General features: G+C 72.4%; 48 protein-coding genes and 6 pseudogenes (2 of these 54 cut by a window edge). 32 read left to right on the forward strand and 22 right to left on the reverse strand.

The features are described 5' to 3' along the window. Together SLAV_RS06425 and SLAV_RS06430 are read right to left on the reverse strand one after the other, a co-directional pair. Positions 1–712 carry the 5' portion of an NAD-dependent epimerase/dehydratase family protein gene (locus SLAV_RS06425; RefSeq protein ID WP_030224292.1) on the reverse strand. Its footprint begins 299 nt before the window's first position, so only the first 712 of its 1,011 coding nucleotides appear in the window; its start codon is at positions 710–712; the stop codon falls past the left edge of the window. Continuing rightward, positions 709–1,323, reverse strand: coding sequence for a hypothetical protein (locus SLAV_RS06430; protein ID WP_199922100.1), 615 nt, complete (start codon positions 1,321–1,323; stop codon positions 709–711). Before SLAV_RS06430 ends, SLAV_RS06425 begins: the two co-directional genes overlap by 4 nt. A gap of 208 nt (positions 1,324–1,531) precedes the next feature. Here SLAV_RS06430 and SLAV_RS06435 point away from each other — a divergent pair, with 208 nt between their 5' ends. Continuing rightward, complete coding sequence (locus tag SLAV_RS06435) at positions 1,532–1,855, forward strand: hypothetical protein (protein WP_030224296.1); 324 nt, start codon at positions 1,532–1,534, stop codon at positions 1,853–1,855. 24 nt (positions 1,856–1,879) lie between these two features. On the opposite strand, the pseudogene SLAV_RS06440 reads toward SLAV_RS06435, so the two are convergent. Beyond that, positions 1,880–2,483, reverse strand: a pseudogene (locus SLAV_RS06440) (cysteine hydrolase family protein). A 141-nt stretch (positions 2,484–2,624) separates the two neighbouring features. Between SLAV_RS06440 and SLAV_RS06445 the strand changes: the two are divergent. After that, positions 2,625–3,626 (forward strand): annotated as a pseudogene (locus SLAV_RS06445) (PHP domain-containing protein). A gap of 209 nt (positions 3,627–3,835) precedes the next feature. On the opposite strand, the gene SLAV_RS06450 reads toward SLAV_RS06445, so the two are convergent. Beyond that, on the reverse strand, positions 3,836–4,066 hold the full coding sequence (locus SLAV_RS06450) for a DUF6479 family protein (RefSeq protein ID WP_030224298.1): 231 nt from the start codon (positions 4,064–4,066) through the stop codon (positions 3,836–3,838). Between the two features lie 429 nt (positions 4,067–4,495). On the opposite strand from SLAV_RS06450, the pseudogene SLAV_RS06455 reads away from it, so the two are divergent. From SLAV_RS06455 to SLAV_RS06495, 8 genes and pseudogenes are all read left to right on the forward strand, one after another. Next, positions 4,496–5,534, forward strand: a pseudogene (locus tag SLAV_RS06455) (YihY/virulence factor BrkB family protein). Between the two features lie 110 nt (positions 5,535–5,644). After that, complete coding sequence (locus SLAV_RS06460; RefSeq protein ID WP_030224303.1) at positions 5,645–6,058, forward strand: phage holin family protein; 414 nt, start codon at positions 5,645–5,647, stop codon at positions 6,056–6,058. After that, positions 6,055–6,543, forward strand: coding sequence for a DUF3618 domain-containing protein (locus SLAV_RS06465; protein WP_030224305.1), 489 nt, complete (start codon positions 6,055–6,057; stop codon positions 6,541–6,543). The genes SLAV_RS06460 and SLAV_RS06465 overlap by 4 nt, the downstream gene beginning before the upstream one ends. 530 nt (positions 6,544–7,073) lie before the next feature. Then, complete coding sequence (locus SLAV_RS06475; RefSeq protein ID WP_391383074.1) at positions 7,074–7,244, forward strand: hypothetical protein; 171 nt, start codon at positions 7,074–7,076, stop codon at positions 7,242–7,244. A 27-nt stretch (positions 7,245–7,271) separates the two neighbouring features. After that, positions 7,272–7,976 (forward strand): nucleotidyltransferase family protein, encoded by a 705-nt coding sequence (locus tag SLAV_RS06480; protein WP_078950038.1) that lies wholly within the window; start codon positions 7,272–7,274, stop codon positions 7,974–7,976. 245 nt (positions 7,977–8,221) lie between these two features. Beyond that, positions 8,222–8,983, forward strand: coding sequence for a metallophosphoesterase family protein (locus tag SLAV_RS06485; RefSeq protein WP_037686063.1), 762 nt, complete (start codon positions 8,222–8,224; stop codon positions 8,981–8,983). 5 nt (positions 8,984–8,988) lie between these two features. Next, a complete protein-coding gene (locus SLAV_RS06490; protein WP_078950057.1) occupies positions 8,989–9,348 on the forward strand; it encodes a DJ-1/PfpI family protein in 360 nt (119 codons plus the stop codon). Positions 9,349–9,453: 105 nt separating this feature from the next. Continuing rightward, positions 9,454–9,864 (forward strand): CBS domain-containing protein, encoded by a 411-nt coding sequence (locus SLAV_RS06495; protein WP_030224315.1) that lies wholly within the window; start codon positions 9,454–9,456, stop codon positions 9,862–9,864. A gap of 132 nt (positions 9,865–9,996) precedes the next feature. Here SLAV_RS06495 and ppk2 read toward each other — a convergent pair. Beyond that, positions 9,997–10,857: pseudogene (ppk2, locus tag SLAV_RS06500) on the reverse strand (polyphosphate kinase 2); the annotation flags it as partial. 293 nt (positions 10,858–11,150) lie between these two features. Here ppk2 and SLAV_RS06505 point away from each other — a divergent pair. Beyond that, the gene (locus SLAV_RS06505; RefSeq protein ID WP_030224318.1) at positions 11,151–12,335 is read left to right on the forward strand and encodes a zinc-dependent alcohol dehydrogenase; all 1,185 of its coding nucleotides are present in this window, start codon (positions 11,151–11,153) and stop codon (positions 12,333–12,335) included. 45 nt (positions 12,336–12,380) lie between these two features. Beyond that, positions 12,381–13,118: a DUF72 domain-containing protein gene (locus SLAV_RS06510; protein WP_030224320.1), complete on the forward strand. Its 738-nt coding sequence runs from the start codon at positions 12,381–12,383 to the stop codon at positions 13,116–13,118. Here SLAV_RS06510 and SLAV_RS06515 read toward each other — a convergent pair. Next, a pseudogene (locus SLAV_RS06515) lies at positions 13,039–13,728 on the reverse strand (carboxylate-amine ligase); the annotation flags it as partial. The gene SLAV_RS06510 and the pseudogene SLAV_RS06515 sit on opposite strands and share 80 nt — an antisense overlap. Before the next feature lie 151 nt (positions 13,729–13,879). Here SLAV_RS06515 and SLAV_RS41500 point away from each other — a divergent pair. The 4 genes and pseudogenes from SLAV_RS41500 (at position 13,880) to SLAV_RS06530 (ending at position 17,273) form a co-directional block, all read left to right on the forward strand. Then, the gene (locus SLAV_RS41500; protein ID WP_030224322.1) at positions 13,880–14,101 is read left to right on the forward strand and encodes a hypothetical protein; all 222 of its coding nucleotides are present in this window, start codon (positions 13,880–13,882) and stop codon (positions 14,099–14,101) included. Between the two features lie 316 nt (positions 14,102–14,417). Continuing rightward, positions 14,418–15,584 (forward strand): PP2C family protein-serine/threonine phosphatase, encoded by a 1,167-nt coding sequence (locus SLAV_RS06520; protein WP_234333332.1) that lies wholly within the window; start codon positions 14,418–14,420, stop codon positions 15,582–15,584. A 304-nt stretch (positions 15,585–15,888) separates the two neighbouring features. After that, positions 15,889–16,083 carry a hypothetical protein gene (locus SLAV_RS06525; RefSeq protein WP_030224331.1) on the forward strand — a complete coding sequence of 65 codons (195 nt, stop codon included), beginning with the start codon at positions 15,889–15,891 and terminating at the stop codon, positions 16,081–16,083. A gap of 234 nt (positions 16,084–16,317) precedes the next feature. Continuing rightward, positions 16,318–17,273, forward strand: a pseudogene (locus SLAV_RS06530) (TIGR03557 family F420-dependent LLM class oxidoreductase). A gap of 326 nt (positions 17,274–17,599) precedes the next feature. Here the strand turns inward: SLAV_RS06530 and SLAV_RS06535 are convergent. From SLAV_RS06535 to SLAV_RS06565, 7 genes are all read right to left on the reverse strand, one after another. Continuing rightward, positions 17,600–18,118: a hypothetical protein gene (locus SLAV_RS06535; RefSeq protein WP_030224334.1), complete on the reverse strand. Its 519-nt coding sequence runs from the start codon at positions 18,116–18,118 to the stop codon at positions 17,600–17,602. Between the two features lie 191 nt (positions 18,119–18,309). Further along, positions 18,310–18,870, reverse strand: a complete 561-nt coding sequence (locus SLAV_RS06540) for a hemerythrin domain-containing protein (RefSeq protein WP_030224336.1) — start codon at positions 18,868–18,870, stop codon at positions 18,310–18,312. Between the two features lie 863 nt (positions 18,871–19,733). After that, a complete protein-coding gene (locus SLAV_RS06545) occupies positions 19,734–21,125 on the reverse strand; it encodes an amidase (RefSeq protein WP_030224338.1) in 1,392 nt (463 codons plus the stop codon). Continuing rightward, positions 21,112–21,321, reverse strand: a complete 210-nt coding sequence (locus tag SLAV_RS06550) for a hypothetical protein (protein ID WP_030224341.1) — start codon at positions 21,319–21,321, stop codon at positions 21,112–21,114. Before SLAV_RS06550 ends, SLAV_RS06545 begins: the two co-directional genes overlap by 14 nt. Before the next feature lie 140 nt (positions 21,322–21,461). Further along, a complete protein-coding gene (locus SLAV_RS06555) occupies positions 21,462–22,394 on the reverse strand; it encodes an MBL fold metallo-hydrolase (protein WP_030224343.1) in 933 nt (310 codons plus the stop codon). 61 nt (positions 22,395–22,455) lie between these two features. Continuing rightward, positions 22,456–23,691 carry an MFS transporter gene (locus tag SLAV_RS06560; RefSeq protein ID WP_030224345.1) on the reverse strand — a complete coding sequence of 412 codons (1,236 nt, stop codon included), beginning with the start codon at positions 23,689–23,691 and terminating at the stop codon, positions 22,456–22,458. An 82-nt stretch (positions 23,692–23,773) separates the two neighbouring features. Next, on the reverse strand, positions 23,774–24,352 hold the full coding sequence (locus SLAV_RS06565) for a TetR/AcrR family transcriptional regulator (RefSeq protein ID WP_030224349.1): 579 nt from the start codon (positions 24,350–24,352) through the stop codon (positions 23,774–23,776). Positions 24,353–25,274: 922 nt separating this feature from the next. Between SLAV_RS06565 and SLAV_RS06570 the strand changes: the two genes are divergently transcribed. The 4 genes from SLAV_RS06570 (at position 25,275) to SLAV_RS06590 (ending at position 28,255) form a co-directional block, all read left to right on the forward strand. After that, positions 25,275–25,478 carry a cold-shock protein gene (locus tag SLAV_RS06570; RefSeq protein ID WP_030224351.1) on the forward strand — a complete coding sequence of 68 codons (204 nt, stop codon included), beginning with the start codon at positions 25,275–25,277 and terminating at the stop codon, positions 25,476–25,478. Positions 25,479–25,780: 302 nt separating this feature from the next. Further along, positions 25,781–27,316: a DEAD/DEAH box helicase gene (locus SLAV_RS06580; protein ID WP_030224353.1), complete on the forward strand. Its 1,536-nt coding sequence runs from the start codon at positions 25,781–25,783 to the stop codon at positions 27,314–27,316. A 74-nt stretch (positions 27,317–27,390) separates the two neighbouring features. Then, complete coding sequence (locus SLAV_RS06585; protein WP_030224356.1) at positions 27,391–27,705, forward strand: SCO5918 family protein; 315 nt, start codon at positions 27,391–27,393, stop codon at positions 27,703–27,705. 211 nt (positions 27,706–27,916) lie between these two features. Continuing rightward, entirely contained in the window at positions 27,917–28,255 is a 339-nt protein-coding gene (locus SLAV_RS06590; RefSeq protein ID WP_030224359.1) for a MerR family transcriptional regulator, read from the forward strand. A 15-nt stretch (positions 28,256–28,270) separates the two neighbouring features. On the opposite strand, the gene SLAV_RS06595 is transcribed toward SLAV_RS06590, so the two are convergent. Continuing rightward, the gene (locus tag SLAV_RS06595) at positions 28,271–30,490 is read right to left on the reverse strand and encodes an SdrD B-like domain-containing protein (protein ID WP_051840075.1); all 2,220 of its coding nucleotides are present in this window, start codon (positions 30,488–30,490) and stop codon (positions 28,271–28,273) included. Between the two features lie 145 nt (positions 30,491–30,635). Then, positions 30,636–31,814 carry a Dyp-type peroxidase gene (locus tag SLAV_RS06600; protein WP_199922101.1) on the reverse strand — a complete coding sequence of 393 codons (1,179 nt, stop codon included), beginning with the start codon at positions 31,812–31,814 and terminating at the stop codon, positions 30,636–30,638. 69 nt (positions 31,815–31,883) lie between these two features. Between SLAV_RS06600 and SLAV_RS06605 the strand changes: the two genes are divergently transcribed. Further along, the gene (locus SLAV_RS06605) at positions 31,884–33,227 is read left to right on the forward strand and encodes a right-handed parallel beta-helix repeat-containing protein (RefSeq protein WP_030224367.1); all 1,344 of its coding nucleotides are present in this window, start codon (positions 31,884–31,886) and stop codon (positions 33,225–33,227) included. After that, a complete protein-coding gene (locus SLAV_RS06610) occupies positions 33,224–33,979 on the forward strand; it encodes a hypothetical protein (RefSeq protein WP_051840080.1) in 756 nt (251 codons plus the stop codon). Before SLAV_RS06605 ends, SLAV_RS06610 begins: the two co-directional genes overlap by 4 nt. A 12-nt stretch (positions 33,980–33,991) precedes the next feature. On the opposite strand, the gene SLAV_RS06615 is transcribed toward SLAV_RS06610, so the two are convergent. Continuing rightward, positions 33,992–35,740, reverse strand: coding sequence for a serine/threonine-protein kinase (locus SLAV_RS06615; protein WP_078950039.1), 1,749 nt, complete (start codon positions 35,738–35,740; stop codon positions 33,992–33,994). Between the two features lie 241 nt (positions 35,741–35,981). Between SLAV_RS06615 and SLAV_RS06620 the strand changes: the two genes are divergently transcribed. Then, positions 35,982–38,834, forward strand: coding sequence for a SpoIIE family protein phosphatase (locus SLAV_RS06620; RefSeq protein ID WP_078950040.1), 2,853 nt, complete (start codon positions 35,982–35,984; stop codon positions 38,832–38,834). A 115-nt stretch (positions 38,835–38,949) separates the two neighbouring features. Then, entirely contained in the window at positions 38,950–40,095 is a 1,146-nt protein-coding gene (locus SLAV_RS06625; protein ID WP_030224375.1) for an ABC transporter substrate-binding protein, read from the forward strand. 64 nt (positions 40,096–40,159) lie between these two features. Here SLAV_RS06625 and SLAV_RS06630 read toward each other — a convergent pair whose 3' ends face one another. Next, complete coding sequence (locus SLAV_RS06630) at positions 40,160–41,119, reverse strand: DUF4344 domain-containing metallopeptidase (RefSeq protein WP_234333333.1); 960 nt, start codon at positions 41,117–41,119, stop codon at positions 40,160–40,162. 316 nt (positions 41,120–41,435) lie between these two features. Here SLAV_RS06630 and SLAV_RS06635 point away from each other — a divergent pair, with 316 nt between their 5' ends. The 3 genes from SLAV_RS06635 to SLAV_RS06645 all read left to right on the forward strand — a co-directional run bounded on the left by SLAV_RS06635 (position 41,436) and on the right by SLAV_RS06645 (position 44,513). Beyond that, positions 41,436–42,188, forward strand: coding sequence for a DUF4142 domain-containing protein (locus SLAV_RS06635; protein WP_234333335.1), 753 nt, complete (start codon positions 41,436–41,438; stop codon positions 42,186–42,188). Positions 42,189–42,197: 9 nt separating this feature from the next. Continuing rightward, positions 42,198–43,613 carry a DUF1996 domain-containing protein gene (locus tag SLAV_RS06640; protein ID WP_030224384.1) on the forward strand — a complete coding sequence of 472 codons (1,416 nt, stop codon included), beginning with the start codon at positions 42,198–42,200 and terminating at the stop codon, positions 43,611–43,613. Positions 43,614–43,742: 129 nt separating this feature from the next. Continuing rightward, complete coding sequence (locus SLAV_RS06645) at positions 43,743–44,513, forward strand: RNA polymerase sigma factor (RefSeq protein ID WP_051840089.1); 771 nt, start codon at positions 43,743–43,745, stop codon at positions 44,511–44,513. Between the two features lie 101 nt (positions 44,514–44,614). Here SLAV_RS06645 and SLAV_RS42235 read toward each other — a convergent pair whose 3' ends face one another. Next, a complete protein-coding gene (locus SLAV_RS42235; RefSeq protein WP_234333336.1) occupies positions 44,615–45,826 on the reverse strand; it encodes a PucR family transcriptional regulator in 1,212 nt (403 codons plus the stop codon). Between the two features lie 634 nt (positions 45,827–46,460). Here SLAV_RS42235 and SLAV_RS41765 point away from each other — a divergent pair. From SLAV_RS41765 to SLAV_RS40925, 4 genes are all read left to right on the forward strand, one after another. Further along, complete coding sequence (locus SLAV_RS41765; protein ID WP_158740422.1) at positions 46,461–47,567, forward strand: hypothetical protein; 1,107 nt, start codon at positions 46,461–46,463, stop codon at positions 47,565–47,567. Next, a complete protein-coding gene (locus SLAV_RS06665; protein WP_030224392.1) occupies positions 47,564–49,012 on the forward strand; it encodes an NADH-quinone oxidoreductase subunit NuoF family protein in 1,449 nt (482 codons plus the stop codon). Before SLAV_RS41765 ends, SLAV_RS06665 begins: the two co-directional genes overlap by 4 nt. A gap of 156 nt (positions 49,013–49,168) precedes the next feature. After that, positions 49,169–50,200, forward strand: a complete 1,032-nt coding sequence (locus SLAV_RS06670) for an SCO0930 family lipoprotein (RefSeq protein ID WP_030224401.1) — start codon at positions 49,169–49,171, stop codon at positions 50,198–50,200. Positions 50,201–50,291: 91 nt separating this feature from the next. Beyond that, positions 50,292–50,837 carry a hypothetical protein gene (locus SLAV_RS40925; protein WP_051840091.1) on the forward strand — a complete coding sequence of 182 codons (546 nt, stop codon included), beginning with the start codon at positions 50,292–50,294 and terminating at the stop codon, positions 50,835–50,837. A gap of 119 nt (positions 50,838–50,956) precedes the next feature. Here SLAV_RS40925 and SLAV_RS06680 read toward each other — a convergent pair whose 3' ends face one another. Next, positions 50,957–51,871, reverse strand: a complete 915-nt coding sequence (locus SLAV_RS06680) for a cobalamin-binding protein (RefSeq protein ID WP_030224405.1) — start codon at positions 51,869–51,871, stop codon at positions 50,957–50,959. Positions 51,872–52,097: 226 nt separating this feature from the next. Between SLAV_RS06680 and SLAV_RS06685 the strand changes: the two genes are divergently transcribed. Then, on the forward strand, positions 52,098–53,687 hold the full coding sequence (locus tag SLAV_RS06685) for an alpha/beta hydrolase (RefSeq protein WP_234333338.1): 1,590 nt from the start codon (positions 52,098–52,100) through the stop codon (positions 53,685–53,687). 35 nt (positions 53,688–53,722) lie between these two features. Here SLAV_RS06685 and SLAV_RS06690 read toward each other — a convergent pair whose 3' ends face one another. The 3 genes in view from SLAV_RS06690 to SLAV_RS43075 are tightly spaced (at most 58 nt apart) and all read right to left on the reverse strand, a layout consistent with a single transcriptional unit that may run on beyond the window. Further along, positions 53,723–55,036 carry an MFS transporter gene (locus SLAV_RS06690; RefSeq protein WP_199922102.1) on the reverse strand — a complete coding sequence of 438 codons (1,314 nt, stop codon included), beginning with the start codon at positions 55,034–55,036 and terminating at the stop codon, positions 53,723–53,725. Further along, on the reverse strand, positions 55,033–55,446 hold the full coding sequence (locus SLAV_RS06695; protein WP_030224413.1) for a PaaI family thioesterase: 414 nt from the start codon (positions 55,444–55,446) through the stop codon (positions 55,033–55,035). Before SLAV_RS06695 ends, SLAV_RS06690 begins: the two co-directional genes overlap by 4 nt. Before the next feature lie 58 nt (positions 55,447–55,504). Beyond that, positions 55,505–56,963: the 3' portion of an NADPH-dependent 2,4-dienoyl-CoA reductase gene (locus SLAV_RS43075; RefSeq protein ID WP_030224414.1), read on the reverse strand. Its footprint extends 557 nt past the window's final position; only the last 1,459 of its 2,016 coding nucleotides appear in the window; its start codon lies beyond the right edge, outside the window; it ends in the stop codon at positions 55,505–55,507.

Genomic DNA, 56,963 nt, shown 5'->3' on the forward strand with positions numbered 1-56,963 from the left:
CGACGAGGTTGAACGGCCCGCGCACCGGCCGCAGGACGGCGCACCGGTACGCCTCGGCGGCGTCGTCGGTGTGCAGGGCCTGGAAGCGCAGCCCGCGGATCCCGGGCACGACGGGCAATAGCCCGGGCCGCACCAGCCACCAGGGCAGCAGCGGGCCGGCGAAGATCCGCCGCTGCTCGGAGGCGGAGGCCCGCTTGAACAGGAAACCCGGCCGCATCCGCACCACCCGCATCTGCGGGTTGGCCCGCTCGAAGCCGTCCAGGTACCGCTCCAGGTACGCCTTCTCCCGGGTGTACGCGGCCGCCGGCCACCCGTGCGTGGGCCAGGACTCGTCCACCGGACGGCCGTCCTTGGGGCCGGGAGAGTAGGCCCCGACCGATGAGGCGTGCACCAGCGCGGGCACCCCGCTCCGTGCACAGGCCTCGAAAACGCGCACCGAGCCGAGGACGTTCGTCTGCCAGGTCTCCAAGGGATCGTGGGTGGGCTGGAACTTCCAGGCCAGGTGCACCACGGCGTCCGCGCCGCGGAAGAGCCGGTCCAGGTCGCTGCCGCCGGGAGCGACGTCGGCCGCCTCCCAGCGCATCCCGTCCACCCGGTGGCCGGGCAGGCGGCGGGCCACACCGGTCACGTCGGACACCTTCGGATCCGCGGCTAGCGCGTGGATGACGCTGGTGCCCGCGTTGCCGGTCGCTCCCGTCACCACGACCTTCATGACGCCCACCCCGCTTTCGGCGTCCACAGGGCGCGGCGGCGCGCAGGGGCCGCAGCAGCCGCCCGGGGTGCGCCGCGCATGGCCCGTCCCACGGCCGCCAGCCGCAGCTCCTCCAGGGTGTCGGCCTGGCGTTCGGCGCGTGCGAGCAGCTGGCCGACGGCCTTCGTGTCCAGTGAGGGGTCCGAGCGGGCCAGTGTGTGCAGGGCCCGCCAGAGTTCCTTCTTGCCCTCGACGCCGAGCCTGATCGCCTCCAGTTCGATTACGTCGCTCAGAGGCGAGCGGGAGAGCAGCCTGCCGTTGGGCTTCAGCCGCCCCGCCTGCGCCACGGCCATGCCCAGGAGCATGCGGAGGTCCTTCGCGGGGATGTCCAGAGCCATCATGATCTCGCGCAGGCTGTCGCGGTCCTCTACGACTTCCTCGGCGAGGGCGGCCAGGCGCCGCCCGGCATCGGTGTCGCGGTGGGCGCGCGCCGCCCGCTTGACGAGGGCGATGCCCGCCCCCGCACCGGCGAGGTGGTCATTGAGGTAGATGCCCAGCAGGCGGTGGGGGTCCGGCGCGACCCGTTTCCCGGAGGTCTCCGATCGGCGGTGTTCCATGGCGCTTCGTCGCATTGCCCTGCTCCTTCCTCGGCCGGTCCGTCGGTCCACCCCGCGCCTGCCCGTTCAAGGGCCCGGCACACGGGGCGTCCACCGGTTACGACGACGCTCTCGTCGTCGTTTTCGCGGCGTTCATGGTGTGAGCCGCACGCGTGCGGGCAGGCGCCGTGCGGGTCCGGTGGATCCGCCACGGGACCGTTACGCGGAACGAGGAGGAGCAGCCATGCCTCGCGGTTCGAGTCCCAAGCGTGAACGGCAGTACGAGCACATCAAGGAGAGCGCCGAGCAGCGCGGTGAGAGCACGGAGCGGGCGAAGGAGATCGCGGCCCGCACGGTCAACAAGGAACGCGCGCGTGCCGGCGAGTCGAAGACCGCCAGCCGGTCCTCCACGCACGACATGTCTTCCTCGAAGCGGGGAGGACAGCGGTCCCACAGCGGCTCGCAGGGCCCTACGAAGGAACAGCTGTACAACGAGGCGAAGCAGCGCAACATCGAGGGGCGCTCGAAGATGGACAAGGCCGAGCTCAAGCGGGCCCTAGGACACTGACCACCAGCACGGGTACGGCCGGAGTCACCCTCTGTCCGAAGGGGTGTGCTCGAAGGTGATGTCGGCGCTCGGGCTGAGTTCGGCCGCCATGTTGCGTTCCATCATCCGCAGGGCCGCCTCGGCGAGGGCGGCATCGATATGAGCGACCGCGTCGAGAGCCACCACGACGTCGATGTGCCGGATGTGCGCGTCCAGTGCCGAGTAGAGCACGCACTGCTCGGTCACGCGCCCGCACAGCACGACCCGCCGGACGCCGAGCTGGCCCAGTAGGTAGGCCAGTGGCGTTTCGAAGAAGACGGAGTGCCGTGCCTTGACGACGAAGAGGGCGTCCTCGTCCGGCGCGATCGGCTCGACCAGTTCGGAGTACCGGCCTGCGAGGGCGGCTTCGAGGATTTCGCCGTGGTGGGAGCGCCAGCGGGCCGAAGTTGTCGCTCACGTAGACGACCGGCGCACGGGCGTCCCGCGCCCGTTCGAGGAGTACCCCGACGCCCGGAAGGATGTCGCGGACGGACCGCACCAGCACCTCGGCGTCCTCGTGCTCGTAGGTGTTCAGCATGTCGATCACGATGAGTGCCGTCCCACCCTCGCCGCCTTGCGTCACCCCGGGCCCCTGCCCACGCCGCCGCATGCCAATCCACCCGTCGCCCGACCGAGCCGGTCAACCCGTCGCCCGACCGAGCCGGAAGGAGACCTCGATGGCTTCCCACTCCGACCAGGCCGCCCGCATCACCGGCGCGATCGTCAACGCCACCGGTGGAACCCTCCTGCCATGACCCCGGGCGAAGCTCTGCGCCGGATCGCCTTCCTCCTCGAATGGCGCGGAGCATCGCCGTACCGTGTGCGGGCCTTCCACACCGCGGCCGACGCCGTCCGCGACCTTCCACTGGGCCCGGTGGAAGCCGCACGGGCCGAAGGGCTGCGGGGGGTGGGGCCGGTCCACCGCCGAGGTGATCGCCCAGGCATCGGCAGGAGCGGTACCGAGCTACCTCGCCCGCCTCCAGGCCGAAGCCGACCCGGACGCCCGCGCCGGCTGGGACCTCGCGGCCGCGAGCACCGGGGACTGCCACTTGCACTCCGACTGGTCGGACGGCGGCAGCCCGCTCAAGGACATGGCCGGTGCGGCCCGCGCCCTGGGCCACCGGTGGGCCGTTCTGACCGATCACTCGCCGAGGCTGACGATCGCCCACGGCCTGAGCCCCGAGCGGCTCGAAAGCCAACTGGAGGCCGTGGCCGCCGTGAACTCCGGCATGGGCCCGGATTTTCGGCTGCTCACCGGCATCGAGAGCGACATTCTCGATGCCGGCTCGCTCGACCAGGACGAGGATCCGCTCGGCCGGCTCGACATCGTCGTGGCATCCGTACATTCCAAGCTCCGCTCGGAACCCGAACCGATGACCGCCCGCCTGCTGGCCGCAGTGAGCAACCCGCACGTCGACGTCCTGGGCCACTGCACGGGACGGATCATCACCGGCCGCGGGCGCCCGCAGTCCCGCTTCGAGCCGAAGCCGTGGTCGCCGCGTGCGCGCGGGCCGGCACTGCGGTGGAGATCAACTGCCGCCCCGAGCGGCGCGACCCCCCGGACGACCTGCTCGCCCAGGCCGCCGCCGCGGGCTGCCGTTTCGCCGTCGATACCGACGCCCACGCCCCCGAACAACTGCACTGGCAGAGCACGGGCTACGCGCGCGCGGCCCGAATCGGCCTGGGAGCGGACCGGCTGATCACGACCTGGCCGCTCCGGCGCCTGCTGAGCAGCCGAAGCAGCGGTTCCTGACCGGCCGGCGTCAGGGCGTCAGGGGTGGAAGAGGGCCTTGACCCTGCTGTCCCCCTTCTTCTGGAAGTCCGCGTAGGCCTGCGGGTGGTGGGTCTCCGTCGGTCAGCAGGGGCAGCAGATCTGATGGTCGAACACGTGAGCAGCGGAAGCGGATCGAGCGTGCGGCATGGCCCGGCTCGGGGCGGAAGCGACGAGAACGTGGAGGACGGTCAGGGCCTGCGGTGCTGCTCGGGGCCTTCTTCGGGCGTCTGCCAGGAGTCCTGGCGCATGGCTGCCTGCGGGTTCTGGTCGACGGGGCGGGCGCCTGGATCCGCGCGGCGTGCGGCACGCCGGCTGCCGTACCAGAAGGCGCCGATCAGCAGGACGACCACCACCACTCCGGCGACGATCAGGAAGAGGGACGACGACCCATCGGCCGCAAGGGGAAGCGAGTTGGTCATGAAGGCTGCCTACCCCGAATTCCGCCTCGCTCACAGAACCTCATCGGGCAGGGTGGGCAAAGGCCCCCGCTAGACGCAGAGGAGTGGGGTGCCGGCCCCCGTGACCCGTGAGGAGCCGGCGTACGAAGAACCTTGTCCGGCCGCCCTGTAGGGGCTTGAGTTCACTGTCCGGCCGTCGTGGGCGGTGGCCCGGCCCACGCCGTTCAGCCGTGCGGCTGATGCCACGGGGAGCGGATTCAAGCGGTTCGTCCGCGAGACCGGGCTCACCGTCGCCTTCGGCACCGGCTTCCTCCTCACCCTCGCGGGGCGGCCGATCGCCGACCACGCCGAGCTGGACAGCGTCCTGACGGCGCAGAGCCTGCAGCCGCCGAGACCCCCACGCTGCCATGAGTGGCGCCAAGGTGGAAGGGCGCCAGGTATGACACGTACATCGAAGCCGGGCCCCGACGAAGACCATCCGGGCGAGGAGGCGGCCGCCGCGAGAGCACGGCGGGTCCGGACCCGCGGGTGGAGGAGCGGGCCCCCGACCAGCTGACCGGGCTGTCGAAGCGGTCGTGGAAGGCGGTGCTGCACGGCACCGTGAAGGAGTTCAAGGACGACGAGCTCGCCGACCGGGCCGCGGCGCTCACCTACTACGGGGTCCTGGCTCTCTTCCCCGCCCTCCTGGTGCTGGTGTCCTTGTTGGGCGTCGCGGGGCAGTCCGCGACGAAGAGGGTCCTGGACAACCTGCAAAAAACTCGCTCCCGGCTCGGTGCGGGACGTCGTCAGCGACGCCGTGCAGCAGCTCCAGGGACGCTCCGGGATCGGATCGCTGCTGACGATCGTCGGGCTGGTCCTCGCCCTGTGGTCGGCATCCGGGTACATCACGGCGTTCATCCGCAGTGCGAACGCCGTCTACGACCTGCCCGAGGGCCGCCCGGTGTGGAAGATCCTTCCGCTGCGCCTGGCCCTCACGGTCACGCTGATGGTCCTGGCCTGCGCCAGTGCGCTCATCGTCGTCTTCTCCGGCTCCCTGGCCCGGCAGGCGGTAACGGCCCTGGGGATCGGAGACACGGCCCTGACCGTGTGGTCGGTCGCGAAGTGGCCGGTCCTGGTGCTCCTCATCACCATCATGATCGCGATCCTCTACTGGGCCGCTCCGAACGCGAAGGGCCGAGGATTCAAGTGGGTGACGCCGGGAAGCTTCCTGGCGCTGGCCATCTGGGTGGCCTCCTCGGCCGTTTTCGCGCTCTACGTCGCCAACTTCGCCTCCTACAACAAGACCTACGGCACCCTTGCCGGCGTGATCATCTTCCTGGTGTGGCTGTGGATCACCAACCTGGCGATCCTTCTCGGCCTGGAATTCGACGCCGAACTGAGTCGCCAGCGCGCGATCGCCGGAGGGCTGCCCGCGGACGAGGAGCCCTATGTGGAGCCCCGCGACACCCGGGCCTGGAGCGACGGTGACCATCGCCGCATGGAGCAGTGACCCACAGTCCGTACGGCGCTGGGCGCCCGAGCGGATGACGGGGCGGTTGCGGGGTAGTCGCGTCGCGAGGACGGCAGGAACCCCGACGAGGAAGACGAGGTGTCCCCACCATGAGCACGGCAGAACAGGAACCCCACGCCGCCCACGACTCGGTCGGCGTCCTGGTCTCGCGCGCCTCGCAGCAGATCTCCGAACTGGTCCGCGAGGAGATGCGGCTGGCCCGGGCGGAGATGACCGACAAGGGCAAGCGTTACGGGAAGGGCGGCGGCCTCTTCGGCACGGCGGGACTGCTCGGCATCCTGGCACTCCAGGCCCTGACCGCGACCTGTATCGCCGCGCTCGCGCTGGTCCTCCCGGTGTGGGCGTCGGCCCTCGTCATCTCCGCGGTTCTGGGGATCGTGGCGGCAGTGGCCGCACTGGCCGGGAAGAAGCAGGTCACGAAGGCCGGCGCGCCGGCTCCCGAGCAAACCATCGAAAGCGCCAGGGCCGACCTGGCCGAGATCAAGGAGAAGGCACACCGATGAACGACGACGCCCGAACCAACATCGGCACCCCCACGCCCGCCCCCGCCGCTAGCGGCTCCGCGGAACTGCGCGAGCAGATCGAGCGCACCCGTGACGAGCTCGGTCAGACGGTCGAGGCCCTCGCCGCGAAGGCCGACGTCAAGGCCCAGGCGAAGGAGAAGACGGCTGCCATCAAGGGCCAGGCCGCGGCGAAAGCGGCTCTGGTCTCCGGCCAGATCCACGAGAAGGCCGGGCAGGCCACCCAGTTGGTGAGGGACAAGACCCCCGACCCCGTTCTCGAGAAGACCGCGCAGGCCGCCGCGCACGTACGGGAGAGCGCGGCCAAGGCGGGCCAGTACGCGGCGGACAAGACCCCTGATCCGCTCCGCGAGAAGGCGGAACGAGCAGCGACGGTCGCGCGCGTCAACCGCACTCCACTGCTCGTGCTCGGAGCCGCCGTGGCCGTCCTCCTGTTGGTGCGCCGCAGCCGAGGACGCCGCCCATGAACACGGCCAAGACCGCCTACAAGCCGTTCGGGCTGACCCTCGGCGCCGTGAGCGGCAGCGTGCTGCCCGCGTCCAGCGCATCGGTCCGTCCCCGGCCGGACGCGACCTACCGCACTCGGCCTCGCCCGTGCGCAGGGAGATCCGGGACGTCGAGCATGCCCTCTGCGTGGTGACGGGGACGGCGGACGGTTACGCAGCGCGCTGATAGCCGCCCGGCACCGTCTGCCCGGAGCGGGTGTACTCGACGACTCCGAGCTCGACTCCCACTGATCGCGCTCCCGCGGGGATTCAGCTGCCCGCCGGCAGCGGTCCGAGCGCTGAGGCCGGGAGCCTGCCGCGTGCGAGATCGCGGGCCGCTTCGGAAACCTGTTCATCGCCACCGAGCCGAAGCAGGAGCTGCTCACCGAGGTCGCCTTGAGTCAGATCCGCGGAGACCGGCAGGAACCCTTCCTGGAGTGGTCCGCCACGAAGCTGCTGCCCGCCCTGGGCAAGCTGTGAGTGCGGACTTCCCGACGGAGAACGGAAGACCCGTGCCGCACGTCGCGCCGAACAACGGCCTCCAGGTGCCCGTCCTCGGTTTCGGCGTCCACCAGCTCCCGCCGGAGCGGACCGAGCGGGCCGTCACCGACGCGCTCGTCGCCGGCGGCTCGCGGGCCGGTGCCGCGTCGCTGCGGATTCCCCCGGCGAGGAGGATGGCATGAGCGGGCACTTCGTGGGTACCGGCCCCTGTGTGCACCGACGCACTCGTGATCGTCGGGGCGGAGGAGGAGGTGCCGGAGGTGGTCACCAAGGCGTACGGAGGTGATGGAGCGGCCCTGCCCGCCGCCACCCCCGATACTGCGGACCCCGAGACCCTGCCGCACGACCACACGCAGGCCATCCTGGAAACCACGAAGCGCGTCGCGGGGCTGCTGAAGGCCTCCGGAAAACGATTCGCGCTCGCGGGGAGCGTGGCGGCGTTCGCACACGGCCTGCCGGCCAGTTTTCAGCACGACACGGACTTCTGCGTCCGTCGCGAGGACGCCGAAGCGGTGATCGAGGCACTGGAGAACGGCGGCATCAGCATGCGCCGGGCACCCGAGGACTGGCTGGTCAAGGGCCATTCCGACGGGGAGGAGATCGACTTGATCTTCGAGCTCGCCCGGCGGCCGGTGAATACGGAACTCCTCGACCGTGCACAGATCAGGGCGGTGGATTCGGTCTGGATGCCGGTTCTGGCACCCACCGACCTGATGGACAGCCGGCTTGCCGCGCTGTGCGAGCACTACTGCGACTTCGGCGATCTGCTGCCCATGGCCCGGATGCTGCGGGAACAGATCGACTGGGACCGGATGTACCTGGACCACCGGGACTCGCCGCTGTCCGACGCGTTCCTCTACCTTCTGGAACGGCTCCGCGTCGTCGAGCCGCGGGAGCGGGAGGACAAACCGTGAAAGCGGAAGGGCACATCGAGTACCGCATCCAGCACCTGCGGGACCGGCTGGCCCGCGAGGACATCGCCGAGCTGGGCGTACGCGTGGAGACCCGCGGCCCCGCCGCGCACGTCTGGGGCAGTGTCACCAGCCCGGATTGCCGCGCGGCGGTCCTGCGGATCGCCGAGGAGGAGCTCGCCGGTGTTCCCTGGCACGCGGACCTCACGGTGAGCTGCCACAACCCGCCCGACCACCGAGGAGCTGTTGTGATCCGCGTGGCGGCCGTGGGGGACATCCATCTTTCCCCGGGCGACGAGGGCACCTTGCGCCCCGCCTTCGAGACGCTGGGCGATTGCGCCGATCTCCTGCTCCTGGCGGGTGACCTGACCCGGCACGGCACTCCGGCAGAGGCGCAGGTGGTCGCCGGGGAAGTGGCGGGTCTGCCCGTGCCGGTGGTCGCCGTGCTCGGGAACCACGACTACCAGAGCGACCAGGAGGCGGCCGTCACCCGGGAACTGGTCCGCGCCGGGGTGCACGTGCTGGAGGGGAACGGCGTACTGCTGGACGTGGGCGGCGCGCGGGTCGGCGTCGCGGGGACCAAGGGGTTCGGCGGCGGCTTCGCCGGACGCTGCGCCAGCGAGTTCGGCGAGCCCGAGATGAAGTCCTTCGTGCGCTACACGCGCCGGTGCGCGGACGACCTCGGTCGCGCCCTCGGGGAGCTCCGGGAAGCCGGAAGTACCGCCCTGATCGCCCTCACGCACTTTTCGCCCGTGCCGGACACCCTCGCGGGTGAGCCACTGGAGATCTATCCGTTCCTCGGGAGCTATCTGCTCGCGGAGGCGATGGACCGGGAAGGCGCGGACCTCGCGGTCCACGGTCATGCGCACATGGGCACGGAGCACGGGATGACGGCCGGCGGGGTGCGGGTGCGCAACGTGGCGATGCCGGTCATCGACCGGGCCTTCGCCGTCTACCACCTCGGCCGTTCCAGTTCCAATGATGAACGCCCGGACGAACACAGGAAGTGAGCATCGTGCGTGTGGCATTCCTGGCCGCTCCCGAGGGCGTGGAGGAGATCGAACTCACCGCACCCTGGAAAGCCGTCGAGGAGATGAGCTGGATCCCGCAGCTGGTCTCGACCGAGCTCGGCCGGGTCCAGGCGTTCAACCCTCTCGACAGGGCGGGCACCTGCCCAGTCGACCAGGTCCTCGCCGGTGACACCTCCGATGCCTTCGACGCGCTCGTCCGGCCCGGCGGAGTCGCCAACCCCGACGCCCTGCGCAGGAACGAGCGGGCGGTCGGTTTCGTGCGGAGCTTCATCGAAGACGCCAAGCTGCGGGAACTCGCCGACAGCCCGCACCTCGGCGGCGAGCTCCTGACACCCACGGCCTGAAGCCCTCGGCCGCAGGCCGGCACCGCGGCGGAGCTCGTGCGGTGCTTAGTGCCCACGGAGGCGGGTAGCCGCCTGTCAGGAGCCGCTTCAGCAGCGGGAGGAACCATGACCCGACGCGTCCACGAGGTGATGACCGGGAGCCCGGTGACCGTTGAGAAGACGGCGTCCCTGGCCGAAGCGGCACGGGTGATGCGCGACGCCGGAATCGGAGATGTCCTGGTCGTCGACGGGGGCCGGCTCCGCGGCATCCTGACCGAGCATCGTCATCCGCGCCATCGCCGAGCACAAGGACCCGTCCGACACCACCGTCCACACCGTGCCGAGCCGGTCACCGTCCGGCCCGACGACGGAGTCGACGACGCCGTCGCCCTGATGCGCCGGTACGCACTGCGGCGCCTGCCGGTGCAGTCCGAGGACGGCGAACTCGTCGGAGTCGTCACTCTCGGCGACCTCGCCATCGAGCAGGAACCGGGATCCGCTCTCGCGGCCGTCTCGGCGGCAGATCCCGATACGTGACCGTGGGGAAGCCCGCCCACCCTCATCACGAGGGGCCTGTTGGCCGTTCAGGAGCGGGCCGCCGCCGCAGACTGCGAGCGCCGGCTCCCAGAGCCTGGGCGAGCCTACGCACGGCAGCCGTACGCAACGCCCTCACCGAGGGCGCTGCGTGCCACCGGGCGGATCCGCGCGGGGCGATGACGGCCGCGCCTCGTGATGGCCGTGAGGGTGCAGGCTCGGGCCCAGGGCGGGGCCGGCAAGCGTGTGGGGAGAGAGGTCGGTGGGTTCCTCGCCTGCTTCCAGGAGGGTATCCGCGGCCCCGACGACAGAGGGTCGGGCTGCCCGACGGCGGCCGTGTCCTTTCGGTCGTAGTCGATGCGCCACGGCAGGCTGCGGAGCGCCTCCAGGCGAGCCCGCCGCTTGTCGTTGGTCTTGACGACGGTCCACGGGGCGTGCTCGGTGTCGGTGGCCCGGAACATGTCGACCTTGGCGGCCGTGTACGCGTCCCACAGCCCGAGGGAAGCGATATCCGTGGGCGAGAGCTTCCACTGCCGCACCGGGTCGACCCGACGGATCGCGAACCTGGTGCGCTGCTCGGCCCGGGACACGGAGAGCCAGAACTTCACCAGGAGGATCCCGTCCGCCACCAGCATGGCCTCGAATGCGGGGCACTGCGCAGGAACAGTTCGTTCTCCTCCGGTGAGCAGAAGCCCATCACGCGCTCGACTCCGGCACGGCTGTACCAGGAGCGGTCGAAGAAGACGATCTCGCCGGCGGTCGGCAGGTGGGCGATGTACCGCTGGAAGTACCACTGGCCGGCCTCCCGCTCGGTCGGCTTGTCCAGGGCGACGATCCGGGCACCACGCGGGTTGAGACGTTCGGTGAACCGCCGGATCGTGCCGCCCTTCCCGGCGGCGTCCCGCCCCTCGCAGATCACCACCAGCCGGGCTCCCGTCTCCTTCACCCAGTGCTGAGCTTCAGGAGCTCGATCTGCAGGACGCGCTTGGTGCGCTCGTCTCCTCGGACCGCTCTTCGAGCCGGCCCTCAGGCTCGGCCGTCTTGGAGAAGTCACGTCGCCGGCGGTACCGGCCCAGCGCTCCCCTGGCTGTCATCGCACGCTCCTCCTCACACCATCGGGCGAGGCGTCCTACGGGGGCGGCTATCCGGCTTCGCCACGATCACCCGCAGTGGCCTCCGTCTCGATGAGCCGGTCCGGAATGCTTGGCGGATCTGGTGGTGGGAAGGCGCTCGAATGTCCGACCCTCGGGGCGCCCCACACACGCGCGTGACCGGAAGGGAGAAGCGTGATGAGAGCCGTGACCTGGCAGGGCCGCCGCAAGATCGAGGTGGCCACCGTTCCGGATCCGCAGATCGTCGAACCCACGGATACCGTGATCAAGGTGACGACGACGGGCCTGTGCGGATCGGACCTGCATCTGTACGAGGTGCTCGGGCCGTTCCTGGACGCGGGCGACATCCTCGGCCACGAGCCCATGGGCGTGGTCGCCGAAGTGGGGCCCGAGGCGCGGGACCTGAAGGTGGGCGACCGGGTCGTCGTGCCGTTCAACGTGTCCTGCGGGACCTGCTTCATGTGCGAGCGGGGACTGCACTCGCAGTGCGAGACGACCCAGGTCCGCGAGCACGGCAGCGGTGCGAGCCTCTTCGGATACACCAAGCTCTACGGGCAGGTGCCGGGCGGGCAGGCCGAATACCTGCGCGTCCCCTTCGCCGACACCCTCCCGATCCGGATTCCCGAAGGACCGCCGGACGAACGGTTCGTGTACCTCTCGGACGTCCTGCCCACCGCTTGGCAGGCCGTCGTCTACGCCGACGTCCCACCCGGCGGCAGCGTCGCGGTCCTGGGCCTCGGGCCCATCGGCGACATGTGCACCCGCGTCGCGGCCCATCGCGGGGCCGGCCGGGTGATCGGCATCGACCTTGTACCCGAACGCCTCGCCCGCGCCGCCGGTCACGATGTACAGGTCTTCGACCTGTCCGCGTACGGGGACCAGCTCGTCGACGCGGTCCGCGACGCGACCGGCGGCCGCGGCCCGGACTCCGTGATCGATGCCGTCGGCATGGAGGCCCACGGCAGTGTCGGCGCCAGGGCGGCGCAGACCGCGACCGGCCTGCTCCCGGACGCCCTGGCATCCGCACTGATGAAGAAGGCCGGCGTGGACAGCCTGGCCGCCCTGAAGACGGCCATCGACCTCGTGCGCCGCGGCGGCACCATCTCCCTGTCCGGCGTCTACGGCGGTGCCGCCGACCCGCTTCCGCTGCTCACGATGTTCGACAAGCAGATCCAGCTGCGCATGGGGCAGGCCAACGTCCACCGGTGGGTCGACGAGCTGCTGCCGCTGCTGACCGACGGCGACCCCCTCGGCGTCGAAGGCTTCGCCACCCACCACCTGCCCCTGGATGACGCCCCACAGGCCTACGCGGACTTCCAGAAGAAGCGGGACAACATGGTCAAGGTCCTCTTCCATCCCTGATGGCCGTCACAGGACAGGCGCCGCAGGATCGGGCAGGAGCATCGCATGGCGGTTTTCGTCGGCACTTCGGGATGGCAGTACCGCGACTGGTCGGGGTTGCTGTACCCGCCCGAGCTTCCGCAACGCCTGTGGCTGGAGGAGTACGCACGGCATTTCTCCACCGTGGAGGTCAACAACGCGTTCTACCGACTGCCCGCGCCCCACACGTTCGTCCAGTGGCGCGCCCGCACTCCGCCCGACTTCGTCATGGCGGTCAAGGCGAGCCGCTTCCTGACGCACATCAAGCGCCTGCACGAGCCGGCGGAGCCGATCCGGCGGCTCATGGAGCACGCCGCTCCCCTGGGCGACCGGCTCGGCCCCATTCTGCTCCAGCTGCCGCCCACCCTCCGCGCCGACCCTGCGGCGCTCGAAGCCTGCCTCGCCTGTTTTCCGCCGGACGCCCGCGTCGCCGTCGAACCGCGCCACCGGTCCTGGTGGACGGATGACGTACGCCGCGTCCTCACCGACCGCGGTGCGGCTCTGTGCTGGGCCGACCGCGGGTCGCGGCCCGTCACGCCCTTGTGGCGGACAGCGGACTGGGGCTACCTGCGCTTCCACGAGGGCCGTGCGCAACCCGCCCCCCGCTACGGCCGGTCGGCCCTGCACGGGTGGGCCGACCGTATCGCGGACACCTGGCCCGCCGGGGCGGACGTCTTCGCCTACTTCAACAACGACCCCGGTGGAGCAGCCGTCGTGAACGCCCGCACGTTCCGCCGCCTGACAACCCGCCCGGAGGGCGGTTGACCCAGGGCCGGGAGCCCCCGCAGCTACCCGGCTCGGTGGGCGCGGCATGCGACGAGCCGGTCTGGGCATGCGCCTCGTGTACGAGGAGGCACGCCATGACCGGCATCCCCGGGACGGCCAGCGCGTCCGCGCGCGCCTCGTAGTCGGCGAGCCCGTCGAAGTACGGCGGCGGACCACTGAGGGGCCAGCGGCGGAAGACGATGGTGCGCCAGCTCGCAAACCCCGTGTCCCGCCCGTCCCACAGGGGCGAGTTGACGGACATCGCCAACAGCGTGGGCAGCCACCCCCGGATCCGGTTCAGCACGGCGACCCCCATCTCCCGATCGGGGACCCCGACGTGTACGTGCATGCCGCAGATCAGCTGCTCATCGACGAGTTGTCGGGCCTCCCCCTCCATCCTCCGGTAACGCCGCGTAGGAGTGACCGGTACGGGCAGGGCCCCCCGCAGCGGCGCCGCACCCGTGGCCGCGATCCGGCAGCCGTTCGCCTCAGCGGCCGAGGACAGGGCATGACGGAGCCGCAACAGGTGGCCTCCCACCTGCTCAAGGTTCCAGCACACGGGAGTGGCCACCTCGATCTGAGCCTGCAACAGCTCGTCCTGGACCTCGCCGCGCTCGGCGAAGGGTTCCGGTGTCCGAGCGGTAACGCACCGTACACGCCCGGATGAGGTGAGGGCCGGCCCTGGGTGTGGAGAAGCGCGAGAGTGCGTAGTACGGCGAGCCGGGGCAGAAGCCTCGTGAGCCGTTGACGGGAGGCACCCCATGCACGACGGCACCCGCACCCCCTCGGCCGCCGAAAGGGCGCTGGAAAACATCAGGCGAGCCGAGGTATCGCTGAACTCGAACGTCTTCCCCGCGGACGTGTCCGACCGTGCCCGCGCAGCCGTAGACGCAGCCCGGCGGGCCCTGCACGGCGACGACGCGTCCACTGCTCTGGCCGCTTCCGACCTCGCGGTCCGACTCATCGCCGACGCTTTGCGCTGAGCCTCCGCGCACCGCCCATCGATGACGCGCTCTTTCATGACTGCTCTCCCGTCCTCGTCTTTGGTTCCTGGTCGGTGGCGCAATCAGGTCACGCCACGGCTCCGCAACCAGACCGGCGCGGCCCGCGTGCCGACACCCCGGGACCTGCGCCGACGGCAGGCTGACACCGCGGCCTGGCCCCGGGGGCCGGGAAGGGCCACGATGGTGGGGTCGGACCGTGAGGATCGAGGTGCGCCGTGGATCGTGGACTGGCGCAAGCAGGCCTGCCGTGACCGCAGAGGCGGTGCCGGGGGGCTTGGGACCCGTTCTGGCGTGGGTGCTCGAGCGTTCCCACGGCGCGTCCGCACTGGAGCTGGCCGGTGTGATCGGTGAGGCCGCCCGTCGGCTCGGGATCCCACGGACCCGCCTGTACCTGGTCGACCTCCAGCAGCGGCGACTGCTTCCCCTGCCCCAGTCCGGCCTCACAGCCGAGGAACGCGAGGGGCTCGATGTCGACGGCTCGCTCGGCGGTCTGGCCTACCGCACCCAGGAAGTGCAGTCGACGCGCGCCGGGGACACGGCCTGGTTCCCCATGGTCGACGGCATCGAGCGGATCGGCGTCATGCAGGCGCTCACCCCAGTATCCGGCTCCGGCTCCGGACGACTCATGGAGGCCGGCCGGGCACTGGCGAGCCTGGCCACCCTCCTGGTGGTGTCCAAATTCAGCCACCACGACCCGCTCGTCCAGGGACAACGGGTGCGGCCGATGACTCTTCAAGCCGAACTGCTGTGGGCGTTCCTGCCGCCACGGACCATCGGCACCGAGCTGGCCACGTCCTCCGCCGTGCTGGAGCCGGCGTACGACATCGGGGGCGACGCCTTCGACCACAGCTTCATCGACGGGCTCCTGCACCTGACGCTGGTCGACGCGATGGGGCACGACCTCGCCTCCGGAGGTGCCAGCGGCGCCGCACTGGCCGCGTGCCGCTCCACCCGCCGCTCGGGCGGCGACCTCCGCGACATCGTCGCCGCCATCGACCGTACGCTCGCCCAGTGGATCCCGGACCGGCTCATGACCGCCGTCATCGCCGAACTCGACACCACTCAAGGGGATTTCACCTGGATCAACTGCGGCCACCCGCCACCGCTCCTCATCCGCGACGGCCACGTGGTGCAGAACGCCCTCGAACGCCCGCCCCACCTCCCCCTCGGCTACGGCTTCCACAGCTCCAACCCCCCGGAACAGGAATACGCCCGACTCCAACCCGGAGACCGCGTCCTGCTGTACAGCGACGGCATCACCGAAGCGCGCTCCCCCACGGGCGACCTGTTCGGCGACGAACGCCTCGCCGACACCGTCATCCGCTCCACCGCCTCCGGCGACAACGCCCCCGAAGCGCTACGCCGCCTCGTCCAGAACCTCCTCGACCACCATCAGCACCACCTGCGCGACGACGCGACGATCCTGCTTGTGGAATGGCACCCCTCCCCCCGGCCCCGCTGACCGCCTCGCGGTCCCCTCAGGAGGGGCAGACCCGACCTGGCCCTCCCCGACACCTAGGGCGTCGTCTTACCCGCTGCCTCCCACCTCGGCTCCAAGGGCTTAGCCGCCCCGAGGCAAGCCCGAATCACCGGGGCCGGAGCCCGGCTGCTGCCGGTCCGGGGGCCCGGCAGGCGCCGCCCAGCAGGCAAGGTAGCCACCGGACCGAGCCCGACTCCGATCTACCGCTGCATCGGTACGAGGCAAGCTCCGGTCGGGTTCAGCGGTGCCCCTCAGCCGTCGGCCCCGCCACCCGGGGTCCTTATCAGTGAGCGTCCGCTGCGCCCGCGCTCACCAGAAGAAGGCCCTCGCTGCCATCGTCACCGGGATCCGCGAGAAGCCGGGGTCCGACTCCGAACTGTCCGCTCTGGAGGCGGTGGCCCGGCACCGGGTGCCCGACAACCTGGTCCCCCAAGGCGGCGGCGGTCCGCCCCCCAGCGGCTTCCTGCTCACCTGTCCGTAACGCCGCCGCCGGGCCGCTTCGGTGATGTGGGCGACCAGGAGTCACAGCGGGCGCGCGTGCTCGAGGTCCTGGCGAGAGGCGTCGGCAGGTCCGGGCCGGTCGGTGGAAGTTGCCCCGGCCAGCCCGCGGGCCTGACACCGAAAAGACCGCGATAGGGGCAAAATCGGCGCTCCCGGAACCCGTCGCACCCGCCGACCGGGGCCTTTGATCACCGTTCTTGGAGGCACGAACGCCATGACGTCATTCGGGTACTTCCTGTCCTGCGAGGAATTCACCCCCGCCGAGCTCCTCGACCAGGCGCGCAAAGCCTCCGACGCCGGTTTCACCCACCTGGCCATTTCCGACCATTTCCACCCCTGGAACGATCAGCAGGGCAACAGCCCCTTGGTCTGGTCGATGATCGGGGCCCTGTCCCAGACCGTGGACCTGCCGGTGACCACCCTGGTGACCTGCCCCACAATGCGCCTGCACCCCGCCGTCACGGCCCAGGCCGCGGCCACATCGAGCGAACTGCTAAACGGCCGGTTCGTACTCGGCGTGGGCACCGGCGAAGCGCTGAACGAACACATCCTCGGAGACCGGTGGCCTTCGTTCGACGAGCGCGCCGCCATGCTGGAGGAAGCCGTCGAGGTGATGAGGAAGCTCTTCACCGGCCGCCAGGTCAGCCACTACGGCACGCACTACACCGTGGACAACGCCCGCCTGTACACCGCGCCCCGCGCCCCGCTCCCCGTTAACGTCTCCGGCTTCGGGCCAAAGGCGGCGGAGCTCGCCGGCCGCATCGGCGACGGCTTCATCACCATGGGCCCCGACCAGGAGGCCATTGGCCGCTTCCGGGACGCGGGCGGCGAAGGGAAGCCGGTGATCGGCGGCCTCAAGGTGTGCTGGGACGAGGACAGGGAGAAGGCCGTCGACACCGTACACCGGCTGTGGCCCAACGAGCAGCTTCCCGGCGAGCTGGCCCAGATCCTTCCGACCCCGGCCCACTTCGAACAGGCGAGCCAGCTCGTCACCGCGAGCAGGTGTCCGCCAACGTGCCGTGCGGCGATGACGTCGAGGAACACGTGACTGCGGTACGCGCCTACCTGGACGCGGGCTTCGACGAGGTGTACATCGGCCAGATCGGCCCCGGCCAGGACGCCTTCTTCACCGCCTGCCGCGACAAGCTCCTGCCCGCCCTCAGCGCATGAGACCGACCATTCCGTTCCCGTAACCCCGAACAGGCAGCCCCGACAGCGAGAAACACACTCGCGGCACGCCGTCACCGGCTCGGTCCCCAGTAGCGGCCAGGGCCGCCTTCGGGGACATTTCGCCGAGCGGGTCCTGCCACTGAACCGGCCCTCACCCGGCTGGGCAGGCGGGAAGCCGCAGAGATAGGGCAAGGGCTTCAGCGGACTTTATCTCGTCCGCTCAAACCGTCACTTCCTGTCGCGCCTGGGCCGAGTCCGGGCCCGGGGGAAGCCTCGGGAAAGCGGGCCGTCGCAAGGGACGGACGGACCCCCGGCGCAGATCCTGCTCATTGCAACGGCACCTCCGAGCTTCCCCCCGCCCGCTCACATCCTGCCCCTTCCAGCAGGTCGAGCAGCTGCGACCGGTGGAGGGCAGCGACCGGCTCGAGCAGGTCGGGGTGGCGCAGAAGGGGAGCGGCCTGGTGTTCGTAGTCGCCGGGGCGGGTAAGCCGAGTAGTCTCGCCGGCCTGGCTCCGGTTCGCGTCAAGGGCGAGGGCGGGAGCGGCGAGGAGGCAGGCAGCCCAGCTGACGACGGTTTCATCAACCCATGTCCGCCAGTCGGCATCGGCTTCGTCGGTGCGATCGGCGCCGGTCAGCCAGTCCAGCCGCGCGCTTCCGCCCGGTCCGAGGAGATGCAGAAGCTCGACGTCCAGCGCGGTCGGATACCGCAGGGCCGCGGCGAGGGTGACCGCCTGCCGGGCCTGGGCCTCGGCCAGGGCCTTGCTGAACGCGCCCGGGGAGGACGGGAAGGCGGTCAGTAGCCAGCGGGTGCCGGCGGCTATGAAGGGTGCGAGTTCGGCGGACACGGCGGCTTCCTCGGGGAGCATGCTCGCCTGGGCCCGGCCGGGTCCGCGAGCTGCGGGGGCGAAGCTGCACCGCTCCGCTGGGTGGCGACCAGCGTAGCTGCAAGGGCGGGCGTGCGGCATGACGCACGTCACCGTCCGTCCAGGGCGGCGGGCGCGTACGCGTTCCCGCGGCCCGCCGCCCCGGACCGACGTCAGGACTTGCCGCGGCCGGTCACGAAGTCGCGTGCCCGGTCCACCAGGCCGGCGCCCGGTGCGAGGAGTTTGCTGGCCGTGGGGCTGCTCGGTGCGGCGGGGTGCGGGCGGGTGGGTGCCATGGCCTTGGCGCGGCGGATCTTGTCACCGAGATCGTTCAGCTGCTGCGGGGTGCAGGCCCTCTTCAGCATCGGGAAGAGGTTGCTCTCCTCGTCCTGGACGTGGGCGGCGACCTCCTCCATGAGCTGCTGCAGGAGCGGGCTCATCTGTGCGTCGTCGGTCTTCATCTTCTCCAGCCGCTTGAGCATCTTCTCGACGCGGCCGTGGTCCTCGATCTCCTTGTCCGCCATCGGCCCGCCGCCCTCGACGTGCTCGCGCACGGCCGGATAGAGGTACTGCTCTTCGGCGACCGAGTGGCGCACCAGTTCGATGGTGATCTCGTCGATGAGATCGCGGAGCTCCTGCCCCGTGCCGGTCATGGCCTGGAGCCGGGCGAACATCCCCTCCACCTCGCGGTGGTCGGCCATCAGCTCGTCGATCACATTTCCGCCGTGTCCCATGTCGCCTCCATGTGTGTTCGGGTCGGGCCAGTCCGGCCCGACCCGATCACTTCCCCGCAGGATGCGCGGATGCCCGGCCACAGAAGGCGCCTCACCCGCTCGGGGGAGGCAGCCACTCGCACAAGGTGGATGGTTCACCGCCAAGAAGACCCTGCTGTGACCAGCAGGGCAAGCGCCAAGTCTCTGGTGCAGGGTGGGAGACCACCGACATTCGCCCACTGCCGTCACCGAAGTCAGCAACGGCGGGACATGATCGGGAACGATGCTGACCACCTGCTGACCTGGACCCTGACAGAAGGACGCTGACCTGAGGGAATGTCCAGATGTCAGGTGTTGGACTTGAACATGGTACGCATCATCGAGGTACTCCTGGACATAGGCTCCCTGCCTGCGTTTTTGCAGGTCAAGGGCGGTTTCCCCTACCTTACAACGAGTCGCATGTCCGGTCAGCTTTCACCAGGTTTTTGAGGACTGATGCCGACCGATTGCCAACTTTTCTGACGCACCGTCAGGCAGGTTCCGAGGGGCTCGGCCGGCTCGCTCGCTCCCCCACCCCAACGACGACGCCAGCCTACGCAACGACCGTCGGCAGTCGTCCAGGACCACCTTCGCTGTGAGCGGATCCACGGCGGCGGGCCGACGGTCGGCACGCGCCTGCGCCTGGATACGGATCAACCCGCCCAGGCTGCGGCATCTAAGTGAGGGCAGACGGTGCGGATCTCCTTCAGTTCCGAGGCGTCCGCGGGGTGAGGTGCTGCGGGTTCGTCAGGGTCCATCAGACGACGCGTCGGGGTTTCGGCGCCGGCCTCGGTTGAGGCCGGGACGCGAAATGCACCCTTCCTCCCGGCGGCCCTGTGCGCCGCTCAGGCCACTGTGGCGAGTGCGCGGGTGGGCTGCGTCTGCTCGTAGGCGTGGCCGACCCGCAGGAGCGTGGGCTCACCGAGGGGCCGGCCGAGCAGTTGCATGCCGATCGGCATGCCCGCCGGGTCGTGGCCGACCGGAACGGTCAGGGCGGGTACGCCGGTGATGTTGGCGGGGGCGGACAGGCGGACGTAGGCGTCGGAGACACCCTCGACCGTGCCGTCGGGCCAGGTGACCGTCTCCTCGTCGGCCCCGACCGCGGGCATCGGCACGCTCGGGGCGGCGATCACGTCGACCTCCTCCAGCATCCGGGCCCACTCGGCGCGCATGAGCGTGCGGGAGCGTTGCGCGCGTACGTAGTCACCGGCGCTCATCAGCTCGCTCGCCTCCAGGAGGATGCGGACGTCCTCCTGGTACAGCTCGGGGACCGTGCGCAGGCTGCCTTCGTGGTAGGCGCCGGCTTCCGGAACCATCAGGCCCCACTGGGTGGCCTGGATGTAGCGGGTCATCGGGATGTCGACCTCGACGAGCCGCGCGCCCAGGGCTTCCAGCCGGCCGATGGCGCGGCGGACGGCGGCCTCCACATGCGGGTCGACGTTGTCGAAGTAGTAGGTGCGCGGCAGGCCGATGCGCAGCCCCGTCAGGTCCGTACCGGCGGCGGGCCGGTAGTCCGAGGCGGGTACGGACAGCGAGGCGGGGTCGCGCGGATCGCGTCCGGTCAGCGCGGTCAGGACCAGGGCCGCGTCCTCGACGGTGCGGGTCAGCGGACCGACGTGGTCCAGCGACCAGGACAGGGAGGTGATCCCGTGCCGGGGGACGAGACCGTACGTCGGCTTGAGGCCGACGACCCCGTTGAGCGCGGCGGGGACGCGGATCGACCCGCCGGTGTCGGTGCCCAGCGCGAAGGTCGCGGCGCCCGACGCGACGGCGACCGCGGAGCCGCCGCTGGAGCCACCGGCGACCCGGTCCCGGTTCCAGGCGTTGCGGGTCTGCGGGGTGGTCAGACCGAAGGCGAACTCGTGGGTGTGGGTCTTGCCGAGCAGGATCGCGCCGGCTGCGTCCAGACGCGCGGCCACCGTGCTGTCCGCTGTCGCGCGATGGCCGGCGCGGACCCGGGAGCTGGCCGTGGTGGCCATACCGCTGACGTCGATCAGGTCCTTGAGTCCCATCGGGATGCCGTGGAGCGGTCCGCGGTAGCGGCCGTGCGCCACTTCGTGTTCGGCTTCGCCCGCCGCCCGGCGCGCCTGCTCCGCGACGATCGTGACGTAGGCGCCGAGGTGCGGCTCCGTCTTGTCGATGCGGTCGAGGACGGAGTCGACCAGTTCGACGGGGGACATTCTCCGGGCACGTATCGCGTCCGCGGCGGCGGCGAGGGGCAGCTCAAACGGCTCCATCGTGCTTCTCCTCTCCCGCACGGTAGGCGGCGGCGGGCGGGACGTCCGCGAAGTCCAGCTCGCGCAGGACCACGACGACGCCGTGGATGTGGTTGGCGACCGCGGCGACCGCGGCGTGGCGCTCGGCGGGCAGCACGAGTCCGGCGCGGGCGGCCCAGCGGGCTGCCTCCGGTGGTGTGAGTTCGGTGGCGGGCATGGATGTTCTCCCTCTTGGTCGAGGCTGGAGGTTCGGGTTGGGTGATGCGGCTCGGTGATCCGGCTCGGTGATGCGGCGCTTCGTGCTACCGCTCTGTTCGGCGGGACCTGCGGGGCCGCCGGGCGGCGCCGGCCGTGTGGTCAGACCGCGGCGGCCGGGATCTCGGTGCCCGGCTCGGCGAGGAGCCGGTAGCGGCCGTTCGCACGGCGGACGGTGCCTGCGGTGGGCTGTGGGAAGTGCGTGCCCAGCAGCAGCGCGTCGGTGTCCGCCAGGGAGTCGAGCAGCTGGGTGCGGGTGCGCACCGCCTGGGCGGGGTCGATGTCGACGCAGCTGTGGAGGTGGGGGTGGGACAGCTGTACGGGGTGGTGGATGCTGTCGCCGGTGATGAGCGCCCGGCGGTCGCTGCCGCGCAGCTCCACGGCGACCTGTCCCGGGGTGTGGCCCGGGGCCGGGACCAGGAAGACGCCCGGCGCCACCTCGTGGCTCTGCTCGGGGACGTTCACGAGGTCGTACTGCCCGGCGTCGCGGACCGGGTGGACGGAGTCGCGGAACATCTGGGTGCGTGCCTCGTCCAGGTCGGTGGCGGCCCAGTGGTCCCATTCGGTGCGGCTGGTGAGGTAGCGGGCGTTGGGAAAGGTGGAGATCCAGTCGTGGCCCGCACGGCGGGTGTTCCAGCCGACGTGGTCGGTGTGCAGGTGCGTGGTGATGACCAGGTCCACGGACTCGGGTGCGAAACCGGCCGCCGCCAGCCGCGCCAGGAAGTCGGTGTCGAGACCGTTCCAGGCCGGGTTGGCTCGGGCCTTGCCGTTGCCGATGCCGGTGTCCACGACGATGCGCAGCCCGCCGGCCTCGACCGCGAAGCTGTGGCTCGCCAGGCGTGGGACTTCGGCGTCGGCGAAGTCGGGGCGCAGCCACGACGCCTCGTCCAGTACCTCCTTGGTGGCGCCCGGCAGCAGCCACGGTCCGGTCGCGCGCGGCAGTTCGATCTCGTCGACGCGGCGTATGGCGATGTCGCCGAGGCTCCATCCCGTGGCGGAGGAGGGAGTGGACTGACGGGGGGCGGCGGTGCTCATCGGTGGGTCCCTTTCGGTGGAAGTGAGTGGTGGGGTGGGTGGTGGGGTGGGCAGGCTCTGGTCAGGCCTTGTGCGGCAGGTGCGCGGCGCGGATCAGGCCGGTCAGGGTCAGCGCGACGACCGTTGCGCCGTAAAGGGCGACGGAGGCCTGCAGGCCGTACAGGTTGGTCAGCAGGCCGGCGAGGACGACCGGGATGCTCATGGCCAGGTAGCTGAGGGCGTAGTAGGTCGCGAGCGAGCCGGCGCGCTCGCCCGGGGCTGCCGGGCGCAGCACCAGGCGCAGGGCGCCCTGGGTGACGCCGCCGAAGCCCGCGCCCGCCAGAGCGGTGCCGGCGAACAGCGCGAGCAGGCTGTGCAGGTGAGGGGCTGCCAGGGTCAGCAGGGCCCCGGGGATCAGCAGCGCGGCGCCGGCCAGGCTCACGGTGCGGGCGGGCAGCGCCCGGGCCGCGTGTCCGGCGAGACCGGCCGCAGCCGTCAGGGTGAAGAAGACCAGTCCGCCCGTCGCGTGGGCGGCGTGCGGGGCGATGAGTCGGGCGAGCGAAGGCCCGAGCGAGGAGTAGAAGCCGCCCAGGGCCCAGGCGGCGACGATGCCGGGCGCAGCGAGCGCCAAGCCTGGCCGGGAAGCGGGCGCGACGGTGATCGTGGGGCGCAGGAGGTGCAGGAGGCGTATAGGGCGCCAGGTGCCGGACTCGGTGCGGGCCGTCTCAGGGGTGAGCCGTACCGCGGCCGCCTGCGCGATGAAGAGCACGAGCAGCAGCAGGTAGACGGTGCGGGTGGGTGCGGGCGCGTACTGCACGAGGGCGGTGGAGACCAGCACCCCGACTGCCATGCCGGCCACGGGCATGATGCCGTTGGCAACCGCCGCCCGTCCCGGGCGGTCGGGGGCCTCGAAGTCGAGCAGGGCGGCTCCGGCGGCGCTCGTGGCCACACCGGTTGCCAGGCCCTGCAGGCTACGGCCGGCGATCAGCTCCGGCACCCCCTGCGCGGCGGCGGAGACGGCCATCGCGACGGCCTCAGCCAGCAGCGCCCCGGCGAGGACCGGGCGCCGGCCCAGGTGGTCCGAGAGCGTGCCCGCGGTGAGCAGTGCCACCAGCAGGGCGAGCACGTAGGCGCTGAACACGACCGTGAGCGTCATGGCCGAGAAATGCCAGGCGGCCTGGTAGAGCGCGTACACGGGCGTCGGCGCGCTGGATGCGGCCAGCAGAGCGACCAGGGTCGAGGCGTGGAGCCGGAAGGCACCGCGACGGCCCAGTACCGGCAGGCGGCGGCGGAACCGTAAGGCTGTGACGCTGGCCATGGGAACACTCCGACCTTTAAGGCGAATGCTTTGCGTTAAGCACCCTAGGCCGACACCCGCTCGAAACGCAAATACTTAGCTTTTACGCGCCCGGGGAGAGCTCGCTGCGGCCGAGCGCCGCCGCCACGAGGCGCGCGGTGTACGCCTCAGACAGAGCCGAGGGGCGGAACAGGATCCGATACATCAGAGGGGCGACAACGACGTCCAGCAGCGTCTCCACGTCCGGCACCGCCTCCCCGCGCCCGGCCGCGCGCACACCGATGGCCTTCAGCTGCTCGGCCGCGTAGTCGGAGCAGCGGGCCGCGTTGCCCTGCTCGGGGTCGCCGAGCAGGGTGTCCCGGATGTACGTGCGTCCGGCCGTCGAGGACATCTCCTCGGCGAACTGCACGGTCCACGCCTCCAGGTCCGCCCGCAGGCTGCCGCAGTCGGCCGGCGGCGCATCCGGGCGCAGCCGCTCGACAGCCACGTCGGACAGCAGTGCCCGCAGGTCACCCCAACGCCTGTAGACGGTGGAGGGCGTGACCCCGGCACGGGTAGCGATCAGGGGCACGGTCAGCGCGTCGCGCCCCACCTCCGCCTCCAGATCACGGACGGCCTGGTGTACGGACTGCTGGACGCGGGCACTGCGCCCGCCGGGGCGTGGGGTCGCTTGGGCACTCATGGGGACAGCCTAATGCTAAGAAATTGCGTCTGGCCGGACGTCGGCGCGATCAGGCCGTCACGAACGCTGATCCCGATCGGCCGGTCCGGACCCGGCCGGTAGGCCGCGGGCGTACCGGCCGGCCCTGGCTTCCGTCGCGGCCGGGCGAGCTTTCAGCTGCCCGCGGGAGTCGACCTCCGGGCGCCTTCTCAAGGTTCCTGCCGGCCACCGCCCCTATTAACAGGAACCTTGAGATCGGACTACTGCCGAAAGGCGAGGAAGTTGCCGCCGCCTTGCTCCAGACCCTCGTCATCGAGCCGCCTTGCTCCAGACCCTCGTCATCGAGGGGATGACGGCACCCGTGTCGTCGGCGGGCGGTCGGCGGACAGCAGGAGGATGAACGCGGTCACGGGGACCGCCGGAGCCCAGGAGAGTGGCGACGCCACGACGCCACGCGGCCTTTCACCCGTCCGCCCCTCCAGCCCAGTGGCGGGGCTCTTCGCAGGAACCACCGGTGGGAGCCGTCCGGAGCCACCCGGACGACCACCGGCCCGGTTCCCCGTTGTCACGCCCGGAGGTCAGCATTGACGGAACGAGTCCGTCACCCCCCGCGGCCCGCTCCGGCGACCGGGGCGCGGGGGACCCGCGGGGCGGCGCATGAATATCTGTGCTCGCGGGATGAGAATTTCGCGGATCGTGCACCGAGGGTTTTCTCACGGCTCCGAAGAGGTCGCTGACATTTACTGCACGGGCCACCATGCCGTGCTACTGTCGATCTCAGTTGCAGTTGTGGTTCCCAAGATTTCAAGCGCCCGGTCGGACTTCACGTCCACTTCCAGCGCTTGTGTATTTCCGGTCCTTCCGGTCCGGCGGGGCAATCATCGCGGCGACACGAGATCCGCACGTTGCGGATCGCGTTGTACTGCCCCAAAGGAGATTTGACATGGCTACTGGTACCGTGAAGTGGTTCAACGCGGAAAAGGGTTTCGGCTTCATCGAGCAGGACGGTGGCGGCGCTGACGTGTTCGCCCACTACTCGAACATCGCCGCCCAGGGCTTCCGCGAGCTGCAGGAAGGCCAGAAGGTCAGCTTCGACATCGCGCAGGGCCAGAAGGGCCCGACGGCCGAGAACATCGTTCCCGCCTAATATCGGCGCGCACTTCGCAGCTGGGGCCCGCATCCCTCGGGGTGCGGGCCCCAGCTGTGCTTTTTCCCCGCAGTGAGTTCACCTGCGGGACGCACCCGGGATTCCGCGGCCCCTCCGCGCGATAATCCTCATCCGGGGCGCCGGTCTTGGCGCCGCGTCCCCGTTTCCAGCGCCTGAGTCCGCACTGATTTCCGTCCGGCCAGATTCGCTTTCATGTTCCGTCCGGCCCATTCTTGCAGTTCTCCGCGCGTTCGCCGCTGCGGGAATTCCTTGATATGCGCCGCATTCGAGGAAGGTTCCGTATGAACCGCGCACGCACGAACAATCGCTCCTCCGCCTCCTCCTCCCGCACCGGCGGGAGCCGGTTCGGCTCGGGGGCCACCGGCCGTTCGGGTGGTCAGCCCCGTTCCGGTGGTCAGGCCCGTTCCGGCGGCCAGGCCCGCCCGGGAGGACAGGGCCGTTCCGGCGGCTACGGGCGCCGGCCCGCCGCCGTACAGGGCGAGTTCGCCCTCCCCCGGACGATCACCCCCGCGCTGCCCGCCGTGGAGGGGTTCGCCGACCTCGACATGCCCGCCCCGCTGCTCGTCGCGCTCGGCGCGGAGGGCGTGAGCGTCCCGTTCCCGATCCAGGCCGCGACCCTTCCGAACACCCTCGCGGGCCGCGACGTGCTCGGCCGGGGGCGCACCGGCTCCGGCAAGACCCTCGCCTTCGGCCTCGCGCTGCTCTCCCGTACCGCCGGACGGCGGGCCGAGCCGCGCCAGCCGCTGGCCCTGGTGCTCGTCCCCACTCGCGAGCTCGCCCAGCAGGTCACCGATGCCCTCGCCCCCTACGCCCGCTCGGTGAGGCTGCGGCTGGCCACGGTCGTCGGCGGCATGTCGATCGGCAAGCAGGCCGGCGCGCTCCGCGGCGGCGCCGAGGTGGTCGTCGCGACCCCCGGACGCCTCGCGGACCTCATCGAGCGCGGCGACTGCCGGCTCGACCAGGTGGACGTCACCGTGCTCGACGAGGCCGACCAGATGGCCGACATGGGCTTCATGCCGCAGGTCACCGCCCTGCTCGACCAGGTGCGACCGGGCGGCCAGCGGATGCTGTTCTCCGCGACCCTCGACCGCAACGTCGACCTGCTCGTGCGTCGCTACCTGAACGACCCGGTCGTCCACTCCGTCGATCCTTCGGCGGGCGCGGTGACCACGATGGAACACCACGTACTGCACGTGCACGGCGCCGACAAGCACGCCACGACCACGGAGATCGCCGCTCGCGACGGTCGCGTGATCATGTTCCTGGACACCAAGCACGCCGTCGACCGGCTGACCCAGGACCTCCTCAACAGCGGCGTACGGGCCGCGGCCCTGCACGGCGGCAAGTCCCAGCCGCAGCGGACCCGCACCCTGGCCCAGTTCAAGACCGGGCACGTGACCGTGCTGGTCGCCACCAACGTCGCCGCCCGCGGCATCCACGTCGACAACCTCGACCTCGTGGTCAACGTGGACCCGCCCACCGACCACAAGGACTACCTCCACCGCGGCGGACGCACCGCCCGCGCGGGCGAGTCCGGCAGTGTCGTCACCCTCGTCACCCCGAATCAGCGACGTGACATGACCCGCCTCATGGCCACCGCCGGCATCACCCCGCGGACCACTCAGGTCCGCTCCGGCGAGGACGAGTTGCGGCGCATCACCGGCGCCCGGACCCCGTCCGGCATCCCCGTCGTCATCACGGCGCCGGTGAGCGAGCGCCCCAAGCGCAGCGCCGCCTCGCGCGGCCGGCGCGGGCGCCCCTCGCAGGCCTCGCGCCGCGAGGGCCGGCGCCCGGGCACGTTCGACGCCGCGGCCTAGCCGCACCGCCCCCTTTCGCACTTCCCCTTTCCGCACGTCCCCCCTTCCCCCCTTCCTCCCGTGAGTGAGGCATCATGCGCTGTGTCATCGCCCGGTTCCCCTTCGACCTCACCAAGGCCGGTGTGCTGGAATCGATGAAGGGCGTCAAGCCCGAGACCCTCGTGGGCGAGTCGGTGGTCATCGGCCGTCGCGTCTACCCCGTCATGCAGGTGGGACAGGTCATCACCCGCCAGGACCGCCGCGATTTCAGCGCCGGCGAGGTCATCCGGGCCATGACCCGGCTCGGCTTCACCGTCCGCGGCCTGCCCGAGGCTCCCGCGGCTCCCGCGGCGGCGCTGAGCCCGCTCCAGCAGGCCTCCGCGATGCTCGGCAGCCCCGTCTTCGTCTGAGCGGCACGACGACACCGAAGGCCCCGACCGGACACACCGGTCGGGGCCTTCGCCGTGCACGGCGTCCGCGACCGCGGGCACCCGCCCACGGGGAAGCAAACACACCAGAACCGGCGGATGGTGTTCAATCTCCTCCGGGGCCCCGGTGCCGTACGGCACGAGGGCCCCTCGACGCGCTCCCGAGAAGGCGCGCTCCCAAGAAGAGGTGCAAATGACAGCGGACGATTCGCTCGACGGCCGGCTGGACGACGATGACTACCCCGCCTACACGATGGGCAGGGCCGCCGAGCTGCTCGGCACCACCCCCGGCTTCCTCCGTGCCATCGGCGAGGCCCGCCTGATCACCCCGCTCCGCTCGGAGGGCGGTCACCGCCGCTACTCCCGCTACCAGCTGCGCATCGCCGCCCGCGCCCGGGAACTCGTCGACCAGGGCATGCAGGTCGAGGCCGCCTGCCGCATCGTCATCCTCGAAGACCAGCTCGAAGAGGCCCAGCGGCTCAACGAGGAGTTCCGCCGCGCGGCGGGCACCCCGCCGCAGACGCCCGGCTGAGCCGACGGGGGGGGGTCAGAGGCGGTTGATGTAGAGGCCGGCGTCGATGGTGTGGTCGACGGTGCCGGGTGCGCCGGTGGTCACTTCGGCGGTGGCGTACTGGCCGGCGTTCGTGGTCTCGGGGACGGCGTCGGAGTCGATGTCCTTGGAGCCCGGACCGGCGCTCTGCACGGGCGACCAGATGAGGCCGCTCGCGGCGGGCGGACGGCGGGAGTTGATCACGCTGGTGTCGGCGGTGGACTTGTCGAAGCGGATCTTGTACTTGGTGTTGGGGCGGACGCCGTGTTCGGGCCCGAAGTAGTAGGCGCCGTCGGCGCCGGTGCGGACGGTGGCCATCAGGGTGCCGTCCTCGGCCAGGAGCTGGACGGTGACTCCGGGGATGCCCGGCTCGTCGTCGTCGACGCTCTGGGCGCCGCCCTTGTTGCGGTCGTACCAGACGCGGCTGCCGATCTGGACGGCCGGCTCGTCGCAGAGGACTTCGAGGTCGCCGAGGCCGTTGGCCTTGCCGAAACCGCCGTCGAGCGGGTCGTTGAGCTTCTGGATGGTGAAGCCGTGCTCGAAGGTGTTGGTGCCGCGGCTTCCGGTGGTGCGGTCGAAGAAGCCGATGCCGCCGGTCCATGCCTGGTTGGTCGGGTCCAGGGCGGTGCCGGCCAGGCGGCCCTCGCGCAGCGAGAGGCCGATGGCGCCCTGGGCCACCTCCTGGTGGACGTTGGGCCAGTTCTCACCCGGGTAGAACTCGACGACGTTGGCGGCCTGGCCGCCGTTGGGGCGGGTGGCGGCGTTGTTCGGGCAGTTCCCGGTGCCCTCCCACTCGAAGGATCCGTCCGGCTTGATGCAGGCCCGGTTGAGGTCTCCGCCCGAGATGGTGGAGTGCAGCCCGCCGTAGGCCGGGTTGGGGTGATCCATCTGGAAGCCGGTCATGTCGGCGAAGCGGTCCCGGAAGCCGAGGACCATGTCGCCGTTGCTCTCGATGGCGATGTCGCTCAGGATCGGCTCGGGGTGGGCGACGATCTGGTTCGGCTGCGGGAAGGTGGCGGCGCCGGTCGTCCACGGGTACCAGCGGTTGGACGAGGGGGTGCCGACGGAGGCCTCGCCGCGCGGGAAGTTCAGGGTCTTGGTGAGGATCGGCGCCGCCGCGAAGGTCGCGGTGACGGGGTTGTACGCCCACACCGCCGCTTTGAGGTCGCTCGCGTTCTGCGAGGACTCGGCCGAACAGGTGCCGCCGACGTACACGACTCCGTCGCGCACACCGAGGCCGAAGGGCCTCCAGTCGCTCGCGGCCCGGCAGCCCGGGTCGGGGACGGCCACGGAGGTCACCGGCGCCGCGGCGGTCGGCTGCCCGGCGTCGTACGTGTACAGGCGGCGGTCGTTGAGGTTGACGACGTAGAGCTGCTGGTCGTTCTCGGAGATGTCGATGTCGCCGAGGGATTCCTTGCCGACCACGCCGACGAAGGGCCCGTCGAGGCGGACGGAGTTCTGGTGCGCGGTGGTTCCGGCGCCGGGGACGGTGGTGAACAGGGTCGTGGCGCCGCCGCTGCGGGGGGTGACGTAGACGGCGCCCTGGCCGCCCGGGCCGTAGACGGTGTGCCGCTTGGCGTGGGCGCCGGTGAAGATGCGGCGCTGCTGCCTGTGGTAGGCCACGCCGTAGGTGTTGCCGGTGTCGTCGCGCGTGGCGAGGGTGGTGGTGTTGCCGCTGTTGCTGTCGCCGCGTTCGTCGAAGTTGAAGGTCACCGTGGTGCGCACGCCGCCGGACTTGGTGGCGGCGACCTGGCAGACGGTGCTCAGCCGGGGGTTGTCCTCGCACCAGTCGGACGGGTTGCGCACGCCCATGGTGAGCTCGGCGTCCCCGTCGATGACGTCGATGACGGTGGCGTTCGACGCGAGGCCGCCGGCGGCGCCGAAGGTGGGCTGGAGGAAGGATCCGCCCGGCATCTTCATCCGGACGTAGTACTTGCCGCCGGTGAGGACGGTGTTCGGCGGGAAGACCGCGATGCCGTCGGGTCCGGTCACGCCGGTGACCTGGTTGCCGTCGACGTCGGTCAGCTCGACGGTGATACCGGCCGCCGGGCGTTCGGTCGCGCTGTCGTAGCGGCCGTTGGTGTTGGAGTCCCGGATGACTTTGATGCGGACGGTGCCGTCGCTGGGATCAGCGCCGGCGGCGGGCTGCTGGAGCACGCCGGTGGTCAGGGCCAGGCCGGCGGCCAGTGCGACCAGGGCCTTCCTCAGGGCTTTCAAGACACTCCTCCGTATTACGCAGAGTAGCCATAAACACGTTGAGTGACCATGGTTCCGCGTGGCCGACGCCCCCGGAAGGCCGTGGCGGGTGATTCGCACTATTGAGTGACCCGTCCCACCACGGGGTGGTTTCTGAAGAACGGATTCATCCCGGCTCCCCCAAGAGGTCACCGCCAAGGGGCCGTTCGGGTGTGAAGGCCCGCGGGACGAAGAAGGCTCCGGACGCGGTGGCGGTCACGAACCGCATCAGGTCGTCGCCGTCGTCCAGGCGCCGCTGCGTGGCCGTGAAGGTCCGCAGCCGGCGCTGGAAGCTGACGAAGAGCAGCCCCTGGTCCTCGGGGCCGTTGCGGTAGCTGTATCCCCGGCGGAGCATCCTTCCGCTGCCCGTGGCGTTGGGATTGGCCCGCCGGGCGTGCGCCATGGCCGGCACCAGGTACCGGCCGCGCGCCGTCTTCGCCGACAGGTCGAGCCGGTCCAGCGCCGCCCCGCCGCTGAGCGGCGCGCCGTCCGCCCTGCGACGGCCGATCGCCTCCTCCTGCCGGGTGGCGGGCTGGGCCAGGAATCCGGAGACGTCGATGCGCAGCCGCCGCACGACGGCGACCGTCCCGCCCGCGAGCGGGCCCGGGCCGTCCAGCCATACCTCGCGGTCCAGTTCGGGGCGCGTGCGGGGGTTCTCGATCCCGTCCGGGAAACCCAGCAGGTTGCGGACCGGGCCGCCGCCCGGCGGCCGGAAGCCCGCCTGCGACCAGCGGCCCGACGCGCCCTCGGCGGCGAGGGCCCCGGCGAGCCGCGCATCGGCGAGGGCGACGGCGTCCGGGTCGCTCGCGCACACCTGCACCAGCAGGTCACCGCCCCACGCCCGGGCCGTCCGCTCCTCACGGGCGAAGGGGGGCAGTTGCAGCCCGCCCGGCAGGCCCTGCCCGGCGGATCCGAGCAGGCGCGGCCCCAGCCCCACGGTCACGGTCAGGTCCCCGGCCGGCGCGGCCGCCGCCCCGCCGGGCTTCCCGGCCAGCTCCACGAGAACCTCGGCCAGCCGGGCGGCCACCCGCACGGAACCGGCCTCCTGCGGCAGTTCGTACACCGACACCACCGCGTGGGTCTGCGGCTGCGCCGGGCGGTCCACCCCGGGCTGGCGCGCGCCGACCGGAGCGGACGCGCCGTGCGCGGACGCCTCCCGAGCGGAGGCCTCCTGCGATGGCGTACGCGGCGCCGGGAGGGCGGGCGTCCGGGCTCCGGGCCGACAGGCGCTCAAGGCCGCCGCGACGGGGAGCGCGCCCAGCAGGGACCGGCGAACCATCGAGGGGTTGTCACTCTGCGTGGTCATGTGAGTACTCTACGCAGCACCGGTTGTGCCGCCGGTCTTCATGCCCGCCCCGGACGAGGACGTCCCACCGTGCCCGTTTCCCGCTCCCCGCACCGACTCCGACTCGCCGCCGCCCTCCTCGCCTGCGCGGTGGCGACCGCCTGCGCCGCCGGGACCGGCGGTTCCGGCGACGACGCCCCGCGCGGCCCGGTCACCATCCGCGTGCCCGCCGAGGCCCCGACCATCACCGCCGCACTCGCACGGGCCCGCCCCCACGACCTGGTGCTGGTCTCCCCGGGCCGGTACCGCGAGACCGTACGGGTCGCCACCCGCCAGGTCACCCTGCGCGGCACCGACCGCAATCGGGTGGTCGTCGACGGCGAGGGACGGCGCGGAAACGGCATCGTGGTCACCGCGCCCGGAGTCACCGTCGAGAACCTCACCGTCCGCAGCCACCTGCAGAACGGCGTCCTCGTGACGGGGCTGAAGAAGGGCGACGAGGGCATCGGACGCGGCAGCGACGGCTACCACCGTCTCGATCCGGTGGCCGACCCCCCGCTCGACGGCTTCCGCGTCCGCTACGTCACCGCGGCGGACAACGGCCTGTACGGGATCTACGCGTTCAACGCCCGCCACGGCACCATCGAGCACAACTACGCCTCCGGCAGCGCCGATTCCGGCATCTACGTCGGCCAGTGCAAGCCGTGCGGAATCCTCGTGCGCGGCAACACCGCCGAACGCAACGCCGTGGGCTACGAGAACACCAACGCCAGCGGCCCCCTGTGGATCGTCGGCAACCGCTTCACCGGCAACCGGGTCGGGATGACCATCGGCTCCGACTACCTCGAAGCCCTCACCCCCCAGTCCGGAGCCACCGTCGCGGGCAACCTCATCGCCGGCAACTCCGCGGCCGACACACCCGAACAGGCCGACGGCGGCTACGGGATCGGCGTCGGCATCGCCGGGGGCCGCGACAACACCGTCACCCGCAACCGCATCACCGGCCACCCGCGGGCCGCCCTGGTCCTCACCGCCAGCGAGGACCTGCCCCCCGTCGGCAACCGGATGACGGACAACGTCTTCGCCTCCAACGCGCTCGACGCCGCCTACCTCGCCCCGGCGCACGCCCCCGGGAGCGGCAACTGCTTCACCGGCCCCCTGGGACCCGTCCTGCCCGCGGACCTCGCGACGGCCATGGCCTGCCCGGCGACCGCGGTGGCCGCCCCCGGGCACCAGGGGGCCCTGGACACCCCGCCCGCGCCTCCCGGCCTGCCGTTCCTCGACGTCGCCCTGCCCCCCGCGCAGCCCCAGCTGCCGGACGCCGCCACCGCGCCCGCCTCGCCGTTCGGCGGCGCTCCGGCCCCCGTCGACCCGGCGGACCTCCCCGTGCCCACAGCCACCTTCCTCGCCGACCGCAGCCGGGACCACCGATGAACCGCCGCACCGTACTGCTGTCGCTGGTGTCCCTTCCGGCGCTGACGGCCTGCTCCGCCGCCGACGATCCCAAACCCGCCGCGCCCCGGCCCCTCAGCGCCGAGGAAGCCGACCGCCTGGCCCTGGCCCGGTTCACCGCGTACCGCCGCGGCACCGGCGAGGTCACCGCCACCATCCCGTCCCGCGGCAGGACCATCACCCTCACCGGGCGCGTCGACTGGCGCCGCCACCGCGGGTACGCGGAGATCCACGACGACGCCGGGCCCCCGGCCCGGGAGCTCGTGCACTGGACTCCCCACCACGTCGCCGCCCTTCCCCGGTGGACCGGAGGGCTTCCGGACCGGCCGCCCGCCTCCGGCTGGGAGGTCCACCCGCTCCCTCCGCACGGCTCCGCGCTGGATTCCGTACTGCTGCTCCTCCTCAACCTCGGCGCCGACCGGCCCGACAACGCCCAGCTCCTGGCCCGCAGCGATGCGCGCCGGGTCCGCGACGACCGGATCGGCGATGTCCCCGTCCTCGTCGCCGCCGGTCCGGGAGCCCCGGGTGCCCCCGTGGCAGGGGGGCGGCTCGGCAACACGCGCTACTGGATCGACGGCGAGGGCCGCCTTCTGCGCTTCCAGGCCAGGGTCGGCGGCGAGGTCCAGTGGGCCACCGCCGATCTCCCCGCGACCGGGGCCTCCAAGCCCCTCCCCGATCCGCCGTCGCAGCTGACGGGTGCGACGGCGGGTGCGGCGCCGGGTCCGGCCCGGTGATCACGGCCGGCGTCAGTTCCTGCGGGTCAGATCTCCGCTGAGGCCGTCCTGGGTGACGTGCAGGGAACCGTCCTGGTTGAGGGTCACGATGCTGTAGCCCGGAAGCTGGGTGCAGCCGCTGATGCCGGAGAGCGGGACCGGCTTGAGCACCAGCCTGGCGTCGGTCGCGCTGACGAGGGTGGCCTCGCCGGTGCAGACGACCTTCCCGGTGCCGGTTCCGCCGTCGGTCTCGGTGGTGGTGATGGGGTCCCCGACCACGCCCTGGACCAGGGTGACCCGGACCGCCATCGACACTCCGGCCGGGGAGTTCACCTTGCCGGCGAAGACCCCGACGAAGGCCTTCGGCACGGCCCCGGCAGGAGCCGCGCCACCCCCGCCCGAGGACGAGGACGAGGACGAGTCCGAGGACGAGGCCGCCGTCGTCGGCGGGGACGGGTTCGCGGCAGGGGTGGCCGCCGATCCGCCGGACCGCCCGTCGGCGCTGTCGCGGCCGCCCCCGCCCGTGGCCTGCCAGGCCACCAGGCCCGCCAGCGCCGCCGTCACCACCCCGATCACCACCAGGGCGAGCAGCCTGCCCGCCCACCGGCGGGGCGCAGCCGGCCGGGCCCCCGTGTACGGGTAGCGGCCTGGCGGTGTGGCCGGCGCGGGCAGGTGTGCGTACGGCGGAGCGGGCGCGTGACCGCCGGAGTGCTGCGGGCCGGACGGGCCGGGCAGGCCGGGCGGGCCGGGCGGGCCGGGCGGGCCGAAGCCACCCGGCGCGGGGTAGGGCACCGTGCCCGCCGGGGGCGGCAGCGGCGCGGTCATGGCGGTGGGCGGGTCCGGCGGCGCCGGCGGGACGGCCTGCGTGTCGGCCGCCTGACCCTCCAGGTCGAGGAGTTCCACCGCCGCCCGCGCCACCGCGTCCGAGACGTTCCGCGGCAGCCAACCGCGTTCGCCGAGGCGGGTGCCCTCCGCCCCGATCCCGTCCAGCCGCCGGCGCAGCTCTCCGGGCGTCAGCCTGCGACCGGGGTCCTTCTCCAGGCAGCCGCGTACGAGGTCACGCAGCTCTCCGCCGATCCCGCCGAGTTCGGGCTCCTCGTGGACGATCCGGTAGAGCAGCACGGCCGCGCTGTCCTTCTCGCCGAACGGGGCCGTCCCCGTCGCCGCGAAGGCCATCACGGCACCGAGCGCGAACACGTCCCCGGCCGGCCCGGTGGCATCGCCGCGGGCCTGCTCGGGGGACATGAAACCGGGCGAGCCGACGACGTACCCGGACCGGGTGAGGACCGAGGTCACGTCCAGGGCCCGGGCTATGCCGAAGTCGATGAGCCGCGGACCGTCCAGGGCCAGCAGTACGTTCGAGGGTTTGACGTCCCGGTGGACCAGCCCCAGTTCGTGCACCGCGCCCAGCGCCTCGGCGAGTCCGGCGCCCAGGACCCGTACCGCGTCCGGCGGCAGCGGGCCGAACCGCCGGACGGCGGCGGACAGCGAGGGCCCGGCGACATAGCCGGTCGCCACCCATGGCTGCCCGCCCTCGGTGTCGGCGTCCAGCACCGGGGCGGTCCAGCGGCCACCGACCAGGCGTGCCGCGGCCACCTCCTGCCGGAACCGCTGCCGGAACTCCGGGTCCGCCGCGTACTCGGAGCGGACCGTCTTGACGGCCACGGTCCGCCCGCCCGCCGTGCGCCCGAGGAAGACCTGTCCCATCCCACCAGCACCGAGCCGCGCCACCAGTCGGTACGGGCCCATGCGCAGCGGATCACCCGGTGCCAGTCTCTCCAAGGTCTGTCGCTCCTCAGCTGGTTGTGACACAGGCCGCGATCGTAGCCAGCAGCCGGGAGCCGGTCCATCACTTCTCCTTCACACCCTCCACACGAGCGATGCTCACCCCCGGCGGTGGCGGACGAGGGGGCCGGGGTGGACGGCAGTGTCACGGGGTTCGTCGAGTGGTGCCTGCGGGGGTGAGGGGTCCGCGTCCGGCCGCCCCCGCTGCCGACAGCCCGCAGAGGTTGGAAGATGGAATATGAGCAACTACCTGGGGGCCCTCCGGCGCCGGCTGCTCCGCTCGGCCCCGAGCCCCTCCGCTCCGCCCCGGCCTCCCCCCTCCGCAGACGGCCGGGAGCACCAGGAAGGGCAGGAGCACGCCCCGTCCCCCAAGGGAGTGTCGCAGCGGCCCCAGCGCCTGTCCGCCCTGCTGAGCGCGCGCAGCGTGGCCGGTGAGGTGTTCCTGCTCCAGCTGGCCGTCGTGGTGGTCCTCGTCGCCGCGGCGGTCCTGGCGCTCGTGGTGCAGGCCCGCAGTTCCGCCATGCTGGACGCCCGGCACCGTACCCTCGCCGCCGCCGGAACGTTCGCGGAGTCCCCCGGGATGGTCGCCGCCCTGCACAGCGCACACCCCAGCGCGGTACTCCAGCCCAGCGCCGAGGCGGCCCGGAAGATCGCCGGGGTCGACGGTCTGAACGTGTACACGCTCGACGGGGTCACCCTCGCCCACAGCGACCCGAAGCAGATCGGCAAGCGCGTCGTCGGCCCGTTCGCCACGGCGGCGGCCGGCAGGTCGTTCACCGAGACGTTCGCCGGGTCCCTGGGGCAGTCCGTGGTGTCCGTGGTCCCCGTCAAGGACGCCCGGGGCAACGTCATCGCCGTCGTGTCCTCCCCGGTCACGGTCCAGAACGTCCAGAGCATGGTGAACGGGCAGCTCCCGGTCGTCCTCGGCAGCGCGGCCGGGGTGCTCGTCCTGTCGGCGGGCGGCACCGCCCTGGTGAGCCGCCGGCTGCTGCGCCGGACGCACGGCCTGGGACCGGCCGAGATGACGAGGATGTACGAACACCACGACGCGGTACTGCACGCCGTCCGGGAGGGCGTGCTGATCGTCGGGGACGGCGGTCGGCTGCTGCTGGCCAACGACGAGGCGCGCCGACTGCTCGATCTGCCGGGGGACGCGGAGGGGCGCCCCCTCGCCGACCTGGGCCTGGAGGAGGGGATCGTCGCACGGATCACGGCGGGCCGGACCGCGACCGACGAGGTGCACATGGCGGCCGACCGGCTCCTGGCCGTGAACATCCGGCCCACCGCCCCGTACGGCTCCGCCGGCACCGTCGTCACGCTGCGGGACACCACCGAGCTGCGGGCGCTGTCCGGCAAGGCGGAGGTGGCCCGCGAGCGGCTGAACCTGCTCTACGACGCCGGAGTGCGGGTGGGGACGACCCTGGACGTGGAGCGCACCGCGCAGGAGCTGGCGGAGGTGGCGGTCCCCCGGTTCGCCGCCGTGGTCACGGTCGACCTGCTGGAGCCGGTGCTGCGGGGCGAGGAGCCGCCCGAGACGACCACGGAGATGCGCCGGACCGCCGCCGTCGGCCTCCGGGGCGACCACCCGCTCTACCCCGTGGGGCGGCTGATCCGGTTCGTTCCCGGCAGCCCGATGGCCGTCGGGCTGGCCGGCGGCCGCGCGGTCCTGGAGGCGGACCTGCGCGCCACCCACCACTGGCGGGCCCAGGACCCGGCCAACGCCGAGCGGATCCTGGAGCGCGGCATCCACTCCCTGATCGCCGTGCCCCTGCGGGCCCGTGGCGTCGTGCTGGGGATGGCCGGCTACTGGCGGGGGCCGGACTCCCCCGCGTTCGACCAGGAGGACGTGTCCTTCGCCGAGGAGCTGACCGCACGGGCCGCGCTGTCCGTCGACAACGCGCGCCGCTACACCCGCGAGCACACGGTGGCCGACACCCTGCAGCGCAGCCTGCTGCCCCGCGGGGTGCCGGAGCAGTCCGCCGTCGAGGTCGCGCACCGCTACCTGTCCGCGCAGGCCGGGGTGGGCGGCGACTGGTTCGACGTCATCCCGCTGCCGGGCGCCCGGGTGGCGCTGGTGGTCGGCGACGTCGTCGGCCACGGTCTGTACGCCGCCGCCACCATGGGCCGCCTGCGTACGGCCGTGTACAACTTCTCCACCCTGGACCTGCCCCCGGACGAGCTCCTGAGCCACCTGGACGAGCTGGTCGCCCACATCGACACCGATCAGCAGGAGTGGCAGGGGATCACCGGGGCCACCTGCCTGTGCGCCGTCTACGACCCCGTCTCGGGGCAGGTGACGGCCGCCACCGCCGGCCATCCGGGCCCCGCCCTGGTGCACCCCGACGGCACCGTGTCCTTCCCCGAGGTGCCGGTCTCCCCGCCGCTGGGGCTGGGCGAGGGCCTGCCGATGGAGAGCGCGGAGCTGACCCTGCCCGAGGGCTCCCTGCTGGCGCTCTTCACCGACGGGCTGATCGAGGGCCGCGGCCGCGATCCGGACGCGGGCCTGGCGGCGCTGCGCGGCGCCCTGTCCGGGCCCGCCCGTACTCCGGAGGAGACCTGCACCGCGGTGATCGAGGCGGTGCTGCCCACCCGGCCCAGCGACGACATCGCGCTGCTGGTGGCCCGTACCCGCAGGCTGGACCCGGCGCGGATCGCCGAGTGGGACGTGCCCCCCGACCCGGCGGAGGTGTCCCGGGTGCGCAACGCCTGTGCCCGCCGGCTGGCGGAGTGGGGCCTCGACGACATCGCCTTCACGACGGAGCTGATCCTCAGCGAACTGATCACCAACGCCATCCGCTACGGAACCGAGCCCATCCGGGTGAGGCTGCTGTACGACCGGGGCCTGATCTGCGAGGTTTCCGACGGGTCGAGCACCTCCCCGCACCTGCGCCGGGCCGAGGACACCGACGAGGGCGGGCGCGGGCTGTTCCTCGTCGCGCAGTTCGCCCAGCGCTGGGGCACCCGGTACACCGCTCGCGGCAAGATCATCTGGAGTGAGCAGGCCCTCCACGAGGGAGCCGCGGAGTCCGCTGCGGCCGCGGCCCTCCCGGAGGAGGTGCTCCTGGCCGAGTGGGACCAGGAGCCCCTCTGAACACGCGGCGGGGCAGCGGGCGGGGCAGCGGCACCCTCGTCTGGAACTGCGCTGCCGGGGCCATCGAACGTACGCTGGTCTCGACCGGTATGCGATCGCCCGCCATGGAGCCTTAGTGCCCGCACCCCGTCTCCGGACAGCCGTCGTCGGAGTCTGCCTCGCCTTCGTGGTGGCGCCCCTCGGCGGCTGCGGAGACAAGCCCACCGCCGTGCCCCGCACACCTGCGGCGGCCACCTCCGCCGCGGACGCCGGCGGTATGGCGGCGCTGACCGCGGCGGCGAAGAAGGAGGGGGCGCTCAACACGATCGCGCTCCCGAGCGACTGGGCCAACTACGGCGCGCTGATCGACGGCTTCGAGAAGAAGTACGGGATCAAGGTCACGGTGGAGAGCCCGGAGGGCAGCAGCCAGGACGAGATCGACGCCCTGAAGCAGCACAGGGGCGACGGACGCGCCCCCGACGTGGTCGACGTGGGGGGCTCCTTCGCCCGGTCCGCGGCCCAGCAGGGCCTGCTCGCACCGTACGAGGTCGCCCGGTGGGACGACATTCCCGCGGACCAGAAGGACCCGCACGCCCTCTGGTACGACAATTACGGCGGCTACATCTCGATCGGCTGTGACGCCAAACGCGTCAAGACCTGCCCCGCGACCTTCGCCGATCTGCGCAAGCCCGAGTACAAGGGCAAGGTCGCGCTCAACGGTGACCCGAGGAAGTCGGGCTCCGCCTTCGCCGGCGTGTACGCGGCGGCGCTGGCGAACGGGGGGTCCTTCGACGACATCCAGCCCGGTATCGACTTCTTCGCCGAGCTCAGCAGGAACGGCAATTTCATCCCGGTCGAATCCACCCCGACGACGATCGAGAACGGCCGGACCCCGATCAGCATCGACTGGGACTTCCTCAACCTCGGATACGCCGACGAGTTCCGCAAGAAGGGCGCGGACGTGGACTGGCGGACCGCCATCCCCTTCGACGGCAGCTTCGCCGAGTACTACGCCAACGGGGTGAGCAAGGACGCCCCGCACCCGGCGGCGGCCCGCCTGTGGCAGGAGTACCTCTTCAGCCCGGAGGGCCAGAACATCAGGCTCGGCGCCTACGCGCGCCCCGTGCTCATGGACGCCATGGCGAAGGACGGCACCCTCGACAAGGCCGCCGCGGGGAACCTGCCGACGGTCGAGGGCACGCCGTCGTTCCCGACGGATGCGCAGCGGCAGAAGGCGCAGGAGACCGTCGACCGCAACTGGGCCAAAGCCGTCCCGGGCTGAGGGCGTGCTTGCGAGCGTGCGGGCTTGCGGGGGCGTGCGGGCTTGCGGGCTTGCGGGCTTGCGGTCATTCCTTGCTGCGGAGCTCGTCGATCTGCTTCTCGAAGGCCTTTGTCTCCGCGATCAGGTGCTCGCGCGCGTCCTTCTGCTCCTCGTCGCCCCTGCTCTTGAACCCCTCGGTGAAATGGGGCTGCAGCTGGGTCCACCAGCCGTGGTCCAGCATCGCCCAGGACTGGGGGCAGAGTGGGGCGCGGGTCCTGGGCAGGTAGCCGGTGGCGACCAGGGGGGCGTGGAACTTCTTCGGGTCGCTCCCCTCCAGGTAGCAGAGGAAGGTGAAGACCCGTTGCTGGGTGACGGGGTGGTCGCTGGAGAGCCCCTCCAGGGTCAGCGCGCCCTCCCCGCGGGCGATCTCGTCGAAGAGGAGCGCGGCCGCCAGCGTCGGACCGGCCCCCACCTGGTTGACGGTGGAGAACGACGCGTACCCGTCGGCCGCGTCCTCCTCCAGGCCCAGGTTCGCCAGCATCAGCTGGCGCTGCAGGGCATGTCCCATCTCGTGGCCGAACACGAACTGCGTCGACAGCGCCGTCAGGTCGTCGGCGTTGAACCGGTCCGCGGGGAGCAGGGCGGGACGCTTGACGGTCTTGACCACGTTGCCGAGGGCCTTCTCGATCCCGGTCAGGAACGCCGCCGTCACGAAGATCGTCCTGCCGTCGGGCTGGGTGACCGCGTCCGTGACCCCGGGCGGGACCTTGCCGGTGACCTTCACGACCAGGTCGTGCGGGAGGACGAGCGCCTCGTTCACCCAGTCGGCGGTCTGCTCCAGCACACCGGACTTGCGGACCACGTCCACGGCGTGCCGGTCCTCCGGCTTGATCGTGTCGTCCTCGTAGACCACGGTGACCTCGCCGCCCGCGGCGGCCGCGCCGCCGTCGGCGCCGCACGCGACGGCGCCGAGGCCGACGGCGAGCAGCAGCGCCCCCGCGCAAGCGCTCCGCAGCACGGCCGGGTACCCACCGGCTCTCAGCACCCGGCCCGACTCCTCTCCCTGGTCAGGACGCGGCGGCGGGCCCGCCCGCACCCGAGGGGGAGCCGGCCCCGACACGCGGATTATGACCGAAGGGGACGGCTGTTGAAGGGTCGAACCGCGGCAAGGTAGCAGTCTTTCGAGGACTTGCCCGGATGTTTATCCGATGGTGATGGTCCTTCCTCCGTGACGCCACACCGGGCACTAGCGTCCCGTGGCACCCCCAGGAGAGCCGGATGTGCGGGGTGCACCGCACGGCACGAACAGCCGGCCGGCACGGCCCCGGCTCTCCCGCAGGACCACGGAGCAAGGAGGCAATGTGCTGTCATTCCGGCGGCGATCCGGCAGCGGCTTGTCGGTGGCCACGAAGTACACGATCGGAAGCGGCCTGGTCATCACCGCCCTGGCCGTCACGCTGATCGCGCTGCTGATCCCCGTGGCCAAGTACGGCGACCGCGCATCGGCGGCCACCACGGGGGCGGCGGCGCCGGCGGCGGGGGTCGTGGACGACGGCGCCGGGATCATGAGCACGGCGTACGGGCCCCTGACCCCCACCGACCGGGACTTCGTGCGCAAGGTCCGCCTCGCCGGGCTCTGGGAGCTGCCCGCGGGGCGGCAGGCCCAGCAGCGCGGAACGCGCCCCTCCGTGCGCACGGCCGGGGAGCACCTCGTCATGGGCCACACCGACCTCGACCGCCAGGTCCTCCAGGTCGGCCAGGCCCTCGGCATCGACCTCCCCGACCGGCCCAACCCGCAGCAGCAGGGCTGGCTCGACCAGATGACGGCCGCCCAGGGCAACGAGTACGAGCGTTTGTTCGTGCAGCTGCTGCGCCGGGCGCACGGAAAGGTGTTCCAGCTGGTGGCGCAGGTCCGGGCGCAGACCCGGAACTCCATGGTGCGGGCCCTGGCCACCTCGGCCAACACCACGGTCCTCGACCACATCACGGTCCTGGAGGAGAGCGGGCTCGTCGACTTCGACTCGCTCTCCGACGCGAGCCCCGCCCCGTCCTCCCCCTCCTCCCCGCTCCAACAGGGGGCGTCGTCCCCCTCCTCTGTCCGATCGACGAAGTGAAGTGATCTCATGGGTCAAAAGGGCCACAGGCGCCCCCGGTTGAAACTGCTGGCCGCGGCGTGCGCGCTGGTACTGGGCGGCGGCGGGGTCGCCGTCGTCGCGGGCAACGCGAACGCCGGCCAGGACTCCGGCCGCACCGGCGAGGTGACCGCCACCATCGACTGCCCGGACGTGGGCGACCGGCTCACGGACGTACCCGACCAGGCGCGGGCCGAGGTCGACCAGAACCTCGCCCAGCTCGACGGCCAGGTCGCCGACGCCTACCGGCAGCTCGCCGCGGGGCAGGTGAGCAAGAAGAAGGTCCAGAAGGACGCCCTCCTGGGCCGGCTCAAGGACCAGCGCGCCACCACCATCCGGCGGGTGTCCGACGTGATCGGCCGCTCCGCCGGACGCCCCCAGGGGCTGGACGCGCTGAGCGGATGCACCATGAAGGAGGCTCCCGCCGAAGCCGACCCCGGTGTCGGCGCGGCGGCCGACGCGGCGGTCGCCGCCGCGGCCGACCCGGCGCGCGACCCCGACGCCGCGCGCAGCATCGGGCAGAAACGGGGGCCCGCCCAGAGCGACTTCGTCAACATCGCCAAGGTACGGCCGAACGTGAACGCCCCCGCCGCCGGGCGCGGCGCCTCCACCGGCTCGTTCTCCTCCCAGTGCGGGCGCAACGAGAACGGCCACTTCAACCCCGACAACGTCATCGTCGCCCCCGGCGTCTCCAACGGCGCCCACCACATGCACGACTACGTGGGCAACAAGACGACCGACGCCTTCTCCTCCAACAACAGCCTCGCGGCGTCCGGCACGACCTGCGGCAACGGCGACCAGTCCGCCTACTACTGGCCGGTGCTGCGGCTGCGCGACGGCAAGGCGGAGAAGGACGCCAAGGCCCCGGGCGGCGGACAGGACGCCAACGTGGGCACGATCCTGCGGCCGAAGCAGGTCACGATCGATTTCAAGGGGAGCCCCGTCGGCCAGGTCAAGGCGATGCCGCGGTTCCTGCGCATCATCACGGGTGACGCGAAGGCCTTCACCAACGGCACCGCCAATGCCAACGCCTCCTGGAGCTGCACCGGTTTCGAGGACCGGCAGCTCAAGGACAAGTACCCGATCTGCCCCAAGGGCAGCGACGTGGTGCGCACCTTCACCTTCCAGAGCTGCTGGGACGGCCGCAACATCGACAGCGCCAACCACCGTACGCACGTGGCCTTCGCGGACAAGGCGGGCCGCTGCCCGAAGGGTTTCGCCGCGATCCCGCAGCTGGTGCAGCGGATCACCTACGGGGTCGCGCCCGGCGCGCGCTTCGCGGTGGACAGCTTCCCGGAGCAGCTGCACAAGCCGGTGACCGACCACGGCGACTTCATCAACGTCATGTCGAACGGGCTGATGGCCCAGGCGGTGAACTGCATCAACGGCGGGCGCACCTGCCGCTGACGCCGTCCGGGGCGTACGGGCGCCGACCCGGGGCTGGTCCCGGGCCGGCGCCCGTACGCCCGTACCCGTACCCGTACCCGTACCCGTAGCCGTTCCCGGACGGGTGCCGAAGCGGCGAGGAGGAGTGCGATGCCCGGCTCACGCGACACCGTGGACGCGGAACTCACCCGGCGCCTGCGGCTGCCCGGCGGCGCTGCCGAGGAGGCGGCCGTGCGCGAGCTCCTCTACCGGCGCCACCGGCGCGCCGCCCTCGCCTACGCGCGCACCTGCTGCCGTACCCCGCAGGACGCCGAGGACCTGGTGTCGGAGGCGTTCCTGCGGACCTTCCAGGCGGTCCGCTCCGGGAACGGGCCCCGGGGGCCCTGGCGCGCGTACCTGCTGGCCGTGGTCCGGCACACGGCGATGGAGTGGAGCGATCTCGCCGGACGGACCCTGCTGACCGCGGACTTGGACTCCTGGTGCCGGCCGGCGCCCGGCGGCAGCGACCCGCAGGGACAGGTGATGGCCGACGAGGACCGCCGGCTCGTGGCGCGCTCCTTCCGGGCGCTGCCGGCGCGCTGGCAGCTCGTCCTGTGGCACACGCTGGTGGAGGAGGAGTCCCCGCACCGGATCGCGGCGCGGCTGGGCATCACCCCGAGCGCGGTGACCTCTCTGGCGTTCCGGGCCCGCGAAGGGCTGCGGGAGGCGTACCTCGGCGCCCATCTGCACGCGGCGACGGGCGACGGGCGGTGCGGCCACTACAGCGGCATGCTCGGCACGGCGGTCCGGCGGGGCGCGGCGCAGCGTCCGGGCGGGCTGGTCCGCCACCTCGCGGGGTGCGGCCCCTGTGCGCGCGCCTACGCGGAACTGCTGGACCTCAACGCGACGCTGCGCGGCGCGCCGGCGCCCGTACCGGCGTAGGCCGTTCGCCGCTCCGGCGCCCGGGCGGCACCGCCCGGCCTCCCCCGTGTACGGGGGGGGCCGGGCGGTGCCGGTTCCCGGGCGGCGCGTTCGCGCTCTGCTCAGAGGCCGTTGACCCGGGCCATCCGTCCGACGACCAGGGGGGTGAAGTCGGCGGTGACCACGCGTGCCGTACGCCGGCCCACCCGCGAGTGCTGACGGCGCACCTGGGCCATCAGGCGGCGGCTGCGCAGGGCCATCTCCAGTTCGAAGCGGGTCCGCGGATCGCGCAGACCGGGTCCGAAGAGCTTCTCCAGCTGCCGCATGCGGTAGCGCACGGTCTGCGGGTGCACGCTCAGGGCCTTGGCCGCCTCGGGAGCTCCGCCGCCCTCCAGCCACGCGAGCAGGGTGACCTCCAGGCGCTCGCTCTGGCGCGGGGTCAGATCGGCGAGGGGGCGCAGCCAGCGGGCGGCCAGCGCGTGGGCCAGGGGCTCGTCCTGGAGCAGCAGGAGCGTGGAGAGGTGGTCGTCCACGAAGACGGCGCGGGCGTCGGGGCCGCCGCGGTTGGGGGTCAGGGTGAGCAGGCGCAGGGCCCAGCGCAGCGAGGAGGCGGTGTCGCGGAGGGGGACGGCGTGGCCGACGGCCGCGAACCGTCCGCGCAGCGGGGGTTCGAGGGCGGCCCGGGTGTCCGGGTCGGGGCTGGGGAGCAGCAGGCACGGCCGGCCGGCGAACATGCCGGGGAGGGCGTCGTCGAGGACGGCGGCCAGTTGCTGGGTCTCGCCGGGCGTGGCCAGCGCGATGGCCCGTACGGCCACCGGGAGGGGCCAGCCGGCGGCCTCGGACAGCTCGGCGAGGGAGGCGTGGGAGGCCACGCGGTCGTCGGTGAGGGCCTTGAAGAGGTCCTGGCGGGCCCGGTCGCGCGGGGCAGCGGGTTCCGGGCGGGCGCCGTGCGTCCCTTCATGGGGGCCCGCGTCGTCGTGCCGCCCGGGACCGTCGGGGCCGTCGGGGCCGTCCGGGCCGTCGTCGTCGGCGCCCCCGTGGCCGTGGCCCCTGGCGCCGTGCCCGTCACCGGTGCGGCCGCCGAACCCCGGTCCGCCCGGGCCGTGGCCCTCGTGACCGCCGCCGCCCAGGCTTCCGCTTCCGTGCCCGTGCTCGCGCACCTCCGAGAGTGCGGGGCCGCGGACGTCCCCGTGCCGGCCGCCGTGGACGGCGTCCGCCGCCGCGTCGTGCCGGTCCTCGACGTCCTCCCCCGTCTTCGTGCGGTCGCCGTCGTGCGCCACGTCCCGTACGGGCTCGTCGCGGTACCCGAGTGCGGCGAGAAGGGCCTCTTCCACCGCTTGTCGGAGAATTTCGTCATCGATGGCATCGTTGTCATCGACAAGTGTGGAAAATCCGGGAATTCCATGCAGAAGCTCCTCCACTATCTCCCCGGCCAGCGCGGGAAGTTCCCTGCGCAGGACGCGGGTCCACTCGCCCCGAGGGCGGGACCAGATGCGGTTCAGAAGTTCGCACATCGTTTCCTCGTTCTTGCCGGGGTGAGGCCTGTCCGGTGACGGAGTGACAGGCCCGCCAAGGTCGCCTGCCTCATCAACGACCTTGCCTGTAACGACAGTTGCAGCTACCACACGCCCTCCTGGACGGTTCCGGCCACCTTCGGTCCCGCGGGTTTGCCTTGATTTTGCCGTCGGGGACGCGTAGACGGCGACGGGTGCGGTGGCCTGTCACAACCTCCACTGGAGGGGAATCCTCCGGGCTCGTTCGGCGCACCGGAGACGGGGTGCGAGAAATTATCACGTTTCGATAAATCCTGTGGAGATGCTGCGCAGCTCCACGATGCTTCTGCACTCCGGCCCCGAGCCCTTCGGCCGACGTGGGAATTCCACAGCGCTGCCGGCCACCATCGACCACAACCACCGGGCGCCGAGCGCGAGGTGGAGTGCTCGGAGCCCAGGCGCACAGGAGAACTGGATGCCCCTGCCCCAGCCTCACATGCCCCGCTCCCACAGAGCCCGACGCGGGAGCCGCCGCGCGGCGGTGGCCCCGGCCGCGGGAAAACGGGCCGTCCGGCGGCCTCCGCTTCTGCCCGTCGCGGGGCGGCTGCGCACCAGCGTGGTCTGCGCCTCCCTCGCCGCTCTCGTCTCCCTGCTCGTGGCCGCGCGCGCGGGCGCGCTGACCCATCTGTGGGACTTCCTCGACTTCGGGTCGGGCGTGCTCTCGCTCGTCTCCCTCACCTCCACCGTCCTGTGGGGGCTGGTGGCCACCGACCGGGTGCTCCTGGAATCGGGACACCGGCTGCTCGCGCAGGGTGTGCACCGCGGCCTGGCCGTCGCGGGACTGGGCTTCCTCGCCCTGCACATATGGGTCAAGGTCGCCGAGGGGCACACGGCCGCGACGGCCGCGCTGGTGCCGTTCACCGACGCGAACCGGCCCGTCGTCATCGGCCTCGGCACCCTGGCCGGATATCTCTTCGTGAGCGTCGCCGTCTCCGGCGCCCTGCGTAGTGTGTTCGCCACCAATCGCCGCTCCATGTGGTGGCGGGCCCTGCACATCGGGGCGTACCCGGCGTGGGGAGCCTCCCTCGTGCACGGGCTCAAGGCGGGCCGCGCCGCCGACCTCTGGGTGACGGCGGCCTACGTGCTCGGCGTGGCCGGCGTCATGGGGCTGCTCGCCGTCCGGCTGCGCACCCGCAGGCGCGAGGCGTCCGCGGCGGTGAGCGCCCCGCAGTCCGCCACGGCCGCGCGCGGCGCCCGTATCCCGCGCCCCCGGGGCTCCTCCGTACGGAGCGCGTCCCTCGCGGGGCCGCTCGGCGGACGCCGGGGCGGACCGGTGGGCGCTCCCGAAGGCTCCGCCCGCCCGGCCGCGGCGACCGCGCCCGCCGCCCCCGTCGCACAGTTCGCCCAGAACACGCAGGACATGCAGGACACGCAGGCCCTGCAGGTGACCCAGCCCATGCAGGCCGTGCCGCCGCAGCCCCAACACCCGCCGTACGCGGCGGCCTACGCGCCCGGCCCGGCCGCGGACGTCGGCGCCGCCACGGGCTTCGGCCCGCTCGCCGGGCGGGAGGGACGGCGGTGAGCGAAGCGCCGCGCCCCGGCCTCGGCTGCGTGGGCACCCCCCGGCTGCTGACCGGACTCGACCGGTTCCCCCGGCTGGACCGCGACGCCCACGAGGCCGCGCACGGACCACTGCCCCGCTACCGCCCGGACGAACTCGTCGACCTCGCCGCCGACATCGACCTGCGGGGCCGCGGCGGGGCGGGCTTCCCCTTCGCCCGCAAACTGCGCGCGGTCAACCAGTCCGCCCGGGGACGCGACGGGTTGACCGCCGTCGTCGTCAACGGCAGCGAGGGCGAGCCCAGTTGTCTGAAGGACAAGGCCCTGCTGCTGCACGCCCCGCATCTGGTGCTCGACGGGGCCCTGCTGGCCGCCTCCGCGGTCGGCGCCGAGGACGTGGTGATCGCCGTGACCCGCCCCGACGTGGAGCGTTCGGTGCGCGACGCCGTCGCCGAACGGGGCCGGGGCGGGCGCCAGGTCCGCGTGGCGCTGCTGCCCGAACGGTTCGTGACCGGTGAGGGCACCGCGATGATCAACGGCCTCAACGGCGGCGCCACGCTGCCGTCCGGACAGCGGGTGCGCACCAGCGAGCGCGGCCTCGGCGGGGTGCCCACCCTGCTGTCGAACACCGAGACCTACGCCCAGCTCGCCGTCGCCGCGCGGCTCGGCGCCGCCGGCTACCGGTCGGCCGGGCTGCCGTCCGAGCCGGGCACCGTCCTGCTGACCGTCGCCGGCTCCACGGTCATCGAGGCCCCGACCGGCACCTCGCTGGCGTACGTCCTGGAGCTGTGCGGGATGCGCCCCGGGCAGGGCGTGCTCGTCGGCGGCTACCACGGCCGCTGGCTGGATCCCGGATCGGCCCTCGGGGCGGAGGTGTCCCGGCAGTCCCTCGCCGCCTTCGGAGCGGTACTGGGGGCGGGCGCGGTGCTGCCGCTGCCCGAGGACACCTGCCCGGCGGGCGAGGTGGCCCGGGTGACGCGCTGGATGGCGAACGAATCGGCGGGCCAGTGCGGGCCCTGCGTACGGGGCCTGCCCGCGCTGGCCGACGTACTGGAGGCGGCCGTCGCGGGCGGGGGGCGCAGCGCCCTCGAAGCGGTGGAGGCACGGATGCTCGGGGTGCGCAGACGCGGGGCGTGCAGCCACCCCGACGGCACCTCGCACTTCGTGGCCTCGGCCCTCGCCTCCTTCCCCGACGAGTTCCGCGACCACGCGCTCGGCAGCGGCTGTGGCCGGCGGGTCCTGGGGGCGCTGCCGCTGCCCGACGACGAGAGCCCCGAGCGGCTGGTGGTGGACTGGACGCTGTGCAAGGGGCACGGGCTGTGCGTGGACGTCCTGCCGGACGTCGTACGGCTCGACGCGGACGGCTACCCGGCGCAGGCCTCCATGCCGGTGCCGGAACGGCTGCGGCCCAAGGCCCTGCGCGCCGTCCGGCGCTGCCCGGCGCTCGCGCTGCGCATCCAGGAATGAGCCGCGCACGGCCCTTCCCCGCCCCCGAGTTCAATCTTGGCGCGATCTGACAAATTCCAGGGGATATTCGTTTCAGGGACTCCGGGCCCCGTATCAATTACTCAGGCATTGCGAACAGAACGCGGGTTCCAAACCGAAGGAGAGACCGTGAAGAGAATGCGCCGTGAAATACTCGCCGGTTCGGCGGTCGCGGTACTGCTGCTGACGGCCGGGTGCGGGCTCTCGGACAACAAGTCCTCCGCGAAGGGGGGTTCCGTGCAGCCGGTGGGCGACAGCAAGGCGCTGGACGCCTACGGATCGGGCTCGGGCTCCGGGTCGCTGCCGGGGTACGGCAGCGATACGGGGGCCGCGCCGGCCGGCGGGGCCGCGGCGGCCGGCAAGGGCGGGGCGGCCGGGGAACTGAAGGTACGGGAGGCCGCGGACCTGGGCTCGGTGGTCACGGACGCCGAGGGGTTCACCCTCTACCGGTTCGACAAGGACACGGCCAAGCCCCCCAAGTCGAACTGCGAGGGGGACTGCGCCAAGGCCTGGCCGGCGGTGTCGGCGGACGACACCTCGGCGGGGGCCGGGATCCAGGCGGGCCTGCTCGGTTCCGTGACCCGCGCCGACGGCACCAAGCAGCTGACGCTGGGCGGCTGGCCGGTGTACCGCTACGCGAAGGACACCAAGGCGGGCGACACCCTCGGCGAGGGCGTCGGCGGCACGTGGCACGCGCTGGGCCCCGACGGGAAGCCGTCCACCGCCTCCAAGGGCGCGGGCGGCGCGGGCATGAACATGGGCACGGGCAGCGGCATGGACATGGGTTCCGGGGCGGCGGCGCAGCCGCAGGTCTCGCTGTCGGTGCGGCAGAACGCGCAGCTCGGTCCGATCCTCTCCGACGCACAGGGGCGCACCCTCTACCGGTTCGACAAGGACAGTGCCTGGCCCATGAAGTTCGGCTGCCTCGACGCCTGCCTCGACACCTGGAAACCGGCCCCCGCGATCGACAAGACGAAGGTGAACGGAATTGCCGCCGAATTGGTCGGATCGGTGAAAAGGCCCGACGGATCGGAACAATTGACGATCGACTGCTGGCCGGTCTACACATTCACCGGCGACAAGGAGCCCGGTGACATCAACGGGCAGAACAAGCAGGGCCTCTGGTTCGCCGTGACCGACAAGGGCAAGAAGGCGAAGGCCGCCGGCTAGAGCGGTCCCCGCTCCCCGATCCCGTGGTGCCCGGCCCCCCTCCCCGTCGGGCACCACGACCCCCTTCCCGATCCGTCAGCGAGGTTGTCCCATGCCGTCCACCGACCGACCGACGGGCCGCCTCCTGACGGCCGTTGCCGTGATGTGCGCCTCGCTGCTGTGCGGCGGCTGTGGCGAGAGCCGGCCGCAGCACGGGGCCGACGCGGCGGGCTCCGTCCCCGCCGCCAAGGCGGCCCCCGCCTCCCCGGCCGCCCCCGGCACCTCCGTGGAGGAGATCGCCGGCGCGCTGGGCTGCACCGCCGAGATGAGCGTCGAGGCGGACGAACTGCGCCAGGGGGCCTGCGAGACGGCGCAGGGCGCCTACCGCGTGACCACCTTCACCGCCGATCAGGGCCTGCGGTCCTGGCTGGCGGAGACCCGGACGTACGGCGGCGTCTACCTGGTCGGCGACCGCTGGGTGGTCACCGGCCCGTCGGCACAGGCCCTGACCGCCCTCCACGACCGGCTGGGCGGCACCATCCAGACCGGCACCTCCCACGAGGGTCACTCCCCCTCGGCAGCCGACCCCTCGGCCTCCGATCCCTCAGCGGCCGGCCCCTCAGGGGCGGAGCACTCCCCCTCCGCCCACGGCCACTGACGGCCCGCCGCACCGGGGCCGACCCCGGTGCGGCGGAGTCGGGCCCGACCGCTGGGCCCAACCGCTGGTGCCCACCCGCTGGGCCCAGCCGCTCGGCCCAGCCGCTCGGCCCATCCCGTTCAGCCCAGCCGCCGGGCCTCGGCCCCGGTGACCGGCTCGCCCGCCCGTACCCCGTGCAGCACGTGCGCCAGCACCTCCGCGCCCCGTACCACGCGCGGGCCGGGCCGGTTGAAGTACGCGGGCCCGTCGAGCACCCAGACGTTGCCGGCGCGGACGGCCGGCAGCTCCGCCCAGCCGGGCAGGTCCGTGAGCAAGTGGCTCTCGCTCAGGGTGCGTTCAGGGGCGAAGCCACACGGCAGGACCAGCAGCACGTCGGGGCGGGCCGCCCGGACCGCGTCCCAGGTCATCGGCACGGTGTGTTCGCCGGAAGCGGCCAGCAGGGGTTCCCCGCCCGCGGCGGCGATCTGGTCCGGGACCCAGTGTCCGGCCGGCCAGAGCGGGTCGAGCCACTCCACGGTGACCACGCGCGGACGGGGCAGGCCAGCCGTCAGCCGCCCGACCTCGTCGAGCCGGGCGCGCAGCGCGTCCCGGCGCCGCTCCGCCCGCGCGCGCACGCCGAGCAGGTCGCCGACGGTGACCAGGCATTCCAGTACGTCGTCGAGGGTGCGCGGTTCCAGGCTCAGCACGCGGGAGTCCGCGTCGAGGAGGCGTACCGCGCGGGAGACCGCGGCGTAGGAGACGGCGCAGACGTCGCAGAGGTCCTGGGTGAGCACGACGTCGGGGGCGAGTGCGGCCAGCGCCCCGGTGTCGAGGGTGTAGAGGGAGGAGCCCGAGTGGGCGGCCCCGCCGACCGCGTCGGAGATCTCCCGGCTGCTGAGCTCCTCGGCCGTGAACTGCGCGCGGGTGACCACGGGTACGCCCTCCACCTCGCGCGGCGGCCAGTCGCACTCGTGGGTGCGGCCGACCAGGTCGGCGGTGAGGCCGAGCTCCGCGAGCATGTCGGTGGCGGCGGGCAGCAGGGAGACGATGCGCATGGCGCGACTGTAGCCCGGCCCCGGCCGAAGCCACGGCCGAGGGGGCGGGGCCCGGGGGCGAGGATTTCGAACGGGACGTCAAGGGGCGTGGCGCGTCGGCCAGTTGTCCGGAATTACGCTCATTCGTGAGGAGCACGAGGGCCGCCCTGAGGGATGATTCGCCCGGACGCCGCGTACTCCATCGTGAACGGGGAACCGCCCCTCCCTCCGAAAGGAACGGCTCTTCGTGCGCCTCAGCCCCCGTCCGCGCGTTCCGCGCTCCGTGCCCCTGCTCGCCGCCGCCGGCCTCCTCGCGACCGCCCTGCCCCTCCTGTCCGCGAACCCGGCGGCCGCCGCCCCGGCCGACGACTACCGCCCCCGGAAGCCCTCCTGGCAGCGGTGCGACGCCGGACAGCCCGCCACGTACGAGTGCGCGACCATCGAGGTCCCGCTCGACTACCGGCGGCCCGAGGGCCGGCGGATCGATCTCGCGATATCCCGCATCAAGAGCCAGAATCCCGCCAAACGGCACGGGGTGCTGCTGATGAACCCCGGCGGTCCCGGCGGGGCGGGCCTCGACCTGCCGCTGATGATGGAGGAGTCGATGCCGAAGGAGGTCAGGGAGCGGTACGACCTGATCGGCTTCGATCCGCGCGGGGCCGGCAGGAGCTCGCCGATCACCTGCGGACTCACCGACTCCGAACAGAGCATCGACCGTGCCTACCGGCCGGAGACCTACGCCGCCGACGTGGCCTGGGCGCGGACGGTGGCCGACAAGTGCCGGGAGAAGGCCGGCGACGTCCTCCCGTACATCACCACCCGCAACACCGCCCGCGACATGGACGCCATCCGCGCGGCGCTGGGCGAGCGCACGGTCTCCTACGTCGGCTACTCGTACGGGACCTACCTGGGCGCGGTGTACTCCCAGATGTTCCCGCAGCGGACCGACCGCTTCGTCCTCGACAGCGGGGTCGACCCCGAGCGCGTGTGGCGCGGCATGATCCAGGTGTGGGCCAGCGAGTCGGAGCCGGCGTTCCGGCGCTGGGCGCAGTGGACGGCGGAACGCGACGGCGAGTACCACCTGGGGACGACCGCGGACGCGGTGTCCAAGACCTTCTGGGACCTGGTGGCGCGCGCCGACCGCGATCCGATCGAGCTGGAGGGGCAGAAGCTGACGGGGGACCAGATCCGGTCGGCGCGGGGCCTGTTCTTCACCCCGGCGACGGCGGCTCCCCTGGTGAGCGCGCTCAAGGCGGCGGCCGAGGGCGGGCCGCGGCCGCCCGGCCCGGCCTCGGCGGAGCTGATGAAGGCCCTGCGTCCGGCCGAACCCTCCCCGGACACGGGCACCGCCGTCTTCTGGTCGGTGGTGTGCGGGGACACCGGCGCCTGGCCGCGCGATCCCGAGCAGTACCGCCGGGACGCGGTGAAGGACAAGCAGCGGTACCCGCTGTACGGGGACATGGCCTCCACCATCAAGCCGTGCGCGTTCTGGCAGCGTCCGCTGGAGGCCGTGACGCCGATGCGGACCCGGGCGAACGTCCTGACCGTGCAGAACGAGTGGGACCCGCAGACCCCGCTGGTCAGCGGGCAGGGCCTGCACCGCTCGCTGAAGGGGTCGCGGATGGTGCTGGCGCTGGGCGGCGAGGGGCACGGCGTGTACCTGGCCGATCCGGCGTCCTGTGCGAACGCACCGGTGAACGCGTACCTGGCCTCGGGCCAGCTGCCGGCCGGGGACGTGACCTGCCGGACCGCTCCGGCCCCGGCCGGGCGCGGGGCGGCGCCTCAGCCGCAGCGTCCGCTGCCGCTGCCCTTCCCGGCGGTGCCGCAGCGCTTCTGACCGGGCCGCGCCCGGCGCGGAGCCGCCCGCCCGCCCTACGGGCCGGCGATCCCGGACCCGCGTCCCTGGCGCGCGCCGACGGCCCCGGGGGCCGTGCCCTCGGGGCCGGGGCGGCTGCCGCGCAGCGGGGTCAGCAGCCCGGCCCCGAGGATCAGCAGGCACAGGGCCCCGGCGGCCAGGCTCACCGCCGGGACCCCGTACCGGCGGGCGAGCAGGGTCAGCACCGCCGCCCCGACCGGCCCGGCGGCGTTGTGCACCGTCCAGAACGCGGAGGTGACCCGGCCCAGCAGCGGTTCGGGGGTGATCTCCTGGCGCAGGGTCATGGAGCAGACCCCGCCGAGGGTGAGCCCGAACATGAAGACCACGGCCGCCCCGGCGACCACCGGCACGCTCCGGGCGACCCCGGTGACCGTGACGGCCACGGCGATCAGGGCGACGGAGCCCAGCCAGCAGGTGCCGAAGCCCAGGGCGCGGCGCAGCCGCCCGGCCGCGAAGGCCGCGGCGACGGCGCCGAGGCCGCTGACGGCGATCACGTAGCCGAGGGTGGCGGCGGACCGGTCGAGGTCGTGCAGGACCCGGAAGATCAGCAGGTCGGTGGCGCCCATGGTGACGAACGTGAGCAGGGTCAGCAGGACGGTCAGGGAGCGCAGCACGGGCTGGGCCCACAGGAAGCGGAACCCGGCGAGGAACCGCTCCCGGAAGCCGCCGCCGCCGGCCGGACGCGGTTCCCCGTCGCCGTGGCGGCCGAAGCGCACCCACCGCAGGGTGAGGGCCGAGACGGCGAAGGTGGCCCCGTCCACGGCGAGTGCCCAGCCTGCGTCGGCGCCGGTGGTGATCAGTCCTGCGGCCACCGGTCCGAGGAGGGTGCCGAAGGCGAAGGTGCTCATCAGGCGGCCGTTGGCGGCGGTCAGGTCGCGCGGCGGGACCAGGTCCGGGACGGCGGTCACGTAGGCCACGTCGAAGAGGGTCTTGAGGACGGCCACCGGCACGGTCAGGACGTAGAGCACCCAGATCCGCGGGGAGACCGCCCAGAGCAGGGGCAGGGCGCACAGCAGGACGGCCCTCAGCAGGTCACAGCCGATCATCAGGCGCCGCCGGTCGGTCCGGTCGACCACGGATCCGGCGAAGGTGCCGGTGAGGATCCCGGTGGCCCCGGAGACGGCGGTGAGCAGCCCGAGCTGGCCCACGTCCCCGGTGGCGTCGAAGACCAGCAGGGGCAGCGCGAGCAGGGAGACGGAGCCGCCGAGGACGGACAGGGCCTGGCCGAGCCAGAAGACGGTGAAGTCCCTGTTCCGGCTCAGCTTCACCGGCCCCCGGTCCGGATCCGGCCCGTGGTCGCCCCCGCTCACCCGAGCAGGGCGTAGACGGTGGAGGCCTTGGCGGCGGGTTCGTGGCCGCCGTCGGGGGTCAGGGTGATGTCGGCGAAGGCCATCCGCTTGCCGAGTTTGGTGATCCGTACGTCGATCAGCACGTCGGAGCCGGTGACGGGCCGCTGGAAGCTCGTCGACTGCTGGACGGTGGTCATCGGGCCGTACGCGCCGCGCGCGGCGCTGATCGCGATGACGGTGGCGGTGTCGGCGGCGGCCATCAGGGCCTGGCCGCTGAGTCCGCCGCCGTCCCGGGCCAGGGCCTCGGACCAGGGCAGCCGCAGGACGGCGTGCCGTTCGCCCGTCTCCTCGACGGTGAGGCCGAGGGCGAGGACCCAGGGGGCGAAGTTGTCGTGGAGGATCTTGTCTGCGTCTGCCGGTGTCAGCGTCACCCGGAGATTGTGGCGGCCGGGCCCGGACCGCCACAACTCCTTTGCCCCCGGGGGTGGATCAGAGGCGGGCGGCGAGCTCGGTGCCCTGGCGGATGGCCCGCTTGGCGTCGAGTTCGGCGGCCACGTCGGCCCCGCCGATCAGGTGCGCCTCGATCCCGGCGGCGCGCAGTGCCTCGTGGAGTTCGCGGCGCGGCTCCTGTCCGGTGCACAGGACGACGGTGTCGGCGGGGACCAGGTGGGGCTCGCCGTCGACGGTGATGTGCAGGCCCTCGTCGTCGATCCGCTCGTACGTCGCGCCGGCGACGGAGACCACCCCGCGGTGCTTGAGCTCCGCGCGGTGGATCCAGCCGGTGGTGGTGCCGAGGCCGGCGCCGACCTTGGTGGTCTTGCGCTGGAGGAGGGTCACTTGGCGCGGGGCCGCGGGCCGCTCGGGGGCGGTGAGTCCGCCGGGGCCGGCGTACGCGGTGTCGACGCCCCAGTGGCGGAAGTAGACGGCGGGGTCCTGGGAGGCGCCCTCGCCGCTGTCGGTGAGGAACTCGGCGACGTCGAAGCCGATGCCCCCGGCGCCGACGACGGCGACGCGTTCGCCGACGGGGACGCCGTCGCGCAGGACGTCCAGGTAGCTGACGACCCCGTCGCGCTCGACGCCCTCGATGGCGGGGGTGCGGGGGGTGACGCCGGTGGCGATGACCACCTCGTCGTAGCCGGTCAGGGTCCCGACGTCGGCGCGGGTGTTCAGGCGGACCTCGACTCCGCTCGCCGTCAGCTGCGTGCCGAAATAGCGGATGGTCTCCTCGAACTCCTCCTTGCCCGGGATGCGGCGGGCCACGTCGAGCTGGCCGCCGATGTGGCCGGAGGCCTCGAAGAGGGTGACGGCGTGGCCGCGTCCGGCGGCGGAGACGGCGCAGGCGAGTCCGGCCGGGCCGGCGCCGACGACGGCGACGCGCTTCTTCGTCCGGGTCGGGGACAGCACGAGTTCGGTCTCGTGGCAGGCACGCGGGTTGACCAGGCAGCTGGTGATCTTGCCGCTGAAGGTGTGGTCGAGGCAGGCCTGGTTGCAGCCGATGCAGGTGTTGATGGTCTCGGGGCTGCCGGCCGCGGCCTTGGCGACGAAGTCGGCGTCGGCGAGGAAGGGGCGGGCCAGCGAGACCAGGTCGGCGCGGCCGTCGGCGAGGATCTCCTCGGCGGTCTCGGGGGTGTTGATGCGGTTGCTGGTGACGAGGGGCACGGAGACCGCGCCCATCAGCCGCTTGGTGACCCAGGTGTAGGCGCCGCGCGGGACGGAGGTGGCGATGGTGGGGATGCGGGCCTCGTGCCAGCCGATGCCGGTGTTGATGATCGTGGCTCCGGCTGCCTCGATCTCCTTGGCGAGGTGGACGACCTCGTCGAGGGTGGAGCCGCCGGGGATCAGGTCGAGCATCGAGAGGCGGTAGATGACGATGAAGTCGTCGCCGACGGCGGCACGGGTGCGGCGGACGATCTCCAGCGGGAAGCGCACGCGGTTCTCGTAGGCGCCG

The sequence above is a fragment of the Streptomyces lavendulae subsp. lavendulae genome (assembly GCF_002803845.1).
GTDB classification, from domain to species: Bacteria; Actinomycetota; Actinomycetes; order Streptomycetales; family Streptomycetaceae; genus Streptomyces; species Streptomyces lavendulae.

What these genes read in the sequence shown, in the direction of transcription:
- SLAV_RS06550 (WP_030224341.1), bottom strand. Translation starts at nt 21,321, where the DNA reads ATGCCCGCCACCGAACTCACACCACCGGAGGCAGCCCGCTGGGCCGCC.
- SLAV_RS06540 (WP_030224336.1), bottom strand. Translation starts at nt 18,870, where the DNA reads ATGGGACACGGCGGAAATGTGATCGACGAGCTGATGGCCGACCACCGC.
- SLAV_RS06545 (WP_030224338.1), bottom strand. Translation starts at nt 21,125, where the DNA reads ATGGAGCCGTTTGAGCTGCCCCTCGCCGCCGCCGCGGACGCGATACGT.
- SLAV_RS06600 (WP_199922101.1), bottom strand. Translation starts at nt 31,814, where the DNA reads ATGACCACGCAGAGTGACAACCCCTCGATGGTTCGCCGGTCCCTGCTG.
- SLAV_RS41765 (WP_158740422.1), top strand. Translation starts at nt 46,461, where the DNA reads ATGCCCCTGCCCCAGCCTCACATGCCCCGCTCCCACAGAGCCCGACGC.
- SLAV_RS06590 (WP_030224359.1), top strand. Translation starts at nt 27,917, where the DNA reads ATGACAGCGGACGATTCGCTCGACGGCCGGCTGGACGACGATGACTAC.
- SLAV_RS06560 (WP_030224345.1), bottom strand. Translation starts at nt 23,691, where the DNA reads ATGGCCAGCGTCACAGCCTTACGGTTCCGCCGCCGCCTGCCGGTACTG.
- SLAV_RS06585 (WP_030224356.1), top strand. Translation starts at nt 27,391, where the DNA reads ATGCGCTGTGTCATCGCCCGGTTCCCCTTCGACCTCACCAAGGCCGGT.
- SLAV_RS06430 (WP_199922100.1), bottom strand. Translation starts at nt 1,323, where the DNA reads ATGCGACGAAGCGCCATGGAACACCGCCGATCGGAGACCTCCGGGAAA.
- SLAV_RS06460 (WP_030224303.1), top strand. Translation starts at nt 5,645, where the DNA reads ATGAGCACGGCAGAACAGGAACCCCACGCCGCCCACGACTCGGTCGGC.
- SLAV_RS06465 (WP_030224305.1), top strand. Translation starts at nt 6,055, where the DNA reads ATGAACGACGACGCCCGAACCAACATCGGCACCCCCACGCCCGCCCCC.
- SLAV_RS06435 (WP_030224296.1), top strand. Translation starts at nt 1,532, where the DNA reads ATGCCTCGCGGTTCGAGTCCCAAGCGTGAACGGCAGTACGAGCACATC.
- SLAV_RS06510 (WP_030224320.1), top strand. Translation starts at nt 12,381, where the DNA reads ATGGCGGTTTTCGTCGGCACTTCGGGATGGCAGTACCGCGACTGGTCG.
- SLAV_RS06570 (WP_030224351.1), top strand. Translation starts at nt 25,275, where the DNA reads ATGGCTACTGGTACCGTGAAGTGGTTCAACGCGGAAAAGGGTTTCGGC.
- SLAV_RS06580 (WP_030224353.1), top strand. Translation starts at nt 25,781, where the DNA reads ATGAACCGCGCACGCACGAACAATCGCTCCTCCGCCTCCTCCTCCCGC.
- SLAV_RS06555 (WP_030224343.1), bottom strand. Translation starts at nt 22,394, where the DNA reads ATGAGCACCGCCGCCCCCCGTCAGTCCACTCCCTCCTCCGCCACGGGA.
- SLAV_RS06505 (WP_030224318.1), top strand. Translation starts at nt 11,151, where the DNA reads ATGAGAGCCGTGACCTGGCAGGGCCGCCGCAAGATCGAGGTGGCCACC.
- SLAV_RS41500 (WP_030224322.1), top strand. Translation starts at nt 13,880, where the DNA reads ATGCACGACGGCACCCGCACCCCCTCGGCCGCCGAAAGGGCGCTGGAA.
- SLAV_RS06495 (WP_030224315.1), top strand. Translation starts at nt 9,454, where the DNA reads ATGACCCGACGCGTCCACGAGGTGATGACCGGGAGCCCGGTGACCGTT.
- SLAV_RS06565 (WP_030224349.1), bottom strand. Translation starts at nt 24,352, where the DNA reads ATGAGTGCCCAAGCGACCCCACGCCCCGGCGGGCGCAGTGCCCGCGTC.
- SLAV_RS06640 (WP_030224384.1), top strand. Translation starts at nt 42,198, where the DNA reads ATGGGTCAAAAGGGCCACAGGCGCCCCCGGTTGAAACTGCTGGCCGCG.
- SLAV_RS06670 (WP_030224401.1), top strand. Translation starts at nt 49,169, where the DNA reads ATGCGCCGTGAAATACTCGCCGGTTCGGCGGTCGCGGTACTGCTGCTG.
- SLAV_RS06450 (WP_030224298.1), bottom strand. Translation starts at nt 4,066, where the DNA reads ATGACCAACTCGCTTCCCCTTGCGGCCGATGGGTCGTCGTCCCTCTTC.
- SLAV_RS40925 (WP_051840091.1), top strand. Translation starts at nt 50,292, where the DNA reads ATGCCGTCCACCGACCGACCGACGGGCCGCCTCCTGACGGCCGTTGCC.
- SLAV_RS06610 (WP_051840080.1), top strand. Translation starts at nt 33,224, where the DNA reads ATGAACCGCCGCACCGTACTGCTGTCGCTGGTGTCCCTTCCGGCGCTG.
- SLAV_RS06620 (WP_078950040.1), top strand. Translation starts at nt 35,982, where the DNA reads ATGAGCAACTACCTGGGGGCCCTCCGGCGCCGGCTGCTCCGCTCGGCC.
- SLAV_RS06645 (WP_051840089.1), top strand. Translation starts at nt 43,743, where the DNA reads ATGCCCGGCTCACGCGACACCGTGGACGCGGAACTCACCCGGCGCCTG.
- SLAV_RS06680 (WP_030224405.1), bottom strand. Translation starts at nt 51,871, where the DNA reads ATGCGCATCGTCTCCCTGCTGCCCGCCGCCACCGACATGCTCGCGGAG.